Source organism: Streptomyces sp. NPDC039430 (assembly GCF_055639435.1).
Genome location: NZ_JBVKAK010000011.1, coordinates 1 through 56016 on the forward strand (window position 1 = coordinate 1; position 56016 = coordinate 56016).

General features: G+C 70.2%; 51 protein-coding genes, 1 tRNA gene, 2 pseudogenes and 1 riboswitch. Of the genes and pseudogenes, 22 read left to right on the plus strand and 32 right to left on the minus strand.

Going from position 1 to position 56016, the window contains the following annotated elements:
• Positions 1-409: 409 nt before the first annotated feature.
• Positions 410-1585, plus strand: coding sequence for an aldo/keto reductase (locus tag ACZ7LS_RS25675; RefSeq protein ID WP_469449565.1), 1176 nt, complete (start codon positions 410-412; stop codon positions 1583-1585).
• Between the two features lie 597 nt (positions 1586-2182).
• Positions 2183-2566, plus strand: a complete 384-nt coding sequence (locus ACZ7LS_RS25680) for a hypothetical protein (RefSeq protein ID WP_385134699.1) — start codon at positions 2183-2185, stop codon at positions 2564-2566.
• A 47-nt stretch (positions 2567-2613) separates the two neighbouring features.
• Here the strand turns inward: ACZ7LS_RS25680 and ACZ7LS_RS25685 are convergent, their stop codons facing one another.
• A complete protein-coding gene (locus ACZ7LS_RS25685) occupies positions 2614-3492 on the minus strand; it encodes a GNAT family N-acetyltransferase (protein WP_385134697.1) in 879 nt (292 codons plus the stop codon).
• 564 nt (positions 3493-4056) lie between these two features.
• Here ACZ7LS_RS25685 and ACZ7LS_RS25690 point away from each other — a divergent pair.
• Genes ACZ7LS_RS25690 through ACZ7LS_RS25700 form a run of 3 tightly spaced genes read left to right on the plus strand, consistent with a single transcriptional unit; the run spans position 4057 to position 5964 of the window.
• Positions 4057-4557 carry a TetR/AcrR family transcriptional regulator gene (locus ACZ7LS_RS25690; RefSeq protein ID WP_385134694.1) on the plus strand — a complete coding sequence of 167 codons (501 nt, stop codon included), beginning with the start codon at positions 4057-4059 and terminating at the stop codon, positions 4555-4557.
• Positions 4558-4570: 13 nt separating this feature from the next.
• The gene (locus tag ACZ7LS_RS25695; RefSeq protein ID WP_382530343.1) at positions 4571-4921 is read left to right on the plus strand and encodes a hypothetical protein; all 351 of its coding nucleotides are present in this window, start codon (positions 4571-4573) and stop codon (positions 4919-4921) included.
• Between the two features lie 14 nt (positions 4922-4935).
• Positions 4936-5964, plus strand: coding sequence for an alpha/beta hydrolase family protein (locus ACZ7LS_RS25700; RefSeq protein WP_385134692.1), 1029 nt, complete (start codon positions 4936-4938; stop codon positions 5962-5964).
• On the opposite strand, the pseudogene ACZ7LS_RS25705 reads toward ACZ7LS_RS25700, so the two are convergent.
• Both ACZ7LS_RS25705 and ACZ7LS_RS25710 read right to left on the minus strand, forming a co-directional pair.
• Positions 5965-6137, minus strand: a pseudogene (locus tag ACZ7LS_RS25705) (IS630 family transposase); the annotation flags it as partial.
• An 83-nt stretch (positions 6138-6220) separates the two neighbouring features.
• Positions 6221-6811 (minus strand): TetR/AcrR family transcriptional regulator, encoded by a 591-nt coding sequence (locus ACZ7LS_RS25710; protein ID WP_385134690.1) that lies wholly within the window; start codon positions 6809-6811, stop codon positions 6221-6223.
• A gap of 89 nt (positions 6812-6900) precedes the next feature.
• Between ACZ7LS_RS25710 and ACZ7LS_RS25715 the strand changes: the two genes are divergently transcribed.
• The gene (locus ACZ7LS_RS25715; protein WP_385134688.1) at positions 6901-7845 is read left to right on the plus strand and encodes an alpha/beta fold hydrolase; all 945 of its coding nucleotides are present in this window, start codon (positions 6901-6903) and stop codon (positions 7843-7845) included.
• Between the two features lie 83 nt (positions 7846-7928).
• Here the strand turns inward: ACZ7LS_RS25715 and ACZ7LS_RS25720 are convergent.
• Positions 7929-8005, minus strand: a tRNA-Pro gene (locus ACZ7LS_RS25720).
• A 138-nt stretch (positions 8006-8143) separates the two neighbouring features.
• Here ACZ7LS_RS25720 and ACZ7LS_RS25725 point away from each other — a divergent pair.
• From ACZ7LS_RS25725 to ACZ7LS_RS25735, 3 genes are all read left to right on the plus strand, one after another.
• A complete protein-coding gene (locus tag ACZ7LS_RS25725; RefSeq protein ID WP_382530350.1) occupies positions 8144-8845 on the plus strand; it encodes a transketolase in 702 nt (233 codons plus the stop codon).
• Between the two features lie 121 nt (positions 8846-8966).
• A complete protein-coding gene (locus ACZ7LS_RS25730; RefSeq protein WP_382530352.1) occupies positions 8967-9869 on the plus strand; it encodes a transketolase family protein in 903 nt (300 codons plus the stop codon).
• Between the two features lie 188 nt (positions 9870-10057).
• The gene (locus ACZ7LS_RS25735) at positions 10058-10570 is read left to right on the plus strand and encodes a mycothiol transferase (protein ID WP_382530354.1); all 513 of its coding nucleotides are present in this window, start codon (positions 10058-10060) and stop codon (positions 10568-10570) included.
• Here the strand turns inward: ACZ7LS_RS25735 and ACZ7LS_RS25740 are convergent.
• Complete coding sequence (locus tag ACZ7LS_RS25740) at positions 10542-11531, minus strand: LysR family transcriptional regulator (RefSeq protein ID WP_385134687.1); 990 nt, start codon at positions 11529-11531, stop codon at positions 10542-10544. The genes ACZ7LS_RS25735 and ACZ7LS_RS25740 overlap by 29 nt on opposite strands.
• A gap of 261 nt (positions 11532-11792) precedes the next feature.
• On the opposite strand from ACZ7LS_RS25740, the gene ACZ7LS_RS25745 reads away from it, so the two are divergent.
• The 3 genes from ACZ7LS_RS25745 to ACZ7LS_RS25755 all read left to right on the plus strand — a co-directional run bounded on the left by ACZ7LS_RS25745 (position 11793) and on the right by ACZ7LS_RS25755 (position 17406).
• Positions 11793-12650, plus strand: a complete 858-nt coding sequence (locus ACZ7LS_RS25745) for an aldo/keto reductase (protein WP_382530357.1) — start codon at positions 11793-11795, stop codon at positions 12648-12650.
• Positions 12651-12987: 337 nt separating this feature from the next.
• Entirely contained in the window at positions 12988-16512 is a 3525-nt protein-coding gene (locus tag ACZ7LS_RS25750; RefSeq protein WP_385134685.1) for a ThuA domain-containing protein, read from the plus strand.
• A gap of 15 nt (positions 16513-16527) precedes the next feature.
• Entirely contained in the window at positions 16528-17406 is an 879-nt protein-coding gene (locus ACZ7LS_RS25755) for a sugar phosphate isomerase/epimerase family protein (protein ID WP_385134683.1), read from the plus strand.
• A gap of 101 nt (positions 17407-17507) precedes the next feature.
• Here the strand turns inward: ACZ7LS_RS25755 and ACZ7LS_RS25760 are convergent, their stop codons facing one another.
• The 5 genes and pseudogenes from ACZ7LS_RS25760 to ACZ7LS_RS25780 form a co-directional block, all read right to left on the minus strand.
• Positions 17508-18032, minus strand: a complete 525-nt coding sequence (locus ACZ7LS_RS25760) for a GNAT family N-acetyltransferase (protein WP_385134704.1) — start codon at positions 18030-18032, stop codon at positions 17508-17510.
• 30 nt (positions 18033-18062) lie between these two features.
• Positions 18063-18554 (minus strand): annotated as a pseudogene (locus ACZ7LS_RS25765) (helix-turn-helix domain-containing protein); the annotation flags it as partial.
• A gap of 173 nt (positions 18555-18727) precedes the next feature.
• On the minus strand, positions 18728-19615 hold the full coding sequence (locus ACZ7LS_RS25770) for an ABC transporter ATP-binding protein (protein ID WP_382527604.1): 888 nt from the start codon (positions 19613-19615) through the stop codon (positions 18728-18730).
• Positions 19612-20631 (minus strand): ABC transporter substrate-binding protein, encoded by a 1020-nt coding sequence (locus ACZ7LS_RS25775; RefSeq protein WP_382970451.1) that lies wholly within the window; start codon positions 20629-20631, stop codon positions 19612-19614. The genes ACZ7LS_RS25770 and ACZ7LS_RS25775 overlap by 4 nt, the downstream gene beginning before the upstream one ends.
• A gap of 37 nt (positions 20632-20668) precedes the next feature.
• A complete protein-coding gene (locus ACZ7LS_RS25780) occupies positions 20669-21517 on the minus strand; it encodes an ABC transporter permease (protein ID WP_382527781.1) in 849 nt (282 codons plus the stop codon).
• Between the two features lie 261 nt (positions 21518-21778).
• On the opposite strand from ACZ7LS_RS25780, the gene ACZ7LS_RS25785 reads away from it, so the two are divergent.
• The gene (locus ACZ7LS_RS25785) at positions 21779-22828 is read left to right on the plus strand and encodes a LacI family DNA-binding transcriptional regulator (protein ID WP_382527784.1); all 1050 of its coding nucleotides are present in this window, start codon (positions 21779-21781) and stop codon (positions 22826-22828) included.
• 34 nt (positions 22829-22862) lie between these two features.
• Here the strand turns inward: ACZ7LS_RS25785 and ACZ7LS_RS25790 are convergent, their stop codons facing one another.
• The 6 genes from ACZ7LS_RS25790 to ACZ7LS_RS25815 all read right to left on the minus strand — a co-directional run bounded on the left by ACZ7LS_RS25790 (position 22863) and on the right by ACZ7LS_RS25815 (position 28189).
• On the minus strand, positions 22863-23393 hold the full coding sequence (locus ACZ7LS_RS25790; RefSeq protein ID WP_382527610.1) for a GAF domain-containing protein: 531 nt from the start codon (positions 23391-23393) through the stop codon (positions 22863-22865).
• A 13-nt stretch (positions 23394-23406) separates the two neighbouring features.
• A complete protein-coding gene (locus tag ACZ7LS_RS25795; RefSeq protein WP_382527613.1) occupies positions 23407-24024 on the minus strand; it encodes a GTP-binding protein in 618 nt (205 codons plus the stop codon).
• Positions 24025-24067: 43 nt separating this feature from the next.
• Positions 24068-24439, minus strand: coding sequence for a DUF742 domain-containing protein (locus tag ACZ7LS_RS25800; protein ID WP_385134680.1), 372 nt, complete (start codon positions 24437-24439; stop codon positions 24068-24070).
• Positions 24440-24441: 2 nt separating this feature from the next.
• Positions 24442-24879, minus strand: a complete 438-nt coding sequence (locus ACZ7LS_RS25805; RefSeq protein ID WP_382527619.1) for a roadblock/LC7 domain-containing protein — start codon at positions 24877-24879, stop codon at positions 24442-24444.
• A 7-nt stretch (positions 24880-24886) separates the two neighbouring features.
• Complete coding sequence (locus ACZ7LS_RS25810; protein ID WP_385134678.1) at positions 24887-26908, minus strand: sensor histidine kinase; 2022 nt, start codon at positions 26906-26908, stop codon at positions 24887-24889.
• 393 nt (positions 26909-27301) lie between these two features.
• Complete coding sequence (locus ACZ7LS_RS25815) at positions 27302-28189, minus strand: SIS domain-containing protein (RefSeq protein ID WP_382527624.1); 888 nt, start codon at positions 28187-28189, stop codon at positions 27302-27304.
• 146 nt (positions 28190-28335) lie between these two features.
• On the opposite strand from ACZ7LS_RS25815, the gene ACZ7LS_RS25820 reads away from it, so the two are divergent.
• The gene (locus tag ACZ7LS_RS25820; RefSeq protein ID WP_382527627.1) at positions 28336-29133 is read left to right on the plus strand and encodes a DeoR/GlpR family DNA-binding transcription regulator; all 798 of its coding nucleotides are present in this window, start codon (positions 28336-28338) and stop codon (positions 29131-29133) included.
• 143 nt (positions 29134-29276) lie between these two features.
• On the opposite strand, the gene ACZ7LS_RS25825 is transcribed toward ACZ7LS_RS25820, so the two are convergent.
• Positions 29277-30545, minus strand: a complete 1269-nt coding sequence (locus ACZ7LS_RS25825; protein WP_385134676.1) for an MBL fold metallo-hydrolase — start codon at positions 30543-30545, stop codon at positions 29277-29279.
• Between the two features lie 281 nt (positions 30546-30826).
• On the opposite strand from ACZ7LS_RS25825, the gene ACZ7LS_RS25830 reads away from it, so the two are divergent.
• Both ACZ7LS_RS25830 and ACZ7LS_RS25835 read left to right on the plus strand, forming a co-directional pair.
• Positions 30827-31483: a TetR/AcrR family transcriptional regulator gene (locus tag ACZ7LS_RS25830; protein ID WP_382527632.1), complete on the plus strand. Its 657-nt coding sequence runs from the start codon at positions 30827-30829 to the stop codon at positions 31481-31483.
• Between the two features lie 56 nt (positions 31484-31539).
• Positions 31540-32451, plus strand: coding sequence for a carbohydrate kinase family protein (locus tag ACZ7LS_RS25835; RefSeq protein WP_382527635.1), 912 nt, complete (start codon positions 31540-31542; stop codon positions 32449-32451).
• Positions 32452-32583: 132 nt separating this feature from the next.
• On the opposite strand, the gene ACZ7LS_RS25840 is transcribed toward ACZ7LS_RS25835, so the two are convergent.
• Positions 32584-33585, minus strand: coding sequence for a DUF6745 domain-containing protein (locus tag ACZ7LS_RS25840; protein WP_385134674.1), 1002 nt, complete (start codon positions 33583-33585; stop codon positions 32584-32586).
• A gap of 151 nt (positions 33586-33736) precedes the next feature.
• Positions 33737-34075: a hypothetical protein gene (locus ACZ7LS_RS25845; protein ID WP_382527641.1), complete on the minus strand. Its 339-nt coding sequence runs from the start codon at positions 34073-34075 to the stop codon at positions 33737-33739.
• A 158-nt stretch (positions 34076-34233) separates the two neighbouring features.
• Here ACZ7LS_RS25845 and ACZ7LS_RS25850 point away from each other — a divergent pair, with 158 nt between their 5' ends.
• Genes ACZ7LS_RS25850 through ACZ7LS_RS25870 form a run of 5 tightly spaced genes read left to right on the plus strand, consistent with a single transcriptional unit; the run spans position 34234 to position 39480 of the window.
• Entirely contained in the window at positions 34234-35187 is a 954-nt protein-coding gene (locus tag ACZ7LS_RS25850) for an STM4015 family protein (RefSeq protein WP_382527644.1), read from the plus strand.
• A gap of 3 nt (positions 35188-35190) precedes the next feature.
• Positions 35191-36411: an STM4014 family protein gene (locus ACZ7LS_RS25855; protein WP_385134671.1), complete on the plus strand. Its 1221-nt coding sequence runs from the start codon at positions 35191-35193 to the stop codon at positions 36409-36411.
• Positions 36408-37220: an STM4013/SEN3800 family hydrolase gene (locus ACZ7LS_RS25860; RefSeq protein ID WP_382670892.1), complete on the plus strand. Its 813-nt coding sequence runs from the start codon at positions 36408-36410 to the stop codon at positions 37218-37220. Before ACZ7LS_RS25855 ends, ACZ7LS_RS25860 begins: the two co-directional genes overlap by 4 nt.
• Positions 37217-38581, plus strand: coding sequence for an STM4012 family radical SAM protein (locus ACZ7LS_RS25865; RefSeq protein ID WP_385134669.1), 1365 nt, complete (start codon positions 37217-37219; stop codon positions 38579-38581). The genes ACZ7LS_RS25860 and ACZ7LS_RS25865 overlap by 4 nt, the downstream gene beginning before the upstream one ends.
• Before the next feature lie 5 nt (positions 38582-38586).
• Positions 38587-39480 (plus strand): STM4011 family radical SAM protein, encoded by an 894-nt coding sequence (locus ACZ7LS_RS25870; protein ID WP_385134667.1) that lies wholly within the window; start codon positions 38587-38589, stop codon positions 39478-39480.
• Here ACZ7LS_RS25870 and ACZ7LS_RS25875 read toward each other — a convergent pair.
• Positions 39470-40294: an SGNH/GDSL hydrolase family protein gene (locus tag ACZ7LS_RS25875; protein ID WP_382527655.1), complete on the minus strand. Its 825-nt coding sequence runs from the start codon at positions 40292-40294 to the stop codon at positions 39470-39472. The two genes, ACZ7LS_RS25870 and ACZ7LS_RS25875, sit on opposite strands and share 11 nt — an antisense overlap.
• 170 nt (positions 40295-40464) lie before the next feature.
• Positions 40465-41517: a M23 family metallopeptidase gene (locus ACZ7LS_RS25880; protein WP_382527658.1), complete on the minus strand. Its 1053-nt coding sequence runs from the start codon at positions 41515-41517 to the stop codon at positions 40465-40467.
• 4 nt (positions 41518-41521) lie between these two features.
• Positions 41522-41686: riboswitch (cyclic di-AMP (ydaO/yuaA leader) on the minus strand.
• Positions 41687-42130: 444 nt separating this feature from the next.
• Here ACZ7LS_RS25880 and ACZ7LS_RS25885 point away from each other — a divergent pair.
• Positions 42131-42943, plus strand: coding sequence for a tyrosine-protein phosphatase (locus ACZ7LS_RS25885; protein WP_385134665.1), 813 nt, complete (start codon positions 42131-42133; stop codon positions 42941-42943).
• A gap of 65 nt (positions 42944-43008) precedes the next feature.
• On the opposite strand, the gene ACZ7LS_RS25890 is transcribed toward ACZ7LS_RS25885, so the two are convergent.
• The 11 genes from ACZ7LS_RS25890 to hpnC form a co-directional block, all read right to left on the minus strand.
• Positions 43009-43239, minus strand: a complete 231-nt coding sequence (locus ACZ7LS_RS25890; RefSeq protein ID WP_385134663.1) for a DUF6126 family protein — start codon at positions 43237-43239, stop codon at positions 43009-43011.
• 23 nt (positions 43240-43262) lie between these two features.
• Positions 43263-43886: a helix-turn-helix domain-containing protein gene (locus ACZ7LS_RS25895; RefSeq protein ID WP_382527664.1), complete on the minus strand. Its 624-nt coding sequence runs from the start codon at positions 43884-43886 to the stop codon at positions 43263-43265.
• Positions 43887-43961: 75 nt separating this feature from the next.
• The gene (locus tag ACZ7LS_RS25900) at positions 43962-45353 is read right to left on the minus strand and encodes an aspartate aminotransferase family protein (RefSeq protein WP_382670763.1); all 1392 of its coding nucleotides are present in this window, start codon (positions 45351-45353) and stop codon (positions 43962-43964) included.
• On the minus strand, positions 45350-47320 hold the full coding sequence (dxs, locus tag ACZ7LS_RS25905; RefSeq protein ID WP_385134661.1) for a 1-deoxy-D-xylulose-5-phosphate synthase: 1971 nt from the start codon (positions 47318-47320) through the stop codon (positions 45350-45352). Before dxs ends, ACZ7LS_RS25900 begins: the two co-directional genes overlap by 4 nt.
• Positions 47321-47407: 87 nt before the next feature.
• Positions 47408-48427 (minus strand): adenosyl-hopene transferase HpnH, encoded by a 1020-nt coding sequence (hpnH, locus tag ACZ7LS_RS25910; RefSeq protein WP_382527671.1) that lies wholly within the window; start codon positions 48425-48427, stop codon positions 47408-47410.
• Positions 48428-48432: 5 nt separating this feature from the next.
• Complete coding sequence (locus ACZ7LS_RS25915) at positions 48433-49122, minus strand: phosphorylase family protein (RefSeq protein WP_382670771.1); 690 nt, start codon at positions 49120-49122, stop codon at positions 48433-48435.
• Positions 49122-51134, minus strand: a complete 2013-nt coding sequence (gene shc / locus ACZ7LS_RS25920) for a squalene--hopene cyclase (RefSeq protein WP_382527677.1) — start codon at positions 51132-51134, stop codon at positions 49122-49124. The genes ACZ7LS_RS25915 and shc overlap by 1 nt, the downstream gene beginning before the upstream one ends.
• Before the next feature lie 134 nt (positions 51135-51268).
• On the minus strand, positions 51269-52327 hold the full coding sequence (locus ACZ7LS_RS25925; protein ID WP_382527793.1) for a polyprenyl synthetase family protein: 1059 nt from the start codon (positions 52325-52327) through the stop codon (positions 51269-51271).
• A 53-nt stretch (positions 52328-52380) separates the two neighbouring features.
• Positions 52381-53766: a hydroxysqualene dehydroxylase HpnE gene (gene hpnE, locus ACZ7LS_RS25930; protein WP_382527679.1), complete on the minus strand. Its 1386-nt coding sequence runs from the start codon at positions 53764-53766 to the stop codon at positions 52381-52383.
• 166 nt (positions 53767-53932) lie between these two features.
• A complete protein-coding gene (hpnD, locus tag ACZ7LS_RS25935; protein ID WP_382670777.1) occupies positions 53933-54871 on the minus strand; it encodes a presqualene diphosphate synthase HpnD in 939 nt (312 codons plus the stop codon).
• Positions 54872-54879: 8 nt separating this feature from the next.
• Positions 54880-55800 carry a squalene synthase HpnC gene (hpnC, locus tag ACZ7LS_RS25940; protein WP_382527685.1) on the minus strand — a complete coding sequence of 307 codons (921 nt, stop codon included), beginning with the start codon at positions 55798-55800 and terminating at the stop codon, positions 54880-54882.
• Positions 55801-56016: the final 216 nt, after the last annotated feature.

Here is a 56016-nt window from a genome sequence, read left to right on the forward strand (position 1 = left end):
TCGCCAGCTCCCACAGCCCGTCCGGAAGGATCCATCCCCACTGTCCACTCCCCATGCCCAACGCAACTGCCAACTGACCATGTAGGACACGGTCTTAATCCAACGCTGACGAGTTGACGACGAAGGAAACGAGAAAAAGAGCTCGGTCTTTCCCTTGAGGCGCGGGAGGGAGGTACACGCCCCAGCCTGGCCACCATGACGGCGACATAGACGCGAAGAAGACCACCAGGCCTCTGACCGCGGGTACCCGGCTTCGATCCGACCGGCGTGTCTCCCGTTCGGGATTGTTCGCCATTCCACACGGCTCGCGCTTACGAAGACGACCGGGGACCGCGGATCGCACAGCTGGTTGAACACTTCGAGAAACACTCCTGACGATAACCGCACCAACCAACCACAAGGACTGTTCATGAACAATCGAAAGCACGCGACGGAATCGAACGATCGAGACGGCGCCTTCAGCCGTCGCAACTTCATGGCCAGGACCGGTTTCCTCGGAGCCGGATTGGTTGTCGGGGCGTCGCTCTTGTCCGCCTGTTCGGACCAGCCCCAGAGCAGCATCCGGAGCAGTGGAAGTGCCGCCGCAACGGGCAGCGGAATGAAGACACGAAGGCTCGGAGAACTGGAAGTTTCGGAAATGGGGGCCGGCGCTATGAGCATCAGCGCGAACTACGGCCCTCCCGCCGATATAAACCAGGGCATCAGGGTCCTTCGCGAGGCCCATGAGAGGGGCGTCACATTCTTTGACACGGCCGAAGTGTACGGCCCGCACACAAGCGAAGAGCTTGTAGGGAAGGCGCTCGCTCCCTTCCGCGACGAAGTCAGGATCGCGACCAAGTTCGGCTTCGACAGCGCAGCGGAAAGCGGACTCAACAGCAGGCCGGACCACATCAGGAGGGTGGTCGAGGGCTCACTCAAGCGCCTTCGAACGGACCGCATCGATCTCTATTACCAGCACCGGGTGGATCCGGATGTCCCGATTGAGGATGTGGCAGGTACGATCAAGGAACTCATCACGGAAGGAAAGGTTCTGCACTTCGGCCTCTCCGAGCCGAGCGCCAGAACAATCCGCCGGGCGCATGCCGTTCAACCCGTTACGGCAATCCAGACGGAATATTCACTGATGGAGCGGGATCCGGAAAAGAACGGCGTTCTCGCAATCTGCGGGGAGCTGGGAATCGGCTTCGTCCCGTGGGGCCCCATGGGGATGGGATACCTCACGGGTAAAATAAACGCCCGCTCGAAGTTCGACCCGAAAACAGATATTCGCTCAACCTTCGACCGCTTCTCCCCGGAGAATCTGGCAGCCAACATGCCGGTCGTCAGTCTGCTCCGGAGGATTGCGGAGAGCGAGAATTCGACACCCTCACAGGTCGCCCTGGCATGGCTTCTGGCGCAGAAACCATGGATTGTACCGATCCCGGGAACCCGCAGCCCGGAGCACCTGAACGAGAATTTGGGAGCACTCAACGTTCGGCTGTCCTCCGGGGATCTCAGCGAAATTGAAACCGCTTTCGCCGCGATTGAGGTGCACGGCGAACGTATGAATGAAATGCAGATGCAGATGGTCGATCAGACAGTGTGACCAGTGGCCATGGAGTTCGACGTCTGCCGTGGGGCATGTGAGCAAACCCGGATGACGCCGCGGATTTCCGGGAGACTGCCGGACACTGAGATCGGCCGACGGGCAGGCGTGACCTGAGACGGTGATCGTGCGGCGGACCCGGTACGAGGCGAGCGGGATCGACGCACTGGCGGGCCTGCCTCGACAGCCGTGTGATGACAGCGGTACTCGCGTACAGAGCCACACGTCTCGTTCAGCAGCCCCGACACCGATGAGAGTCGTCCACAGCAGCGGAAAAGCCCGGCAGGCCGAAAGGGGCCTGCCGGGCTGCGCGCCATGCGCTCGTTGGCTTTCCTGTCTGCCCCCGGCGAACTGTGGCCGTTGTCATCGAAGCCAGTCGTTGACAACGAAGGCAGTCGATTCACGGTGCGTGACAGCTGAGCCGTGACACGTGAGTTGGAAGCTTGCCAGGATTGTTGGAACCACGGCGTGCGGGGGCTGGTCGATGCGACTTGTCGCGGTAGCTGACATCGGGTTGATCGAACTGACACCGGCTACACCTGCCGAAAGCGTCTGTGCCCCTTACCCGGTTGCCGACCCGACGGGCAGACTGCGCACATGCAGCTCCCCGCCGAAGCCGTTGCCGCCACCGTGCTGATCGAGGTCGTACGGATCTCCGCCGTCGCGAGCAGGCGAAACGTGCCATACCCCGGCAGGACGGTCGCCCACTGGGCCGGGAGCGAAGTCACCGCCGCCCTGGCCTTGATCGAGAGCCTGCCCGGCAGCGAACAGCACCGCTGCGGCTTCTCACCAGGCTGGAGTGTCCGGGCGTACGAGGACTCTCTCGACCTGGCGCTGTTCGAGGCGGCGTTCTGCTTCACCTGCCATGAGGTCCGCATGCACGGAACGGCCGTGCCACCCGCTCTGGCCACGCAGTTCTTCGACCCGGGCGCCCCACCGGCCCAGAGCCTGCTGGCACTCTTCGGTGGCGAAGTCCCCTAGGGGCAGGGGCGTTCGCCGCGCTGACGTCACGGGCCCCGCAGAGTCCTTCAACGCGTTTCCGGCCCGGCACATGAGAAGTCGTACACCGCGAAGTCGGTAACCGGGCGGTAGCCGATCCGCTGGTAGAGACCGTTGCTGATGGGGTTGGCCAGATCCGCGAACAGTAGGACCTCCGCCGCGCCCGCGGCCAGCGCGGCCCCGCTCACCTCGACCGTCGCGCCGCCCGCGTAACCGCGGCCGCGTAGGTGGGCCGGGGTGTAGACGGGAGCCACCCGGATCTGGCCGGCGACCATCGGGGTCACGCCTGCCATGGAGGCGGGGGTGCCGTCCGGGGCTTCCCAGAGCGTCACGCGTCCCTGGGCGATGCGTGTATCCGCCCATGAGCTGCTGTCCGCAGCGGGGGTTCCTCCGATGGCGGTGATGAACTCGCGGTGCCAGAGCATGAGTTGCTCACGGTCCTGCTCGCCCGCGACTCGGCTTCGGCCCTCCGGGAGTGGCTCCGGTGGTTTGAGCGTGCCGAGGCGGTACAGGCGCTCCCGCTCGTGCAGTGTCGGCGTCGCGCCCGTGTGCCGCGCCCAGGCACCAGCGAAGGCGGTGGCGGTGTTGTGGTCCGCGATGACGCCGGAGAGGCGGTGGCCGAGGCGGGCCAGGTGGACGGCGAGGGTGTCGGCCTCCTCAAGGGTGAGCGGAGTGAGGTACGGACGGCGCGGCGGGGTGCGGAAGAAGGCCGCGCGGACCTCGCCCGCCCGCTCAAGGCTGCCGAAGACGGGGGCTTCGGCGCCGTACGCGTCCGCCCCCCGCGTACGCAGTGCCTCGGTCACCGTCAGCGGGACCGTGTGCAGGGCAGGGCGCGAGCGCAGGAAGTCTCCGGCTCGGGCAAGGAAGCCGTTGAGGTCTTCGGTGAGGTGCCAGCCATCCGGACGCATGCCTCATGGTCCCTCGTGCTGTCGGCGTGCGCCCGCAGTTTTTCGCTGACCGGATGGCCGCCCAGGCCAGCCATGCCGGTCGGCTCGGCGACCTCGGCGCCATTACGCAGCGTCCCGTCCTGGTCCAGGGTGGGATGCCAGAGGTGTTCAGGCATGGCCCGGACGGCGCGTGGGACCGGCTCGGTGACGGCGTATCCGACCGAGAGGTCGGTACGGATTCCTCGTTCCGCACGTCGCGGACGTGGGTGAGGAAGGCTTTCGCGGATCCGGCACTGTCGGTGCGGACGGGGAGGTCGGTGCCGTGCCGGTGCGCGTCGGGGATCTGTGCGAGTGCCTGGTCGAGCACCGTGATGTGGTCGCCGTCGGTGTCGGCACCGGCGTTGCCGGGACGCAGCCTGCCAGACACTGCCTCGCCGGTGTTGGCCAGGAAGCACAGCCCGGGTGGGGGTGGGCGTGACGGATGGAGGGGCGGTGGCGTCCGTTCCGGCCGCTGGATGTGCGGATGGGAGATTAAGGAACGATCGTTCTTGACTGATCGTTCCTTAACTGTCTACTCTCATGGCCATGGGCAGGCCAAGAGCATTCGACGAGGACGAGGCGGTGCGTGCCGCCGTGGATCTGTTCGGCGGACGCGCCTATGACGGCGTGTCCGTTGACGACCTCGTCAGCCACCTCGGCGTGCACCGCAACAGCCTGTACAAAACGTTCGGCAGCAAGCGCGGCCTCTACCTGGTCGCTCTGCGCCGCCACCTCACCGACGACGTCCGCCCTTTGCTCGACGCCCTCGCCGGCGCATCGGATGCCGCGGCCGCGCTGCGACTCGTCACCACGGCCAACCTCCGCCTGCTCCTACTCGCGACGGTCGAACGCGCACCGGTCGACGAGGAGGTCGCCTCCGAGGTGAAGGCCGCATTGGCCGCCGTCGACCAGGCGATCGCCGACGCCCTCGGCGTTCCCGCCGACCTGGCCGCCGCGCTCACCGCCGCCGCGCTGGGCATCCTCCTGCGTGGCAACCCCGACAACGCCACCACCGCGCTGACCCAACACCTCGACCCATTCCCCTGAATCGGAAAACGAAATGGCACTGATACGTATCGACGGTGACGACCTCGTCGTCGTGATCGAGGGTCTCGACAAGCTCTGGTCCTTCAAAGGCAGCCTGACCATCCCGCTGGCCAACGTCCGTGGCGCGACCGCCGACCCCGGTATCGCCACCGACCCCAAGGGAATCCGCGCGCCGGGCTCCCACGTACCCGGCGTGATCACCGCCGGCACATTCCATCGGGATGGCGAGAAGGTCTTCTGGGATGTCAGGGATCCGTCAAAGACGGTCGTGGTCGAACTCGCCGACGAGCGGTACGCACGCCTGGTGCTCCAGGTCGACGACCCCCGCGCGGCTGTCGCCCTGGTCGAAAACGCCCTTGCATAAGGAGAGGTAAGCCGATGTTTCGCCACTTGGCAGCAGCTGTGATGGCACTGGCCGCCGTCACCGCCGCCCCGGCCGAGGCAACACCCGGGCTCGTGCCTGCCGCCGACCGCGAGGTCGTCTTCACGGCCGACGGTACGACCGCGTACGGCACCCTGCATGTTCCCGAACATCGTGCCGGGCAACGGCTGCGGGCGGCACTGCTGCTGCCGGGCAGCGGACCCACCGACCGCGACGGCAACCAACCGCCCGCGTCCTCGCCGGACACCCTGGCACAGTTGGCCGACGTGCTCGACGGGGAGGGAATCGCCACGCTGCGGTTCGACAAGTACGGCACCGGCCGCACCGGACTCGGCGCCTACCGGGACCACCCGGAAGAACTCGACTACCCAGCATTCGTCCGCCAGGCACGGGCCGCCTACGAGTCGTTGCGCGATCAACCGGAGACCGACCCGCACGAACTGCTGCTCGTCGGACACAGCGAGGGCGCGATGACGGGCCTGGTGCTCGGCGGCACCGTCCGCCCGCGCCCTGTCGGCCTGGCGCTGCTGCAACCCCAGGCGATCCGCATGCTGGACCTGGTCGCGGTCCAACTCGAAGCTCAGATCGCCGAAGCAACCCGACAGGGCCAGTTCACCCCGGAGCAGCAACGCACCGTCAACGCGGCCATCGATGCCGCCGTCACCTCGCTGCGCGGACACCGACCGGTCGACACCACCGACCTGCCCACCGCGATCGCCCGGCTCTTCGAGGCATTCCAAGGCCCCAACGCCCGGTTCGTGGAAAGCGATGACGCCGTCTACCCACCGGACACCGCCGCCGCACTCCGGCCGGGAACCAACGTGCTGCTGACGTGCGGCACGAGCGACGCCCAGGTCCCTTGTGCCACAACGAACGCCCTGACGACCGCCCTGCGTCACGCGCATGCCGGTGGACCGGGCCGAGTGACACTGCCGGCAGCGGACCATCTCATGCACGACCCCGACCACCCGAACACGCTCGCGCCGCCCGTACTCGACGCCTTGCACCGGTTGGCCCGACACTGAGTCGGCCTGAACCAGCCGGGCGATCACCGGCACTCGGTTCCCGACGGCCGAGGCCAGCAGCATCAACGTGCGCCGGCATCGCACCGTGCCGGTGCGGCTCCGGCGCACGATCTGCTGCCCAGTTTCCGCCCCTCCTGGTCGGTCGGTCTGCGCACACGGACAGGCTCGGCCACCGCGCCTCCAGCGGTCGGATCGGACGTCACCGCCCATCCAACCGCCACAACTACCAACCCGGCGAACCTATGAGGTCACAGCACTAGCTCCGGGCATGCAAGGCGTGCGAGAGCCCGCTCATGCTGACGTCGATGACCGTGCGGAGCTGCTTCTGGCTCGCCCTGGTCCTGCTCATCACGGCCAGCGACTGGTTGACCGCCGTGAGGTGAACCGCGAATTCGTCGGCATCGCCTTCGGCCAACTGCGCGGCGTGCAAGGCGGTCCGCAGCCGCGCATGCTGAAAGCCCAGCGCTTCGATCGCGCGTGCGGCGATGGTGGGGCTGAGCACCGGTACCGCCATCGCGGTCTGGGCGATCAGGCATCCATCAGGTACGTCAGGGTCGGCGATGCGCTGCAGGGTGACGTCGAAGAACGCCCGTACCGCCTGGAGCGGTTCCTCGGACGCACGTGAAAGCGCCTGGTCGTACCTGTTTCCGTACCGCGTGGCGTAGCGGTCCAGGCAGCGCAGGTAGAGCGAGTCTTTGTCGCCGAACGAGGAGTAGATGGAACTGCGGTTCAATCCGGTCGTCCTGGAGAGGTCGTCGAGAGACGTGTCGGCGTATCCGGCCCGCCAGAACTGGACCATCGCCGCGTCGAGCGCGATGCCCACGTCGAACTGCTTCTTCCCGGCCATCACCCATGCACCTCGTTCTTGGACCAGCCGTTGTGGCCCTGCCCATCCTATCTTGAACTAACCAGTCCAAGATGCGGTAGGCTCAAGCCATGACCGACGACGCCATAGCCCCGAACCGCTCCTGCGGCCGGCACCCGGTCCCCGGGTTGCCGCTGTACGACCTTGCGGGTTTCACTCACCGCTGGGTCGACGCGGAAGGAATCCGGCTTCACGCCGTGGAAGGCGGCCGGGCGGCCGGTCCCACCGTCGTCCTGCTCGCCGGATTCCCGCAGACCTGGTGGGCTTGGCGAAAGGTGATGCCAGGCCTTGCCGAGCGATTCCACGTGATCGCGATCGACCTGCCGGGGCAGGGCCACTCCGACCGCCCTCAAGGGGGCTACGACACGCACACCGTCGCTTCGCGTGTCCAGGCCGCGCTGACCGCGCTCAACGTGCCGAAGTACTGGCTCGTCGCCCACGACATCGGGGCCTGGGTTGCCTTCTCGCTGGCCCTGAAGTACGAAAAGCTCCTGCATGGTGTCGCTCTGCTTGACGCCGGCATTCCCGGCATCACCCTCCCGGACTCCATCCCAACGGACCCCGACCGGGCCTGGAAGACCTGGCACTTCGCCTTCCACCTGGTGCCCGAACTGCCCGAGACTCTGCTCACCGGCCGCGAGCGTGACTACGTCGGCTGGTTCCTGAAGGCCAAAGCTCTGTCCCCGAACACCTTCGACGGCGCCGAGATCGACCATTACGCCGCCGCCATCGCGGCCGAGGGAGGGCTTTCAGCGTCTCTCGCCTACTACCGCGACGCCGCCGAATCAGCGCGTAAAAATCATGACGCTCTCGAACGAGGGCGCTTGGCCGTCCCTGTCCTGGGAATCTCCAGCTCCCATGGCTCGATCCCCGACATGGCCGCCTCCATCAGCCCGTGGGCAGAGAACGCCACCGGCGCCGTCATCCCACAGGCCGGACACTTCATTCCCGACGAGCAGCCCGGCGCCACGGTGGATGTGTTGACCGCGTTCATCGATCACGAACGTGTCGGATAGTTCGCGACCCTCAACTGGTCCCCAAGAGATACGGAAAGGCGGTACCGGATTCCTCCGATACCGCCTGCGACCTGCGAAAACGCTGGTCGGGACGACAGGATTTGAACCTGCGACCCCTTGACCCCCAGTCAAGTGCGCTACCAAGCTGCGCCACGTCCCGTTGCCCGTCTGACCTGGGGTTTCCCCGACCCGAACGCGCATGAGAACAATACCGCACTCGGACCGGTGGTCACTAATCCCTTTCCGGGCGGACCGGGCGCTTGACCTCAAGTGTGGTTGAAGTTGCAGCCTGGGTCCTATGACGACGACAGAGATGACCTCCGTAACGGGATACCAGGATCTGAACCGGCTGCTGGCCCTCATGACGGGTGACGAGAAGCACGGACCGGCGGCGACCTCCACCCTGGACGCTCTGTGGGTGCTGTACGACCGGGTCCTGCGCGTCTCGCCCGGGACCGTCGACGCGCCGGGGCGGGACCGGTTCCTCCTCTCGAAGGGGCACGGGCCGATGGCGTACTACGCGGTCCTCGCCGCGAAGGGGTTCCTCGCCGAGGAGACGCTGCCCGGCTTCGGCTCGTACGACTCGCCGCTCGGGCATCACCCCGACCGGACCCTGATTCCGGGCGTGGAGATCGGCAGCGGCTCGCTCGGGCACGGACTGCCGCTCGCCGTGGGCAGTGTGCTCGGGCTGCGTGCGCAGGGGCTCACCGATCCGCGGGTGTGGGTGCTGATCGGCGATGCCGAGCTGGACGAGGGCAGCAACCACGAGGCGCTCGCCTACGCGGGGCCGGCGGGGCTCGATCAGCTCCACACGCTGGTGATCGACAACGCGTCCGCGACCTACGGCTGGCCCGGCGGCATCGCGTCGCGGTTCGAGGCAGCCGGCTGGTCGGCCGAGACCGTCGACGGCAGGGACCACGACGCGCTGTACGCGGCGTACACCGCGCCGCACGCCGGCCGGCCCCGGGCGGTCGTGGCCCGTGTCGAGCCCAAGTCCTGACCGCCGCGCCACACCTTCCACCACCCGAGGCACCGCCCGAGGCACCGCCCGAAGCAAGGGCCCGAAGCACCGCCCAACGCACCACCCAGAGCACCCGCCCGAAGCACCGAGGGGTATTTCCATGGACACCATGCGCGACCGCTTCATCTCCACCACCTCCCAACTGCTGGACGACGACCCACGGCTCGCCGTCGTCCTCGCCGAGATCAGCCGGGACGGCTTCGACTCCGCGGAGCGACGCCATCCGGATCGCGTGATCAATGTCGGGATCCGTGAACAGCTGCTGGTCGGAGTGGGCGGCGGGCTCGCCCTCACCGGGCTGCGGCCGATCGTGCACACCTTCGCCAGCTTCCTGGTGGAGCGGCCCTTCGAACAGGTCAAGCTGGATTTCGGGCATCAGGGCGTGGGCGGCGTGCTCGTCAGCGCGGGGGCCTCGTACGACTGGCCCGCCGGCGGTTTCACCCATATGGCGCCGGGCGATGTGGCGCTGATGGACACACTCGACGGCTGGGCGGTGCATGTGCCGGGCCACCCCGACGAGGCCGAGGCGCTGCTGCGGCGCGCCGCCGCCGGGGACGGGCGGGACTACGTACGGCTGTCCATGCAGAGCAACGAGCGGGCACGGCCGGTGACCGGCGCCGGGTTCAGCACCGTACGCGAGGGGCGCGCCGGGGTCGTCGTCGCCGTCGGGCCGATGCTGGACAACGTGCTGGCGGCGACGGAGGGCCTGGATACGACGGTGCTGTACGCGACGACCGTGCGGCCCTTCGACGGCGCGGCGCTGCGCCGGGCCGTCGCGGGCGCTGACGCGGCGGACGTCGTGCTCGTCGAGCCGTATCTCGCCGGTACCTCCACCGCCGCGGCCAACGACGCGCTGACCGAGACCCCGCACCGGGTGCTGGGGCTCGGTGTGGCCCGCCGCGAGCTGCGCCGTTACGGACAGCTGGAAGAGCATCTGGCCGGCCAGGGCCTCGACGCGCGGTCGTTGCGGGAGCGGATCTCGGGGTTCCTGGCGCGTCCCTGACATAGCCCGGTCGCGCGACGCCGCGCGAGGCGATCGTGAGGCGTCCCCGCCCGGATCGGGTCCTCGGAGCGCATCCCCGGTCCGCGCGAGGCAACCTTGGAGAGGGCCGTGACCCTCGATCCGGGAACGGCCGGTGTCGAAGGCACCGCGGAAGACGGACAGGAATACGGACAGAAGTGGAGCCTGCCATGACCGCGAGCGGTGATCTGCTCATCGACGCCTTCGGCCGTATCCGCGAGACCGTCCACGAGGCGGTGGACGGTCTCTCCCCCGACGAGCTGGCCGTGCGGCTGGACGACGGGGCGAACTCGATCGCCTGGCTGATCTGGCATCTCACCCGGATCCAGGATGATCACATCGCCGATGTGGCCGGTACGGAAGAGGTGTGGATCGCGCAGGAGTGGTCGGAGAGGTTCGAGCTGCCGTTCTCGCGCCGCTCCACCGGATACGGCCACTCCCCCAAGGACGTGGCCTCGCTCGACGGCATCTCCGGGGAACTGCTCGTCGAGTACCACGACGCCGTTCACGAGCGGACGGTGAAGTACCTCGGCACGCTCAAGGACGCGGACCTCGGCCGGGTCGTCGACGACGCGTGGACCCCGGCCGTCACTCTCGGCGTCCGGCTGGTGAGCGTCATCTCCGATGATCTCCAGCACGCCGGACAGGCCGCGTTCATCCGGGGGTGGCTGGAGCGGCCCTGAATCCGGGGCGGTCCTGAGCCCTGTCGGCGACGGCCCGGGGTGACGGCGTCCGGGGAACGTCCGGTGCGGAGGTCCGTGCCCCGGCGCGCGTCAGGTACGACAGCAGCTCCCGGGCCGCCGGGCCCGTGCGCTGGTCCTCGGGAACGGCCGCCGAGACCTCCCAGAGATGGTCCTCCGCACCGGCCAGCGATACGGTCCTGAGCGCCGCGGCCTGCTCCTTGCGGGCGATCGGGCGGGGTACCACCGCGACGCCGAGGCCGTGTCCGACCAGGTCGATCAGACTGTGCACGTCATTGACCTCCAGGGCGACCCGCCGCTCGATACGGGCGGCGGCGAAAGCGCGGTCGGTGAGGCCGCGGGCACCCCAGTCCTCGTGGAAGTCGACGAAGACCTCGCCGCCCAGCTCGGCCCACTCGGCCTCGTCCGCCCCGGCCAGCGGATGATCCGGATGGCAGAGCAGCACCATCGGCTCGCTGGCGAGCGGCACCAGTCGTACCCCCTCGGGCACGGCCCCGGACACGGCGACGAAGGCCAGGTCGAGCCGCCCGTTCGCCACATCCTCCACGAGCGAGGCGGAACCGGCCTGCCGCAGCCGTACCTCGACCTCGGGGTGCTCCGACCGGAACCGCGCGAGCAGACCGGGTACGTGCACGCCCGCGACGCACTGCTCGGTGCCGACGGACAGGGTGCCGCGCAGCAGTCCCTGGACCGCCGCGACCGCCTCCCGGCCCGCCCGTACGCTCGCCAGCGCGCGCGAGGCCTCCACGAGCAGGGCGTGGCCGGCGCCGGTCAGCTCGACGCTCCGGGTGGAGCGGACGAAGAGCCGGGCGCCCAGCTCGCGTTCCAGGGCGCGGACGGATGCCGAGAGTCCCGACTGCGAGACCATCAGGCGCTGGGCGGCCCTGGTGAAGTGGCGTTCTTCCGCGACGGCGACGAAGTATTCGAGGTGTCGGAGTTCCACGACGTACGAGCCTAGACGTACGGGCGGAGAGGTACGAGCAGAGAGGTCGGGCGCAGACCTACGAGCAGAGCGGTACGGGCGGAGAGGTACGGGCGGAGAGGTACGGGCTCGACCGGAACGATCCGCCGGACGACCCGATTGAGAAACCCGGTCACTCAATGCGTTCGTTTTCTTCTATTGGACGCCTCACGGGCCGGGGACGAAGCTGGAAGGTGTCCGCCGGATCCGGCGGACACCGCAGCAGGAAGGGTGCGCCACACCATGAAGACTCGCCGCATCGGAACCGTCGAGGTCAGCGCGATCGGTCTGGGCGGTATGCCGATGTCGATCGAGGGACGGCCCGACGAGGCCCGGTCCATCGCCACCATCCACGCGGCGCTGGACGCCGGGGTGACACTGATCGACACGGCGGATGCCTACCACCAGAGCGCCAACGACGTCGGCCACAACGAGTCCCTGATCGCCAAGGCGCTGGATTCCCACAGCCGGGGCTCCGAGGTGCTGGTGGCCACCAAGGGCGGCCATCTGCGCCCCGGCGACGGTTCATGGACGCTGGACGGCTCGCCCGAGCACCTCAGGCGTGCCTGTGAGGCGTCGCTCGGGCGGCTCGGCGTGGAGGCGATCGGGCTCTACCAGTTCCACCGTCCCGACCCGAAGGTTCCCTACGAGGAGTCCGTCGGCGCACTGCGTGAGCTGCTCGACGAGGGCAAGATCCTGCAGGCCGGTATCTCCAACGCCGATCCTGACCAGATCCGGTCGGCCCACGAGATCCTCGGCGGCCGGCTGGCCTCCGTGCAGAACCAGTTCTCGCCGGCCTTCAGGTCCAGCGAGCCGGAGCTCGAACTCTGCACGGAGCTGGGCATCGCGTTCCTGCCGTGGAGTCCGTTCGGCGGTATCAAGCGCGCGGGCGAACTCGGTTCCTCGTACGCGCCGTTCGCCCGGATCGCGGAGGCTCACGGGGTGAGCCCGCAGCGGGTGTGCCTGGCGTGGATGCTGGCCAAGTCGCCCATCGTGCTGCCGATCCCGGGCTCCAGCCGTCCGGAGACCATCCTCGACTCGGTCGCGGCGGCCGGTCTCGTACTGACCTCCGCCGAGGTGGCGGAGCTGGACGCGGCCTGACGACACCCGCGCTCACGGAACCACCCCGCACCACACGGACCGCACGACCGACCCGCACGACTACTGACCCGCCGGGCTACCGACCCGCCCGGCCACCGACCCGCCCCGGCACCTCGGCCCGGGGCGGGTCAGTCGTATGTCCGGGCGGAACGTACCGGAGAGCGGGGAGCCGAGAGCGGGGAGCCGAGAGCGGGGAGCGGAAGCGGCGCCAACTCTCATATCACAGAGGGCCCTTCCGACCCATTGACCCCCTGTAACAGGTGAACCTACGCTGTGCGACGTACTTCGGAAAGCGCTTTCTAACCCGCAGCTCGGCTCACCAGCACCGGGAGCGCCCATGAGAACACCCCTGAGAACGCCCGCAAGGACGTCGTCCGTCAGAGCGCCGTCCCCGTCCCCGTTCCCGTCCTCCTCCCCCTTCCTCGTCATCCTCGCGTTACTGGCGCTCGTCCTCGGTCTCGGGCTGGCCACGCCGCCCCGCGCCGACGCGGCTCCGTTCCGCGTCCTGGTCTTTTCCAAGGTCACCAACTTCACGCACGACTCGATCCCCGCCGGGATCAAAGCCGTTGAGCAGCTCGGCAGCGAGAACGGGTTCGAGGTGGAGGCCACCGACGACGCCACGGCCTTCACCGCGGACAATCTCGCCCGTTTTCAGGCGATCGTCTTCAACAACACCAACTCCACCCCGGAGAGCGGTGATCTGCTCGACGCCGACCAGCGCTCCGCTCTCCAGGGCTTCGTACGGGCGGGCGGCGGCTGGGTCGGTCTGCACGCCGCGTCCGCCAGCGAGCGTGACTGGGGCTGGTACGAGGGGCTGGTCGGCGCGATCTTCGACAAACACCCCGCCGTCCAGACCGGCCGCGTGAAGGTACTCGACCAGACCCACCCCTCCACCCAGGGCCTTCCCCAGCTCTGGGAGCGTACGGAGGAGTGGTACAACTGGCGCACCAACCCCACCGGCAAGGTGCACACGCTCGCCCAGATCAAGGTGAACGACGGCGTCGACGGGCTGGACGAGGGCGTCGACCACCCGTGGTCGTGGTGCCAGAACTACGACGGCGGACGCTCCTGGTTCACCGCGGGCGGGCATGATTCGTCCGCCTTCCAGGAGGACGCCTTCCGCAAGCACCTGCTGGGCGGAATCCAGTGGGCCGCGGGCAACAAGCCCGGCGACTGCACCGCCACCAAGACGGGTGCCTTCCAGCGCACCGCGCTGGCCACCAGCGATCTCGCCGACCCCTTCGAGCTGGCCGTCGCCCCGGACCGCAGGGTCTTCTTCATCCAGCGCACCGGCAAGCTCAAGGTGATCGACCAGACCACGCTCAAGGTCTCGACCGCGCTGGACTTCGCGTACACCCCGGAGATGACGAGCCAGTCCGACGGGCTGCTGGGGCTGGCGCTCGACCCGGATTTCGCGGCGAACAACTGGCTCTATCTGCTGCACTCCGACAAGGTCGAGAAACGGCTCAATCTGTCGCGCTTCACGGTCACCGGAAACACCGTCGACCCGGCTTCCGAGAAACGGCTGCTGACGGTTCCGACGCTGCGCGGCGAGGGCCGGGCCAACTCCCATATGGCCGGTTCGATCGCCTTCGACAAGAACGGCGATCTGTATGTCGCGACCGGCGACAACACCGATCCGTTCGCCTCCGACGGCTTCTCGCCGATCGACGAGCGTGAGGGCCGCCGTGCCTGGGACGCCCAGACGACCGCCGGGAACACGAACGATCTGCGCGGCAAGGTTCTGCGGATCACCCCGGAGGACGACGGCACCTATTCCATCCCGGACGGGAACCTCTTCGCGCCGGGTACGGAGAAGACCCGTCCCGAGGTCTACGCGATGGGCATGCGCAATCCGTTCCGTATCACCACCGACCCCCTGAGCGGCGCCCTGCTGGTGGGGGACTACGGGCCGGACGCGCGGGAGCCCGTGGCCGACCGGGGGCCCGAGGGCACCGTCGAGTACAACAGGATCACCGAGGCGGGCAATTACGGCTGGCCGTACTGCACCGGCGACAACACCCCGTTCAACGACTACGACTTCACGACCGGGACCTCGGGCGCGACATTCGACTGCGCCAAGCTGGTCAACGACTCGCCGAACAACACCGGTCTGCGGGAGCTGCCCGCGGCCAAGCCCGCGACGGTCTGGTACGCGTATTCCGCCTCGGCCGACTTCCCCGAACTCGGCGCGGGCGGCGGCGGGCCGATGAGCGGTCCCGTCTACGACTACGACCCCGCGAACACCTATCCGTCGAAGTTCCCGGAGTACTTCGAGGGCAAATGGCTCAACTATGAGCTGACCAGGACCTGGTTCAAGGCCTTCTCGTTCCAGCGAGAGGACCAGACGTTCACCGACCCGCGCTTCGATCCGGTGAAGGCGGGCGATCTCCACTCCATCAACGGTGTCTTCGGCGATCTGAAGTGGAACCAGCCCTTCGATGCCGACTTCGGACCCGACGGAGCGCTGTACGTCATCGACTTCGGGCTCGGCAGCGGTACGGGCCGGGGCGGCAGCAACGAGGGCTCCGGCATCTACCGCATCGACTATGTCGCGGACGGCCGGCTGCCCGACGCCAAGGCCACGACGACCCCGGACAGCGGACCGGCGCCGCTGAAGGTGACGTTCTCCAGCGAGGGGTCGGGGCTGCCCGGCGGCAAGCCGGTGACCTACGCGTGGGACTTCGACGGCGACGGGACCACCGACTCCACCGAGCCGAATCCGGCCCATGTCTACCGCGACAAGGGCCGGTTCACGGCCCGGCTGACCGTCACCGGGCCCGACGGGCTCACCGCGCTCTCCGTACAGGAGATCACCGTCGGCAACACCAGACCGGTGGTCACCATCCAACAGCCCCCTAACGGCGGGATGTTCAGCTTCGGCGACACCATCCCGTTCACCGTGAAGGTGAAGGACCGCGAGGACGGCAGGACCGGACCGGACGGCCGCATCGACTGCTCGCGAGTGGTCGTACAGTCCCAGCTCGGCCATGACAGCCATCTGCATCCGCTGGACAACTACACCGGCTGTGCGGGGGAGATCGTCACCGATGCCGGGGACAGCCACGGCCCGGGGCAGAACCTCTACTACGGCATCACCGCGCAGTACGAGGACAAGGGCGCCGAGGGCGTGCCCGCGCTGACGGGCTCGACATCGCTGACGCTGCGTACGACCTTCCGGGAGGCGGAGCACCGCACCGCGACCGGGGGCGCGCACGAGGGCACGGTGATCGCCGACCGCGCCGACTCCTCGGGCGGCAAGCGGGTGACGGAGATCGAGGACGGTGACTGGATCTCCTTCGACCCGGTGAATCTGAAGGGCGTCAACTCCGTGACGGTCGGCGCCTCGTCGGGCGGACTCGGCGGTGACATCGAGTTCCGTAACGGCTCACCGACCGGACCGCTGCTGGGGAAGGTGACCATCCCCAACACGGGAGGCTTCGGCAATGTGGTCTCCCCCACGGTCTCGCTGAAGAGCCCCGGCGGCACGGTGAAGCTGTACGCGGTGTTCACCAACCCGGCCTGGTCGCCTGAGAAGCCGGATCTGTTCGCGGTCGACTGGCTGCACTTCAACGGCCCCGGGGTGGAGAAGAAGCCGGCCACGAAGGTGTCGCTCAAGGCGACGCCCGCCGAGGGAAGCGCGCCGCTGGCCGTACAGCTCACCAGCACCGTGAAACCGGCGGCCGGCCGCACCATCGCCTCGTACCACTGGGACTTCGGTGACAACGCCAAGGGCACGGGTACGGAGGGGCCGAGCGCGGCCCACACCTACGCACGGCCGGGCGCGTACACGGCGCATCTGACCGTCACCGACGACAAGGGCGACACGACGACCGGCGCGGTCCCTGTCCACGTACGCTGAGAGGAGAGAGTCACGATGAACAGCACCCGAAGAGCGTTCCTGGGCACGGCGGGCGCGGCGGCCGGTCTGGCGGCCCTGGGCGTGAGCACCCCCGCGGCGGCTGCCACCACCCGGCCCACCACCGACGCCGGCCGTCGGCGGCGGCGCATCCCGCCGTCCGGGATCGGCATGCACCTGTTCACGATGCGCACCCCGCTCGCGACGGATTTCCGGGGGACGCTGGAGCGTCTGGCGGAGATCGGTTACGCGACGGTCGGCGTCAGCGGCAGACACGGCCACAGCGCCGCCGGGATCCGGCGGATGCTGGACGAGACCCGGCTCAAGGCCGTCCTGGAACACGTCGCCTACACCACGGTCACCGGCAGCGGTCTGCCGCGGGCGATCGAGGACGTCCGCACGCTGGGCGGCTCCTGGGTGGTCGTACCGAGCCTGCCTCCGGAGATGCACTCACCGGCCGGATACCGGGAGGCGGCCCGGCAGTTCAACATAGCCGGGCGGCTCGCCAGGGAGTCCGGGCTCAAGGTGCTCTTCCACAACCACGACGGCGATCACGATGTGGTCGACGGCGAGAGTCTGTACGGCATCCTGCTCAAGGAGACCGATCCGGAGCTGGTGGGCTTCGAGCTGGACGTCTACTGGGCGGCGAAGGGCGGGGACGACCCGCGCCGGCTGTTCGTGACGGACCGCTGCCGGTTCCCCGTGCTGCATGTGAAGGACATGGCGGCGAACGGCGGCTTCGAGGACGTCGGTTCGGGTGTGCTGGACTTCCCGGCGATGTTCGACACGGCGCGCAGCGGGGGCGTACGGCAGTGGCTGGTGGAGCACGACGCGCCGGCCGATCCGTTCGCGAGCGCGCTGAACAGCTACCGCTATCTGTCGACGCTGCGGTACTGAGCGCGTACTGAGAATCACGCCGAACGCGCCGGACGACGGCGTTCGTCGTCCGTAGTGGCTCCCGGCCGCCGTCAGCGGCGGCCGGGAGCCATACGACTGCTTCAGTCCGTCAGCCGCTTGTAGAAGAAGGTGGTCGGACGGAGCGTCCCCGCCGGGTCCGCCGCGTGCCCGGGGACCACCCCGATCTCGGTCCACCCCGCGGAGCGGTACAGCGTGTCGGCGGGGCTGCCGGTCTCGGTGTCGAGCAGCAGCAGTGTCACTCCGCGTTCGGCCGCCGCCCGCTCCCCCGCACCGAGCAGCGTCCGGCCGAGACCCTTGCCGCGGGCGTCGCGATGGACCATCAGTTTCACGATCTCGGCGCGGTGGCGGGCGTTGGGCTTGTCCGCGAACACGACGCCGACCGTCCCCGTGATGCGCCCGCCGTCCCTGGAGACCTGTACGGAGAGCCGCCCCGCGCGGACGGCGGGGATCTGCGCCCGCCACCAGGCCGTCGCGGCCGCCGGGTCGAGAGGACCGAGAAAGCCGATCGAGGCGCCCCCGGCCACCGTGTCGATCAGCAGGTCCGTGAGGTCGTCCAGCGCGCCGAGCAGTGCATCGGCGGAGAGCGGCGCCACCTCGGGGCTCATGAGTGGACCACCACGACCGCGTACCGTACGGCAGTGGAACCGCGTGGGCCCCCACAGGCGCGTCCGCAGGCAGTCGCCCGCGTCCAGGGTGTGCCGCTCGCGCCCCGTCGTGAACTCGACCGAGCCTTCGAGCACCCAGATGTGCTGCTCCAGACCCGGCACCGGAGGCCGCTCGTACGCGATGTCCGCGCCCGGCGACAAGGTGCCCTCGACCACTTCCGCGCGCAGGCCGGGCTGCGGCGGGGAGACCGAACGGCGGACGAAGCCGGAGGCGGTGTCCCGCCATTCGGTCTGGTCGGCCGCGCGGACCAGCTGGGCCGGTTCCGCCTCCACCTCGCTGAGCAGCTGCGACATCGTGCGTCCGTACACCGCGCACAGCCGGCCGAGCAGCGAGGCCGTGGGGCTGATCTCGCCCCGCTCGGCGCGCGACAGCGTCGAGCGGCTCACCCCGCTGCGTCCCGCCAGTTCCTCCAGGGACCAGCCGCGCTCGCCCCGCAGTTCGGCGAGGCGAGCGGCGAGCAGGACATCGACGGGGTCTGGTCCGTCGACGGGTACGGGTCCGGGTCCGAGCCCTGATGCGGTGCCGGAGGTGGCGCCGGATGTGCTGCCGGGGATGGGTCCGGAGGCTGCTCCGGGATCAGTCTCTCTCACATATGGAACGGTATCCCATATATGAGAGATCGATCATCTCTCTTTCATTCCTGCGCCGAGGCCGCCCCCAGCAGTCCCCGGATATGCCCGGCCGCCTCCCGGAACTCGGCCCGTCCGAGGGTCTCCGTATAGTCCCGCTCGGCCTCCAGACCCACCTCGATGATCTCGGTGATCGTGCCGGGGCGCGGGCTCATCACCACCACCCGGTCGGCGAGATAGACCGCCTCGGAGATCGAGTGGGTGACCAGCAGCACGGTGGTGCCGGTCTCCCGCCATATGCGGTTCAGCTCCATGTTCATCTGTTCGCGGGTGAGGGCGTCGAGCGCGCCGAACGGCTCGTCCATCAGCAGCACGGGCGGTTCGTGCAGCAACGCCCGGCACAGCGCGACCCGTTGCTGCATCCCCCCGGACAACTCGTGCGGATAGGCGTCCTCGAACCCACTGAGACCGGTCATCTCGATCAGCTCGGCCACGCGCCGACGCGCCGGTTCCGCGGGCATCCGGCGCATCTCCGCCTGGAGGAGGATATTGCGCCGGGCGGTACGCCACTCCAGCAGCGCCGCCCGCTGGAAGACGTAACCGATGTCGTGCCGCGGTCCGTCGACCCGCTCGCCCTTGAGCCGTACGGCGCCCGAGGACGCCTTCAGCAGGCCCGCGACCAGCTTGAGGAGGGTCGACTTGCCGCACCCCGAGGGCCCGACGATGGCGACGAACTCCCCCATCGCTACATCGAGTGAGACTCCGTGGAGGGCCGTGACATCGCGCTTCTTCGTACGGAAACGGACGGCCACGTCCTCCAGACCGACCGCCGCCGTCCGCCTTTCCGTCGCACCGTCTCCCACGGTCTTTCCTCCCGCGGTCTCCCCCGCCGCGAGGGCACCGCCCTTCGTGACGGCCGGTTTCCGGAGTGCCGTATCCCTGGGCATCGTCATCCCTTCAGCGCCGTGCCGCTGTCCCAGTACTCCGCGACGGCCTTGGGGCTCTTCACCAGACCGGCTTCGGCGAAGACATCGATGGTCTGCTGCCAGTCGCCCTCGGTGTTGACGCCCGGCGCCTTGCCTCGCGTCGCGTCGGTGTGGAGCAGTGTGACGGTCGTCTTGAACTGCTCCAACAGGACGTTCTCGGGCGGCAGTTGCTCCGAGGCACCGTCCATCTCCGCGACGGCCGCCTGCGGTGCCTTCTCCGCCGCCGCCCATGCCTCGCTGACGGCCCGCACCATGCGCCCGGCCAGCTCGCCCCTGCCGGCGAGAATCTTCTGACCCGCGATCAGTCCGTTGGAGTAGAAGTTGAGTCCGTGCTCCGAGAAGCGCAGATACGACACATCCTTCTTGGCCTTGTCCTGCATGGTCGGACCCTGGTCACTGGCGTAGCCGAGCAGCGCGTCCGTCTTGCCGGAGATCACCGCGGCGATCTTGCCCGCCGGATCGGTGTTCTGGATCCGGACGTCCGACTCCTTGAGACCGTTCTTCTCCAGGAAGATCGGGAACGTCTTGGTGAGCGCGTCACCGGCCGTGCCCGCGATGGTCTTTCCCTTGAGATCGGCGGGGTGGGAGACGTTCTGGCTCGCGAAGAACTGCACCGAGGAGGGCGTGGTCTGGAGGAAGACACCGAGGCTCTTGACCTTGACGCCCTGGTCCACCCCGCTGAGGACGGCGGGTGTGTCGGCCCAGCCGAAGTCGGTCTGGCCCGCGGCCGTCGCCTGCACGGTCTTCTGCGACCCCTGTCCCGCCCGGATCGTCAGATCGATGCCGTGCTTCTCGAAGATCTTCTGCTGCTTGCCGTAGTAGAACGGCGCGTGTTCGCCGTACGGATACCAGTTGAGGGTCAGCGTCACCTTGTCGAGCTTCTTGCCGGAGTCGCTGGTGGTGGTCCCCGAGCCGCCCTCACCACAGGCAGTGGCGACCAGGAGCAGCGGTACGAGGCCGATCAGGAGTCTGCGCGCATGCATGGCTGGCCCTTCCCTGAAAGGGATCGAGTCGAGTCGGTCAGTACGAGGTGGTGACGTTGGTGTCCCGGCGGCTGGCGTGCCAGGGCAGCAGCAGCTTCTCGGCGATCTCGACCAGGACGAACAGGACGACGCCGATCAGTGACATGACGAGCAGGCCCGCGAAGAGCATCGGGGTGTCGAGGTTGCCGTTCGCCTGGAGGATCACATAGCCGAGCCCTTCGTTGGCGCCGACGAACTCGCCGACGACCGCTCCGGTCACCGCCAGGGTCACGGCGACCTTGAGACCGGAGAAGAGATGCGGCAATGAGGCCGGGAAGCGGATCTTGGCGAAGGTCTGCCAGGGCTTCGCGCCCATGGTGGCGGAGAGCTGGAGCATCTCCGGATCGACCGCCTTCAAGCCGGTGACCATGGAGATCACCACCGGGAAGAAGGCGATGAGGACGGCGATCAGGATCTTCGGTGTGATGCCGAAGCCGAGCCAGACCACGAACAGCGGCGCGATGGCGATCTTTGGCACGACCTGGGCGAAGAGAAGAATGGGGTAGAGCGTCTTCTCGACGGTCGAGGAGTAGACCATGACGACCGCCGCGAGCACCCCGACCACCACCGCGATCACGAAGCCGAGCAGCGTCTCATAGGTCGTCACCCATGTGTGCTGCCAGAGGTAGTCGGCCTTGCCCGTGAGCACATCGAGGGTCGCGCCGGGCGACGGGACGAGGTACGGCTCCACCAGTTCGGCCGCCGCGATGATCCACCAGAGGGCGAAACACCCCGCCAGCAGGGCGAGGGGCCGCCAGCCGGCCTCGACGGCACGGGTCAGCCGCTCCCCCGCCCCCGGACCGTTCCGTTCGGCGACCCCGGACACTCCCTTGTCCGGTCCTGGCACGGGTGCGGGTTCCGGCTGCGGTGCCGATGCCGGCGCGACGCTCTGGCTCACTGTGAACTCCTCGGGAAAACCGGGCAGTTATAAGTGCGCTGTTCGCCTACAAGCGCTTTCAGAAAGCGCTTTCTGATAGGGTGATCGCCACGCTAATGACTGCCCGTCCGTACGGTCAATAGGTCGTCCCGAAATTTCGGGGTCCGCCACGGACCCCGCCGCCACCGCGACCCGGGGGTCGAGTTGAGTGAACGGGAAGCACAGACCCATGTGACGCTGGAGGCCGTCGCCCGCCGCGCGGGTGTCTCCCTGGCGACGGCCTCCAGAGCACTGAACGGCACGACGAGAGTCCGCGAGGAACTGCGCCAGCGAGTGCACGCCGCGGCCGATCTGCTCGGTTACATCCCCAACGCCCATGCCCAGGCCCTCGCCAGCGCCTCCAGCAATACGGTGGGGCTCATCTGCCACGATGTGGGCGACCCGTACTTCGCCGCGATCGCCGGCGGGGTGATGCGGGCGGCGGCCGAACAGGACGTCCTGGTCATGCTCGCCAGTACGTTCCGGGAGCCGGCCAGGGAGATCGCCTATGTCTCGATGCTCCGCGCCCAGCGGGCCCGCGCCATCCTGCTGATCGGCTCGGGCTTCCAGGACCCGTCCTGGGAACGGAAGCTGGCCGCCGAGGTGGCCCCGTACACCCGCGCGGGCGGGCGCGTCGCCGTGGTCAGCCGGCACCGGAGTCTGCGCGCCGACGCCGTACTGCCCGAGAATCGCGCCGGCGCCGCGGCGCTCGCCCGTGCTCTGCTGGCCCTGGGGCACCGGGAGTTCGGGGTCCTCAGCGGGCCGCGCGAACTCACCACGGTCTCCGACCGGCTGGCCGGGTTCCGGGAAGGGCTCGGCGAGGCCGGGGTCGTCCTCGGGCCCGGGTCGGTCGTCCACGGCGCGTTCACCCGCGACGGCGGCTACACGGCGGCCCGTGAACTGCTCGATCGCCCGGCACACCCCCGCCCCACGTGCGTCTTCGCGGTCACGGACGTGATGGCGGTGGGCGCGCTCGCCGCCTTCAGGGAGGCGGGCCTACGGGTCCCGGAGGACCTGTCCCTCGCCGGCTTCGACGACATCCCGCTCGTACGGGAGCTGACTCCCCCGCTCACGACCGTCGCCCTGCCGCTCACCGCCATGGGCGAGAGCGTGATCTCGCTCGCGCTGCGGGAGCCGCGTGGAGCGCGCTCGCGGGTGCTGCGGGTCGGCGGCGAAGTCGTCCTGCGCGCGAGCACCGCGCCTCCGTCACCCGCCACCACCCCGCTCTGGGACTCCTGTTGACGGACCGTCACAGACCGCCGTCAGGAAGGGAGGCTCAGATCAGCCCGTCCTCCCTGCGGTGGATCTGCGCCATCAGCTCGGCGGCGAAGGACTTGATGGTGTCCAGGCCGGTCCGCCCCCAGCGCCTCGGCTCGGTGTCGGCCACACAGACGGTGCCGAGCGCCATCCCCGTACGGTCGATGAGCGGGGCCCCGAGATAGGAGCGGATGCCGGTCTCGTCGACGAGCGCGTTCCCGGCGAACCGGGGGAAGTCCCGTACGTCCTCCAGGACCAGCGCCTTGTGCCGTACCACCACATAGGGGCAGTAGCCGTGGTCACGGGCCATGAACCGCTCCCTCCCGGCTCCCGGCGGAGTGTGCAGCCCGGCGAAGAACTGCCGTTCCTCGTCGATGAAGTTGACCATCGCGTACGGAGCGCCCGTCAGCTGGGCCAGTTGCCGGGCGACGGCGTCGAAGGCCGGTTCGGCCCGCTCCCCCAGCCCGAGCCCGCGCAGCCGGACCACACGGTCGGGCGCCTCGCGGTCGACGGGGGTGAGCAGCAGACGGCCGATCGGGTCGTACGTCATACGCGTAGCTCCGTCACTCTGAGGGGGCCGTGGGCGGGGCCGCGGACGCGGTGATCAGATGCTGTACGAGGGTGACGAGCGTCTGGATGCCGGAACTGGCGATGCGCGCGTCGCAGAGCACGATCGGCACCTCCGGTTTGAGATCGATCGCGGCCCGCACCTCCTCCGGCTCATAGCGGTACGAGCCGTCGAACTCGTTGACCGCGACGACGAAGCCGATCCCGCGCCGCTCGAAGAAGTCCACCGCGGAGAAGGAGTAGTCCAGCCGCCGGGTGTCGGCCAGCACGATCGCGCCGAGCGCGCCGCGCGACAGCTCGTCCCACATGAACCAGAAGCGCTCCTGTCCCGGCGTCCCGAACAAATACAGCACATGGCGCTCGTCGAGCGTCAGTCTGCCGAAGTCCATGGCGACCGTCGTCGATGTCTTGGCCTCGACGCCCGTCAGATCATCGGTCGCGGCGCTGACCTGGGTCAGCAGCTCCTCCGTACTCAGCGGCGCGATCTCGCTGACGGCTCCCACGAACGTCGTCTTGCCGACCCCGAAACCGCCGGCGACCAGGACCTTCAGCGCGGTGGGAAAGGGCTCGGGGACGACGGAAGCGACAGGAGCGGCGGAAGCGACAGGAGCCATGGGGGTGACGGAAGCGGCAGGGGCGACAGGGGCGGCGAGTGCGTCAGAGCTGTCGTCGTAGACCATCGAGGACTGCCTCCAGCAGGAATCGATCGGTGGGGTGGTCGAAGCGGAGGGGCGGCCGCGCGGTGATCGCCCCGCAGTCCACGAGATCGGAGAGCAGCACCTTGGTGACCGTCACGGGGAGCCGCAGATGCGCCGCGACTTCGGCGACCGAGGTCGGCCCCTGGCAGAGGCCGACGGCGTGGGCGTGCTCGGGCCCGAGATGCGCCTGGGGTCCCGATCCCGTGGACATCACCAGCGTCAGCAGGTCGAGGGCCGTGGTCGGCAGGGTCCGGCCCCCGCTCACGGCGTACGGGCGGATGAGGCGGCCCGCCGCGTCGTCGAGCCACGGCCCGTCCGTGGGAAGCGGCACCGTCAGTGCCCCGCGACGCTCGGCGAGAAGCCCGCCCCGTGCCTGAGCGGGGTGACCAGATACGGCCGTACGCTCTTGACCAGCATCGCCATCTCGTAGCCGAGGACGGCGGCGTCCGCCTCACGGCCCGCCAGCACGGCGAGACAGGTGCCCGAGCCCGCGGTGGAGACGAAGAGCAGGGTCGAGTCGAGTTCCACGACGACCTGGCGGACCTCCCCGCCGTCACCGAACCGCGCCCCGGCGCTGCGGCCCAGGGAGTAGAGGCCGGAGGCGAGCGCCGCCATGTGATCGGCGCTGTCCGGGTCCAGGCCGTGCACGGACCTCACCAGACCGTCGGAGGAGAGCAGCACCGCGCTTCGGGTGTACGGGACTCGCTGGACCAGACCGCTCAACAGCCAGTCGAGGTCGGAGGCATGGCCGGTCGGCACATCGCTCGCCATGGTGCATCTACTCCTTGGGGGTGGTGTCGTGGCGCTGCGGTTCCGGCGGCCCCGCCAGGGACTCGGACAGCGGGTCGGGCAGGCGGTCCGGCAGAGGACCGGTCAACGGATCCGGCAGAGGACCGGTCAAGGGATCGGTCAAGGGATCCGTCAAAGGGTCCGTCAAAGGATCGGCCAACGGGGCGGTCGACGGGGCGGGCACGGCGGCCGACGGGCGGACCGGCTGGGATTCGGCGAGGCCGATGCCCCGCTGGAAGGCGGCCATCAGTCCGGGGTCGTGGAGCACGGCCTCCTGGGCGGCCGGCGGCGCGGACGGGGCCTCGCGCAACTGCGGGACCAAGTGCTCCTGGCCTCGGCGTCTGGGCAGTTGGGGCCGGCTCGCCGTGGCGTGGATGGAGCCGTCACCGAGAGGCTCGACCCGCGGGCGTGCCGGGTCCGGTGCGGCGGGCGGGCGCCGCCGGTCGGGGTGGACGGCGCCGGGGCGCGCGGCGGCGGGGGTGGGGCGTTCGGCGCCGGTGTCCCGTACGGGGAGCGGGGCGGGGGCGCCCTGGGGTGGTGTCGGCCCCGGCTGGGCCGGAGCCTGGGCCGGGGGCTGAGCCGACGGCGGCTGCTGGGCCGGGGGCCGGGGCTGCTGTGCCGGGGGCTGGGCCGACGGCGGCTGCGCGGAAGGCTGCTGCTGGGCCGGGGGCTGGGGCTGGGGCCGCGCCTCGTACATCTGCGGCTGCGGCTGCGGCTGCGGCTGCGACCCCGGCTGAGTCCCGTACGTCTGCTCCACGCCGTTCCGCTCGTCCGCCCGGTCGGAGCCGAGCAGCGCCTGCGGCAGCACCAGTACGGCCTGGATCCCGCCGTAGATATTGGACTGGAGACGTACGGCGATGCCGTGCCTGCGCGCCAGTGCCGACACCACGAAGAGCCCGATCCGCCCGTCCTGGAGCAGATGAGCGACATTGACCTGGTCGGGGTCGGTGAGCAGTCCGTTCATCTTCTTCTGCTCGTTGAACGGCATCCCCAGGCCCCGGTCCTCCACCTCGATGGCCAGACCCGCCGTCACATGCTGTGCCCGCAGCAGCACTTGGGTGTGCGGGGAGGAGAAGACCGTGGCGTTCTCGACCAGTTCGGCCAGCAGATGGATGACATCGGCCACGGCATGGCCGCGCAGAGTGCCGTCGATCGGCGGTACGAGCTTGATCCGCGGGTACTGCTCGACCTCGGCGATGGCCGAGCGCAGGACCTCCGTCATGGTGACCGGCCTGCTCCACTGGCGCCGGGAGATCGCCCCGCCGAGGACGGCGAGGTTCTCGGCGTGCCTGCGGATACGGGTCGCCAGATGGTCGACGTGGAAGAGCCCCTTCAGCAGCTCCGGGTCCTCGACCTCGTTCTCCAGCTCGTCGAGGAGCTGGATCTCCCGGTGGACGAGGGACTGGAGCCGACGGGCCAGATTGACGAAGACTTCCACCTTCTGTTCGTCCCCGACACTGCTGGAGAGCCGGGACGCCTGCACCACGGCGGCGATGGCGGCATCCCGGGAGCGGCCCAGTTCCTGTGCCAGCAGATCGAATTCGTCACCGCCGGGAACCGTCGGCGGGGCCGGTGCGGGGCGTACGGGCACCCGGTCGCCCCGCCGGAGCTGCTCGACGACCGCACGCAGCTCGGCCTGCCCGCGGGCGCTGGAGCGGCGCATCGCGTTGCAGCGGTCCAGGACGGACTTCGCGGTACGTTCCGCGCCGAGGGCGGCCGCCGCGATGGCGGCGAAGGCGAGCAGTGCCATGCCGAACAGCGCCGTCCAGAGCGCGGCGGTCGGTTCCGCCGCGGTGGAGCGCAGGATGAGCACGACAGCGGCGGCGCCGCTGAGCGCCGCGACTATCGCCGGAAGCACCGCGGTGCGCAGGAGTTGAGGCCGTATGCGGGCGTCGGGCGGCGTCGGCGTATCCGCCCTGGCCGGGGACGGGAACGAGCGGGAGCCCGGCCTGCCGTGCCGCCCGCCCTCGCGGCGCTCCGGCCGCGCGGCGGGTGCGCGAAGTTGAGACATCAGTGTCCTCGGTACGTCGGGCCCCAGGAAGCGGCGTCGTGCGGGTGGTGCGATTCCGGCGGCAGCGGCAGGACCTGCGCATACCGCGTACGCCCTCCGTTGATCACCGAGCACTTACGGTAGTCGCCAAGCGTTGCCTCGCGGTGGGCAGTTGACGAAGTTCCCCCCGGAGCATCCCGCTCTGGTATGAGGCATCGCACATCAGCGCGAAATACGACGTTCGGCCCGGTGCGGGGCACCGGGCCGAACTCCCCCATGAGGACGAGAGGGACAGAAGGGACGGAGAAACCGAGGAACCGAGGAATGGAAGGGGCTGAGGGACTGATGAACGGGAGGGTCCGAGGAAGGGGAGGGTCCGAGGAAGGGGAGGGGCTCAGGAACGGAAGGGGCTCATCAGGCGGACGGCGACAGAATCACGGAGCGGCTGAGGTGGCGCGGATTGTCCGGGTCGAGACCGCGCCGGTCCGCCAGCGCGAGGGCGAGCCGCTGGATCCGTACCAGCTCGGCCAGCGGGTCCAGCGTCCCCGGCACCCACAGCCCGCCGGTCGCCCTCACCTGCTCCTCAAGCCCCTCGGGAGCCGGCCCGAGCGCCCACGTGGCCGTCCCCTGCGTCGTGATGCTGATGGGGCCGTGGCGGTACTCCATCGCCGGGTACGCCTCGGTCCAGGCCAGCGCCGCCTCCCGCATCTTGAGCGCGCCCTCCTCCGCGAGCCCCACTGTCCAGCCCCGGCCGAGGAAGGTGAACTGCGTGCACTCGGTCACCCCCGCGGGCAGCGGCTCCGCGAGGGCCGTCTCCGCGTCCGCCACCGCCGCGTCCGGGTGCAGCCCGAGGTGCGCGCGGAGCAGCGTGAGCGCGGTGGTGGCGAAGCGCGTCTGGACGACGGACCGCTCGTCGGCGAAGTCCAGTACGACCAGATCGTCGGCGGCCGTACGCACCGGCGTCCCGGGGTCGGCGGTGATCGCGGTCGTTCGGGCGGTGCCACGGACGTCCGCGAGCAGTGACAGCACCTCGGTGGTCGTCCCCGACCTGGTGAGCGCCACGATCCGGTCGTAGCGGCGGCCCGCGGGGAACTCGGAGGCGGCGAACGCGTCCGTCTCGCCCAGCCCCGCCCCCTCCCGCAGCCCGGCGTAGGCGCGGGCCATGAACAGCGAGGTCCCGCAGCCGACGACGGCCGTGCGCTCACCCGGCTCGGGCAGCTTGCCGCGTACCCCTTCGGCCAGGGCCGCCGCCCGGCGCCAGCACTCGGGCTGACTGGCCAGTTCCGTCTCCACATGCGTCATGTGCGTCCCCACTCCCCTGAGCCGTATGACTCTCGAACCGTATGATTGTTTCTGCATGCTAGACGATACTTTCAATCACAAACAAGCAATTCGGATGAGGTCACGAGCACATAGGATCAGGACTCCACGGGATCGAGGGGGTTACGGTGAATCGCCATGAGCGGCATACGACCTTGCTTGAGCTGCTGACCGAGCGGCATCAGCTGGAGGTCGAGGCCGTCGCCGCGGAGCTGGGGGTGTCCGTGGCGACCATCCGCCGCGACCTCGATCACCTCGCCGAGCAGCAGCTGGTGACACGCACCCGGGGCGGGGCGGTGGCGCACTCCGTCGCGTACGAACTGCCGCTGCGCTACAAGGCGGTACGGCACGCCTCGGCGAAGGAGCGCATCGCGCGCGCCGCCGCGGCGATGACCGAGCGCGGCATGGTGGTCGGGCTGAACGGCGGCACGACCACCTCGGAGGTGGCCAGGGCCCTCGCCACCCGCGGTGAGCTGCGGGGAACGGCGGAGGAGCGGATGGCGGAGGAGCCCGCGCTCACGATCGTCACCAACGCGCTGAACATCGCCCATGAGCTGGCGGTGCGGCCGCACATCAAGGTGGTGACGACGGGCGGGGTCGCGATGCCCCAGTCGTACGAACTCGTCGGGCCGCTGGCCCGGCACATCATCGGCGAGGTCAGTCTCGACATCGCGTTCATCGGCGCGGACTCCGTCGATACGGAGTCGGGCGCCGGTGCACACAGCGAGCACGAGGCGAGCATCAACGCGCTGCTCGCCGAGCGGGCGCGGACGCTGGTCGTGGTGGCGGACAGCTCCAAGCTGGGCGCCCGCGCGTTCGCGCGGATCTGCCCGGTGGAGGACATCGGGACGCTCATCACGGACTCCGGCGCGCCGGAGTGGGCGCGCCGGTTCGAGGAGCGCGGGGTACGCGTCATCCAGGTCTGAGCCAGGTCCGAGCCACGTCCAGGTCCGAACGCCGGAGCGCCGGAGCCCTTCCGGGGCTCGGGGGCTCGGGGGCGCGGAGGCTCCGGGGCTCTCACCCGCTCACGCCCCCGCCCCTACGTGCCCCTCGCGCGGCGTCCGCGCGCCTACGCGGAGGACGTGGTCTCGGCCGTCTCCTCCGTCTTTCCGCCGTCCCCCTTGCCGGTGGCGTCGCCCGCCGTGGCCACCGTCGCGGCCGTCGCGGCCTGAGCCCCGGCGGCGGAGACCGCGGTGACGGAGGGCCAGCCCCCGGCCGGCACGGCGGCCACGGAGCGCCACCACGGGGCGTCGGGGACCTCGTCCCCGGTGGGCTCGAAGGGCTGGCCCGGACGCGGCAGCGCGATCCCGGCGCCCGCTTCGGCGGCGGCGGTGACCGTGCCCTCGCCGGGCTCGGCCCACGGGTGCGGGGCGAGGTTGAACGTACCCCAGTGGATGGGCAGCATCACGCCGGACGGACGGCCGCCCTGGAGATCGAGATGGGCGCGCATGCCCTCGGCCGGGGTCATATGGATGTCGGGCCAGTACTCGCTGTACGCGCCGATCTGGATCATGGTGGCGTCGAACGGGCCGTGCTCGGCGCCGATGTCGCGGAACCCGGGGAAGTAGCCGGTGTCCCCGCTGTGGTAGATCCGGTGCTCGGGACCTGCCACGGCCCAGGAAGCCCAGAGTGTGTGCTGCTGGTTGCGCAGACCGCGGCCGCAGAAGTGCCGCGCGGGGGTGGCGGTCAGCCGGATACCGGCGACCTCGGTGGACTCGTTCCAGTCGAGTTCACGCAGCCGGGACGCGGGCACGCCCCACCTCTCCAGATGGGCGCCGACACCGAGCGGTACGGCGAAGACCGTCTCCGTCGAGGCGAGGGCCCGGATGGTGGGCAGATCCAGGTGGTCGTAGTGGTCGTGGGAGATCACGACGACATCGACGGGACCGAGAGAGGCGAGCGGCACGGGCGCCGGGTGCAGCCGCTTCGGCCCCGCGAAGGCGAACGGCGAACACCGCTCCCCCCAGACGGGGTCGAAGAGCACGCGCCGGCCGTCGATCTCGGCGAGCACACTCGAATGCCCCATCCAGGTGAGGCGGAGGCCGGAAACCGGGGGCGCGGCAAGGTCCGCGAGGGTGGTGGAGTACACGGGAATGGTGCCGATCGGCGACCGCCGGGCCCGCGCTTCCTTCTGGAAGTAGATCTTCGCGAACTCCAGTCCCGAGGCGCCGGACGGTCTGGTCCTGGCCCCCACCGGGTTCTGGAACACCCCGTCGACGAAGTTCGGCGAGCGGTGGATCCGCTCCAGCCGCTCGCCCGCCGAATCGGCCCCGAAGGCCGCGGGTCGCAGCGAGCGCAGCCGGGAGCGCAACGAAAGGGGGGAACCAGCGCCTGTCACAGCACCTCCTGGAGGTTCGGTGTCGTCCCATTATGTCCGGGTGCGTACATCGGTGCGGGTCGAGCCGATCGGATTCGATCGGGTGCCCCACCCTGGCCGGCGTACGCACGTCCAACGTCGTCACTGCCCCTGGGATTCCCGGCTACGCCCCCGATTCGGGGGATCTCCCCGGCAGTGACACGGGCGCTCGTCGCGGCGGCCGGCGGCCGTCCCCCGGTCACCGCACAACGGTACGGCTGGTACGGGTGAGACACGGGGGCCGGTCTCGATAGGGTGGCGTCGTGGCGAGAGTGCGGCTGAGTGTGGCGGAACGGCGCGAGGACCTGCTGCGCGCCGCCGTCGAACAGATCGAGGCGCGGGGCGTGGCCGCCGTGCGGATCTCCGATGTCGCCGCCGTGCTCGGCGTCAGCAACGCGCTGGTGCTCTACCACTTCTCCACGAAGGAGAAGCTGGTCGCCGCTGCCTTCGCCCATGCCGCACGGGGCGATCTCGACCAGCTGCGCGCGCTGCTCGGCCGGCGCGACAGCGCGTTGGCGCGGCTGCACGACGCGGTCCGCTGGTACGCGCCGGCCGGGGAGGCCAAGGGGTGGCGGCTGTGGATCGAGAGCTGGGCGGCGGCACTGCGCGACCCGGCGCTGCGTGAGGTGGCGGGCGCTCTCGACCAGCGGTGGAAGGCGGCGCTCGCCGAGGTCATCGCGGAGGGCTCGGCGGCGGGCGAATTCCACTGCGCGGACCCGGTGTCGGCGGCCTGGCGGCTGACCGCCATGCTGGACGGCCTCGCGGTTCAGATGACGTCGTACGAGGGTTCACTGCCGCGCGCCACCATGCTGGAGTGGGCCGACGAGGCCCTCGCCCGCGAACTGGGGCTGGACAGCGCGGCCTTCGGAACGACGTCCGGAAGACCCGGCCCCGGGACGCGGGACCGCCCCGGGATGTAGCACCTTACGGACACGCGTACAGACCTCAGGCACCTCAGGCAGCGGAAAGGGAGATCGTGGCGCAGCAGCGGACCGACCAGCTCCATCATGATGTGCTGGTCGTCGGGGGCAGCGGGGTGGATACCGTCGTCCGGGTCGACTCGCTGCCGGTGCCACTCGCCGACTCGGTCCCGGTGGGGCCGATCCTCGAATGGCCGGGGCACACCGGCGGCAATGTGGCGCTCGGCTGCCGGAATCTCGGCCTGAACGTCAAGTTCCTGGACTATCTGGGAGACGACTGGACCGGCGAGCAGGTCCGGGAGCGGCTCACGCGAGGTGGTGTGGACTTCGAGGCCCTGCTCTCCCCCTCGGGCACCCGGCGCGCGGTCAATCTCGTGGAGAAGACGGGCCGCCGGATGTCCTTCCACGACGCCAGGGACCCGGACGATCTGCGGATGCCGCGCGACTTCTATCTGCCGCATCTCGAACGGACGCGCCATGTCCATCTGTCGATCACCAACTTCGCCCGGTTCCTCTATGACGACATCGAGGCGCTGGGTGTCCCGGTCTCGACCGATCTGCACGACTGGGACGGTCTGGCCGACTATCACCGGGACTTCGCCCTCCGCTCCGACCTGGTGTTCCTCAGCGCCGCCGGGGCGAGCGAGCGGATCGCCTCGGTGATGCGGGAGATCCTGCGCGAGGGCCGGGCCGAGGCGGTGGTCGCGACGGCGGGCGCGGGCGGCTCGTATGTGATGAGCCGTGAGGGGAGCCGTACGCCGCGCCCGGTCAGGGCGACCGTCCCGCCCGCGCCGGTGGTGGACTCCAACGGCGCGGGAGACGCGTACGTCTGCGGCTTCCTGTACGGGCGGCTGGCCGGACGCGATCTGGAGGAGTGCGCCCGGCTCGGTGCCGTGGCGGGCGCCCACGCCTGTACGGGCGAGGGCAACGAGGCGCTGATCGGACCTGACGAACTGCTCGCGGCCTGAATACACGGCCCGGCGGCCCGGACCACCGGTCCGGCCATCACGCGCCTCCGGCCACCACACATCCCCGGCCGGCACGGCCCTCGGCCGGCACGCACCGCCGACGACGACCGCCCCCGCGGGCGGACGCGCCGTTCAGGTCTGGCGCACCGGCGCGTAGGCCTCCTCCTCCACCCCGAAGGTCCACGCGACGCCCGCCTTCGCCGTGGACACCGTGGGCGGCACGCGCAGCCAGTAGGTGCGGAACGTACCGTCGGGCTCCGGTGTCGAGTTGACGACCTCGACCATCGCGACGTCCTCGTCGCCGTCCAGCGCGATCCGCCACAGCACACCGGTCTCGTCGCTGTGGACGGGCCGTGCTCCCGACTCGTTCAGATAGCGGTCGTAGCCGTAGTACTCCAGCATCACGCGGCGCAGTTCCGCATTGGCCTCGGTACGGATGCGCTCGGGGGTGAGGGACGGCAGCCCGGCGAGGAACTCGGCGGGTACGGGCATCCCGCGCCACGCGTGCAGGGCGAAGCCGTCCGGATAGGCGAGCGCGGGGCCGTCACCGCGGTCCAGCCGGCCCGCCTCGTCGCGGTACAGCGCGACGGGACGCTCGCAGATCACCACGGCGCGTTCGTACGGCCACCACCAGCCGGCGTGCCGCGCCACCTCGGCGAGCCCTTCGAGGCGTTCGCTGCGGCCGTCGAACGCGGCGAGCCACGCCGCGTCCTGCTGGCCGAGAACCGCGTCGAGCAGCACCGCGCGGAGCTCGGCCGCCTCGGCGGGCCGGTCGGCGAGGCTCTCCACGATTCCGGTGCGTATCCGCTCGGCGAGCGCCCGGGTGGTGTCCCACAGCCGGGCGCCGGTCGCGTTCCAGTGCGCGGCCCAGCCCGCCGGTCCCAACTCGTCGTGCACCCTGCGCCGTTCCTCGGCCCACGGGTAGGTGCGCACCTCGTCACGCACGGACCTTCCCGCGTCGCCGAGTGACCGGGCGGTCCGCGCGCCGGCCAGCGGCGAGCCGGCCCAGATGATCCGCTCGGGCTCCGCGAGGCCCGCCCTGCGGTAGGCGAGCCGCACGCCTCCCTCGGCGGCGGCCCTGTCCGTCTCCCCCGTCGCCGCCGCGACCGCGCGCCACGTACTCACGTCACTCATCCCCGAAGCCCCATCCGATGTCATTCCCGTCCCCTGTCATGCCCGTCCCCCCGTCTGTCCGCCGTCCGCGTACGGCCGTTGTCCGCCGCCCCGCCGCCCCGCCGCCCCGCCGCCCCGCCGCGCGGGCGTGCCGGGCGCCTGTCCGCCGCGCTCAGTCCGCGACCATGCGCACCGCGCCCGGCAGATACTCGCGCTGGCGCACCACCCGGAACCACCCCTTGGGCAGCGGTATCGCCGCGTGCTCCTCGTGCACCACCCGTCCGCCTTCCGGGAGATGGAGGAACATCGGTCCGAGCCCGTCGCCCGGTTCACGGACCAGCCGGCCCGGTCCGGCCACCGCGTGGGCGTGGCCGGTGACCTCGCCGAGGGCCAGGACCAGCCGCCCCCGCGCGTCCCTCGGCTCTCCCGGGGCGCGCTCGGCGTCCACGACGCGCGGCGGCACCGTCTCCTCCGCGACGGGCACGATAAGGACGTCTCCCTGCCGGAACATGGCTCTCCCCTCGACCGGCGGCGCCGGTGCGCCGACCTGTGAACGACGCTAGGGGGAGGGTCTGACAATCGGCCCCTGCGAGGGGTGTTGTCAGTGGCCGCTGGTAGAACTGCTCCACATCAGCCGATCACATGTCACAGGCGTCTGGAGCGTTCGTCATGGCCATCTCGAACCATCTGCGGGAGCTCTACGGCCTGCCCGCGTTCGACTTCCCCGCGGCGGAGACGACGGCGAAGCTCCCCGACCCGGCCACCGTGGCCTGGCGTATCTCGGTCGACTCGTACGACGCCGAGGAGGAGTGGGAGGCGGCGTTCGCGCGCTTCGCCGCGTCCGTGGACACCACCGAGGTCCGGGCGTTGATCGTCGGATCGTGGAGCGAGGCCTACGAATCCGGCCCCGACGAGGTGATCTCGGCCCTCGTCGCCGCCCGCGACCGGCTGCCCGCACTGCGCGCCCTGTTCCTCGGTGACATCACCTACATGGAGTGCGAGATCTCCTGGATCAACCAGGGGCTGGTGACCCCGCTGCTCGACGCCTTTCCCGAGCTGCTGGAATTCGGTGTCCGCGGCGGCCAGGGCCTGCGCTTCCCCGCCGTCCGGCACGCGCGGCTGCGCTCGCTCACCATCGAGACGGGCGGCCTCGACGCCGAAGTGGTGCGGTCCGTCGCGGCGAGCGACTTCCCGGAGCTGGAGCACCTCGACCTCTGGCTCGGCACGTCGTGGTACGGCGCGAACGCCAACACGGCCGATCTGGCGCCGATCCTGGCCGGGGCGCGGCTGCCCCGGCTGAGGTCGCTGGCGCTGCGCAACAGCGAGATACAGGACGAGATCGCCGTGGCGCTGGCCGGTGCCCCGGTCGTGGCCGGGCTGGAGACACTCGATCTCTCGATGGGCACGCTCGGCGACGACGGCGCGGAGGCTCTCCTCGGCGGCCAGCCGCTCAGCCATCTCAAGAAGCTCGATCTGCACCACAACTACCTCGGCGAGGCGATGCGGAAGCGTCTCCTCGACACACTGGGCGCCGCCGGTGTCGAGATCGACCTCTCCGAGAGCACGGAGCCGGACCGTGAGTCGGACGGCCTTGAGCACCGCTACACCGCGGTGGCGGAGTAACGGATGGCCCCGGACCCGAGCTCCACGCCCCTGAGCGACACGTCCCCGAGCCCCGCGTCCCGAAGCGACACGGCCCCGGCCGGCGCCGATCCGAAGCTGGTCGTGGTCGGGGTCCCCGGCAACCGTCGCGTATCGCTGTTCCAGGACGCCGTACGGGCCGCCGGGCTGGCCCCCGCCCGCGAGGTGGCCTGGCGCGATGTGCTGGACGGCCGGGCGCGGTTCACGGCCGGGGAGACGGTACGGACCGACTCCCCGGGTGAGGACCCGGAGGTGGACCGGCTGCTGCGCGGCGTGGACGATCCGACCCGCGTCGAGGGCACGGCCCGCTGGTACGAGGGTTTCATGGCGGCGGCCCGGGATCTCGGCCGGGCCGTCTCCGCCGCCGGCGCCGATCCGCTGGACGATCCCGGCGAGTTGGCGGTCCTCTTCGACAAGCGGCTGTGCCATGGCGTGCTGGACGCGGCGAGGGTGCGCGTCCCGGTGTCCCCCACCTCGGGCCCCGACGGCCCGGCCGTGTCCGGCTGGGACGATGTCCGCGCCCTGATGGCCGGAGCCGGGCTCCGCCGCGCGTTCGTCAAGATCGCCCACGGCTCGTCGGCCTCGGGTGTCCTCGCCGTCGAGAGGGCGGGCCCCGGCCGGGTGCGTGCCCTCACCTCCGTCGAGCGGGGCGGCGCGGGCCGGCTCTTCAACTCCCTGCGGGTCCGGGACTACACCAGCGAGCGCGACGTGGCCGCGATCATCGACACCCTCGCGCCCGACGGACTGCACATCGAGCAGTGGGTGCCGAAGGGCGTCCTGGACGGCAGGTCGGCCGATCTGCGGGTGGTGGTCGTCGCGGGCCGTGCCACGCACGTGGTCGTACGGACCAGCCGCTCCCCCATGACAAATCTCCACCTGGGCGGGAAGCGCGGCGATCTCGACGCGGCCCGCGCCGTGATCAAGGCGTCCGGCGGCAGCCTCTCCACGGCTCTCGCCCTCGGTGAAGCGGCGGCCGACTGCTTCCCCCTGACCCACTGCGTGGGCGTCGATCTGCTGCCCGCCCCGAGCTGGCGACGGTACGCCGTGGGCGAGGTCAACGCCTTCGGTGATCTGCTGCCCGGTCTCACGGGACTGCCGGGCCGCGGCGCCGAGGGCCTGGACACGTACGCGGCGCAGCTCGCCGCCCTGCCGAGGCGTGCGACCCGCCGGACGACCGAGGAGCCGGTGTGCGGAACCCCGACATGAACGAGGTCGTCGGGCGGGACGACCTTCTGCTCGTCACCCTCGACACGCTGCGCTTCGATGTCGCGGAGGAACTGGCCGCCGCGGGCCGCATTCCGCATCTCGCCCGGCATCTCCCGGACGGCCGCTGGGAGAAGCGGCATGCCCCGGGAAGCTTCACCTACGCCTCGCATCAGGCGATCTTCGCCGGATTTCTGCCCACCCCCGCCGCTCCGGGTCCGCATCCACGGCTGTTCGCCGCGCGCTTCGGCGGCAGCGAGACCACGGCAGACCGGACCTTTGTCTATGACACACCCGATCTGGTCTCGGGCCTCGCCGCGGCCGGGTACCGCACGGTGTGCCTGGGCGGGGTCGGCTTCTTCAACAAACAGGGCGCGCTCGGCTCCGTACTGCCCGGGATGTTCCAGGAGAGCCACTGGGAGCCGGAGTTCGGCGTGGCCTCGCCCACTTCCTTCGCGTCGCAGGTCGACCGCGCGGAGAAGGTCGTCGCCGGGCTGGGGCCCGGCCGGCGGCTGTTCCTGTTCGTCAATGTGGCGGCGCTGCATCAGCCCAACTGGTTCCATCTGCCCGGTGCCACCCGGGAGGCGGGCGACTCGCGGGCCACGCACGCCGCCGCGCTGGAGTATGTCGACCGCCATGTCGGCCGGCTCTTCGCCGCCGCGAGCAGCCGTCGGCGCTGCTTCACGATCGTCTGTTCCGACCATGGCACCGCCTACGGCGACGACGGCTGGACCGGCCACCGTCTGGGCCATGAGGTGGTCTGGACCGTGCCGTACGCCCATTTCCTCCTGGAGAGCGGGACAGCCCGATGAGCACCACCCTCGCATCTCGTCCCTACGAGAATTACGTCTACGCCTATCCGCACAAGACCGCCTACCGCCCGCTGGAGGACCGTCCGGCGCTGCGCGGGCTGTGGGCCGGTGAACGCAAGGACGCGCTCTCCCTCTATCTGCACATACCGTTCTGCGAGGTCCGCTGCGGCTTCTGTAACCTCTTCACCCGGATCGGCGCCCCCGACGGGCTGACGACGCGCTATCTCGACGCGCTCGACCGGCAGGCGACAGCCGTGCGCGACGCCCTGGCGGAGGCGGAAGCCGCCCCGGAAACCGGCGCCGGCACCGTACGGTTCGCCACGGCGGCCTTCGGCGGCGGTACGCCCACCTATCTGGACGCCGACGAGCTGGACCGGCTCTGCGACATCGCGGAGAAGCGGATGGGGGCCGATCTGCGGGCCGTCCCGCTCTCGGTGGAGACCTCCCCCGCCACGGCCACCGCCGACCGGCTGGCGGTGCTCGCCGAGCGGGGTGCCACGCGACTGAGCATCGGCGTCCAGAGTTTCGTCGACACGGAGGCGAAGGCCGCCGTACGCCCGCAGCGCCGCGCCGAGGTCGAGGCCGCGCTCGGCCGCATCAGGGACGCCCGGATCCCCGTCCTGAACATCGACCTGATCTACGGCATCGACGGCCAGACGGAGACGAGCTGGCGCCACTCCCTGGACGCCGCGCTCGCCTGGCGGCCCGAGGAGCTGTATCTCTACCCTCTGTACGTACGGCCGCTCACCGGCCTCGACCGGCTCGGCGCCGGCGGTGACGCCGCCTGGGACGAGCAGCGGCTGCGCCTCTACCGGCAGGGCCGCGACCAGCTGCTCGCCCACGGCTACGAGCAGACGTCGATGCGGATGTTCCGCCGCCCGGACGTTCCGTTCGAGGCCACCGGCGCGGACGACTACGCGTGCCAGACCGACGGGATGATCGGTCTGGGCTGCGGGGCCCGCTCCTACACCTCCGCGCTCCACTACTCGTTCGACTACGCGGTCGACATGCGTGAGATACGCGGCATCATCGACAGCTATACGGCGACGGAGGACTTCTCCCGCGCGGAGGTCGGCCGGCGGATCGACGAGGACGAGGCGCGCCGCCGTCATCTCCTCCAGTCCCTCCTCCAGGCCGGCGGGATGGCGGAGGCGGGCTACCGCGAGCGGTTCGGCTCCGGCCCAGCCGAGGACTTCCCGGTCGAGCTGGCCCGGTTCGCGTCCGCCGGCTGGCTCGACCAGAGCGCGCCGGCCGGTCTGCTGCGCCTCTCCCCCGAGGGGCTCGCGTACTCGGACGCGCTGGGCCCGGCGCTCTTCTCCCCCGCCGTACGCGCCGCGATGGCCGCGTACGAGAGGAAGTGAGGTCCATGGACCTGACGATCCTCTACCGCGGCCCGCTCGCCTCCTGCGACTACGACTGCCCGTACTGCCCGTTCGCCAAGCGCCGCGACAGCCGGGACCAACTGCGCGCGGACCGGGCCGCCCTGGAGCGCTTCACCGCCTGGGCGTCGGAGCAGCGGGAGGACAGGCTGTCGGTGCTGTTCACCCCGTGGGGCGAGGGGCTGGTGCGGTCCTGGTACCGGCGCGCCCTCACCGAGCTGTCCGGGCTGCCGCACATCGGCCGCGTGGCGATCCAGACGAATCTCAGCTGCCGCACGGACTGGCTGGCGGACGCCGATCCCGCGAAGCTCGCCCTGTGGTGTACGTACCACCCGGGCCAGACGCCCTACGACCGCTTTCTCGCGAAGACCCATGAGCTGGCGGACCGGTCGATCCGGTTCAGTGTGGGGGTCGTCGGCCTTCCGGACCATCTGGAGCATGCCCGCCGGCTGCGCGCGGACCTGCCCCAGGAGGTGTATCTCTGGATCAACGCGGCCGAGGGGCACGGCTATACGGACGAGGAGGCCGACCGCTGGACGGCTCTCGATCCGCTCTTCCCCTACAGCCGCAGCCCGCACCGCTCGGCCGGTCTGCCCTGCCGTACGGGCGAGTCGGTGATCTCGGTGGACGGCGAGGGGACGGTGCGGCGCTGCCACTTCGTCCGCGCCGAGCTCGGCAATCTCTACGACGGGTCCTACCGGCGGGCGCTGGCTCCGCGGGCGTGCCCGCTGGCGGTGTGCGACTGCCATATCGGCTATGTACATCTGGAGACGCTGCCGTTGTACGACGTCTTCGCCGGAGGGGTGCTGGAGCGGATCCCGGCGGGGATACGACCGGCCGGACCCACCACGGCTGGGGAGTCTCCGCGGATCAGTGTTTGAGGGGCAGAAGGTCGGGGCGTTTCGCCTCGACATGATCGCCGGACGACTCGCCGCGCAGCCGTCGCCCGATCCACGGCACCAGATACTCGCGCGCCCAGTGGATGTTGTCGCGCCGCACCTCCAGCGTTCCGCGCGGGGGCTGTGGCGGCCATGGCTGATCCGGGTCCGCGGGCACATCGAGGCCGAGCACCTGCGCGGCGCGCAACGCGACGCGGGTGTGCCCCTCGGGTGACAGATGCAGCCGGTCGCCGTCCCAGGCGCGCCTGTCCTGGACGGACTTGAGCGACCAGAGATCGAGCACCGGGCAGTCGTAGCGGTCCGCGATGGCCCGCACATGGGCGGTGTACGTGGCGATCTTGCCGCGCAGATGGCGCAGCACGGGCACGCCCCGGGTGTCGAAGCCGGTGGTCACCATGACCGTGCCGACTGCGCCGGAGAGATCGGCGACGGCCCGCTCGAAACGTTCGGCGACATCGTCGGGGTCGGTGCCGGGCCGGATGATGTCATTGCCGCCGGCGCAGAACGTCACCAGATCCGGGGCGAGTTCCTTCGCGCGCGGTATCTGTTCGTCGACGATCTGGTCGAGGAGCCGGCCGCGTACGGCGAGATTGGCGTACCGGAAATGGCCGTGGGCGGTGTTCTCCGTCGCACCCGAGACCGCCAGTTGGTCGGCGAGCAGGACCGCGAACCGGTCCGCCCAGCCGACATATGTCCCGTCGGGGCCCGGATCACCCACCCCCTCGGTGAAGCTGTCGCCGATCGCCGCGTAGGACCCGAGTACGCCATTTCTTCTTGATCTCGAATCGTCTGCCACAGCACCACATCATTCACCGGCATATGTGACCTACGCGACCGTAAGGAGGGGTTGACGCCGGGTGAGATATGCCATCGGTCAAGATTCGGCCAAGCGGGAATAGCCGCAAACCTCCGCTGCCCGGCACGGAAAGTGCCGGGCAGCGGAATGGGCCGAGGTGATCTGACGGGTCAGAGGTTGACGCCGTGCTCCCGGAGGTAGGCGACCGGGTCGACGTCCGAGCCGTACTCGGGGCCGGTGCGGATCTCGAAGTGCAGGTGCGGTCCGGTGGAATTGCCCGTGGAACCGGAGAGTCCGATCTGCTGGCCCGCGCTGACGGTGTCGCCCGCGGAGACCTCCAGGGACGACAGGTGGCCGTACTGCGAGTACATGCCGTCGCTGTGCTGGATGACGATCTGGTTGCCGTACGAGCCGCCCCAGCCGGCCGTCACGACCGTGCCGTCGCCGACCGCCTTGACGGGGGTGCCCGAGGACGCCGAGAAGTCGACACCGGTGTGGTAGCCGCTGGACCAGCTGGAGCCGGAGGCGCGGTACGGCGTGGAGGTGGGTCCGTCGACCGGCGCGGTGAAGCCGGAACCGGTGCTCGGCTCCGCGGTGTCGGCGGCGGGGGCCTGTTCGGCGGCCGAGGCGGCGGACTCGTCCGTCGAGCCGCTCGACGACGAGTCGCCGGACGCGGTGTCGCCGGACGACGCGGTGGCGGAGTCGGCCGAGGAGGAATCGGCGGTGTCGGCGGGCGAGGAGGCGGTGTCGGCCGAGGAGCTGGAGGGCTCCGCCGGAGCCTCGGACGGGGAACTCGCCGCGGCCCTCGCGCCGAGGGTCAGCTTGAGGCCCGGGTGGATCAGCGACGGGTTGTCGCCGACGGCCTCGCGGTTGTCCTGGTACAGCTTGTGCCAGCCGCCGCGGACATGGTGCTCGACGGCGATCTTCGAGAGATAGTCCCCGGCGACCACGGTGTAGGTCCTCGCGACCTTGGTGGCGGCGGCCCGGACGGCGGCCTGCTTCGTCTCGGCCCGCTGCTGGGCGCCGGACAGATTCTGGGCCGTGTGCGCCGAGGCGGGAACAGCGGCCTGCGGGGCGGTCGCGGGAGCGGCCTTCTCCGCGGCGTGCGCGCCGGTGGCGCCGATGAGCGGAAGCGCGATGGCCGCGCCACCCGTGCCGGCGGCGATGAATCCGCGCGAGATGGGATTGGTCTTGGGACGGCGGTGCTTACCCTTCGCGGGCATGGCGAATTCCTCTCCGGCGCCTGCGAGGTGAGCTGTCGGGTTCGGGCTGGAGCTGCCCGGCCGCGCGTGGTGCGCGACTTCACCCCAAGCCGTCCGGAGTTCCGGACCGGCGTACTACCTGGGTCCCCCGCTCCTGCCACGCGTTGATGGATGGATGCGAATTCCAAGCGGCGGCAGGATTCGGCGATCCGCTCGGATTGAGGCTGAAGGTAAGCGAGCCGGACGGCCGGAACAAGATGCCGTATTCCCGCGGTCGCACCCGTTCCGGATATCGCCCGGGTTATCCGGTCACCCTGTGTGGATTCCGGTCTCCAATTTCCTTACGGGGGAGCAATTCCCCTTCCCGATACCACCACGCAACGTCACGGATATGATCCTGCTCACGGCCCCGAGCCCATCTCCCCCGCGACCGGGGCAGGTTATACGGAATCACCCATTCCGGACAGATGGGCATGTGGGCGATATTCACCGGCACAGCGTGTCCGAATAATGCGCTTCTGCCCCCTCGGGCGCTGGGCTGATTGCTACAGGTTGCCTGAGGAACAAATGTCGTAGGGTCGGGAATCGACATCGTCGGCGAGCCGCGCCGACGGCAGACACGGAGGAGCACGCCGTGACGCAGCAGCTGCCGCAGGTCCCGTCGACAGAGCCCGAGTTGTCCGGCGTGCGCAACTTCCGCGACGTGGGCGGGCTGCCGACCACGGACGGCCGGCGGGTGGCCCACGGCAGGCTCTTCCGCAGCGGGCATCTCGCCAACGCCACCCCGGCCGACGCCGCCTTCCTCACCTCCCTCGGCCTGCACACCATCTTCGACTTCCGCAACGGCGCCGATCTGAAGCTCGACGGCGCGGACGTGGAGCTGCCCGGCGTACGCAATGTGAACCTGCCGCTCACCGATCCGGCGGACGGCGCCGAGTTCTGGCTGATGGTGCGGGACGGCGATCTCGACCAGCTGCGCTCGCTCCTCTCGGACGGCAAGGCGGCGAACCGGATGATCGACTCGTACCGGACGATCATCACGGAACGCACCGCCGAGCACAGCCGCGTCCTGCACTCGCTCGCCGAGGACAGCGTCCCCGCGCTCATGCACTGCGCGGCGGGCAAGGACCGGGCGGGGCTCTCCATCGCGGTGTCCCTGCTCGCCGTCGGGGTGGAGCCCGAGGCGATCGAGGCCGACTACCTCAAGTCGAACGACCCGAGCCGCCGCTACCCGATCCGCCGCAGCGACAGCTCGTCCGCCGGGATGTCCTCGGAGGTGATGGAGCTCCTCAGTCCGCTCTTCGACGCTCGCGCCGAGTACCTCGCGGCGGCCTTCGAGACCATCGAGAAGACCTGGGGCACCACGGACCGCTATCTGACCGAGGGGCTCGGGCTCGCCCCCGAGACCCGCGAGCGGCTCCGCGCCCGCCTTCTCGACGAGGGCTGACCGAGCGACGGCGAAACCCCTGGCCGCCCCGCCCGAGCCGCCCCCCGCTCCGCCGCCCCGGGCCGCTACCCCCGCGAGCCCATCTCGAAGAGCAGATAGAGGAAGGCCGCGAAGAGATGGCCGGCGATCAGATAGGCGAAGAGCCGGATGACCAGCCCGCGGGGGAACTTCCCCTCCTCCTTCATGACATGACCGGGCACGGCGTTCTCCTGCACGGCGTTCTCGGGCGCAACGTTCTCCGGCACGGCGTTCTCCTGCACGGGGTTCTCCGACACGGGGTTCTCCGGCTCGGGCATGGTGGCAGACCTCTCTCAGCAGGTCAGCGGCGATGGGCCCCGGCGCCGAGGCACAACTCGGCGGCGGGGCTCTGCAGCAGGGTATGGACGAAGAGCAGCTCGGTCCCCTCGGGTCCGGCCGCCGCGATCCGGTGCGGGGTGAGCGAGTCGAAGTGCGCGCTGTCCCCGGGGCCGAGTACGTGCACGGCGTCCCCGAGAGTCAGCCGCAGGCGTCCTTCGAGAACATGGAGCCACTCCTCACCCGCGTGTACGCGGACGAGGTCACCCTGCGCCCCGTACGGGACCTGGAGCCGCAGCGGCTGCATGGCCCGGCCCGAGCCGCCCGCCTGGTAGTAGGTCCAGCCGTCGGCCTCGACCGGTTCCATCCGGTCGGCCCGGACGATGGGATCGCGTTCCGGCACGATCTCCCCGAGCAGCTCGGATACGGTCGTACCGTAGATACGGGCGAGGCTCAGCAGCATCGGCAGCGACGGTTGTCTGCGGCCGGTTTCCAGCCGGGAGAGATGGGCCGGGGAGAGCCCGGCCCGCCGGGCGGCGGTCTCCAGGGTGAGGCGCCGGCCCCGGCGCAGGTCGCGCAGGCGGGGAGCGACATCGGGCAGCCGGCCGGACAGGTCTTCGCCGGCCTCTCCGGCGGGAGGTGTGCTCATGTGTCCATTGCGCCAGGAACTTTCCTCCGAGGCAAATTTCTTACCTCGGAGGCAAAGCGCAGCCCTCCGGACGCGCTATCGGTTGGCCACGGCCTGCTTCACCAGGGTCCTGCCGAAGTCCCACATCAGTCCGCCACCACCGTGGGCGTCGTCCATGACCGCCGTGAAGGCCTCCACGAAGCGCTCGACCTCCCGCTCCCCGATGGTCAGCGGCGGAATCAGCTTGATCACTTCCAGCTGGTCGCCGGAGACCTGGGTGAGGATCCGGTGCTTCTGGAGCAGCGGTACGACCACCATCTGCGCGAAGAGTCCCTTGCGGGCCGCCTGGAGCATGGTCCACCGGCCGCGGAGCTTGATCGAGTTCGGCCGGCCGAACTCGATGCCGATCATCAGGCCCCGGCCGCGTACCTCGTGCAGCAGTTCATAGCGGTCGACGAGCGCGGCCAGCCGTGACCTGAGCAGATCCCCGGTGGTCCGGGCATTGGCCACAATGTTCTCGTCCTCCATCACGGACAGCACGGCCAGGCCCGCGGCCATGGCCTGGGCATTGGATCCGAAGCTCGCCGAGTGGACCAGCACCCGGTCCATCGAGGAGTAGACCTTCTTGAAGATCCAGTCCTTGCCGAGGGTCGCGCCGACGGGTACGTAACCGCCGGAGAGCGCCTTGGCCACGCAGACGAGATCCGGCTCCACCCCTTCCTCGTGCTGGTACGCGTAGAAGTCCCCGGTCCTGCCGAGGCCGGTCTGTACCTCGTCGACGATGAGCAGCGCCTTGTGCTCGCGCAGCAGTTCCTGGGCGGCGCGCAGAAATCCGGGCGGTGTCCCGTGGACGCCCTTGCCCTGGATCGGTTCGACGACGAAGGCGGCCACATCGCCGCGTGCGAGTTCCCTCTCCAGCCCGTCGAGATCGCCGAGCGCCAGAGCGGTGTCGGGCAGCAGCGGTGCGAAGCCGTCCCGGAAGCCGTCCTCGCCGTTGACCGACAGCGAGCCCGTGGTGAGCCCGTGGAAGGCGTGCGAGCAGTACAGGATCCTGGGTTTCCCGGTCGCGTACCGCGCGAACTTCAGCGCCGTCTCCACCGCTTCCGTACCGCTGTTGCCGAAGAACACCCGGTCCAGATGCGGGGAGTGGGCGAGCAGTTTCTCGGCGAGGAGTCCGGGCAGCGGCTGGCAGTCGAAGCGGGTGAGGTCGGCGAGCGAGGCGTCGAGGACGTCGTGGAGCGCCTTGCGTACGACGGGGTGGTGCCGGCCGAGACCCATGACGCCGAAGCCGGCGAGCATGTCCAGATAGTCGTTGCCTTCCTCGTCCCAGAAGTAGGCGCCCTCGGCCCGCTCGTAGAACCGGTCGAAACCGATGGTGTGCAGCATGCGCGGGAGCTGGTGGTTGAGGTGCTTGGTGTGCAGCTCGTAGCGCTCGGCGCCGCGCTCGGCGAGCAGCCGCGACAGGTCGAAACCCGTGGGCTCGGTCATTCCGTGCTCTCCTTGCCTGCCGGGCTCTTTCTGCCTGCCGGGTTCTCCCCGCCTGCCGGGTTCCGCTCGCTCGCCGGCCTCCCCACGCGTACCCGGCTCTCGTGACGTGCCAGGGCCGCGCCGATCCGGCCCGCGATCTCCGCCGGGGTGAGACCGACGTCGGCCAGCACCTCACTCCGTTTGGCGTGGGCGAGGAACTCCTCGGGGAGACCGAAGGTCCGCACCGGTACGTCGACCCCGGCGTCACGCAGCGACTGTCCGACGGCCGAACCCACTCCGCCACTGCGGCTGTTGTCCTCGACGACCGCGACCAGCCGGTGCCGTTCCGCCAGCGGGGCGAGCTGTTCGTCAACGGGCTTGACCCACCGGGGATCCACCACGGTGCAGCCGATACCGCGCTCCGCGAGCAGCTCCGCCGCCTGGAGGCACACGGGCGCGAGCGCCCCCACCGATACGAGCAGCACGTCCGCGTCCGCCGCGCGGCGCAGGACGTCCATCCCTCCCACGCGTCCGAGCGCCGGGATCCCGGCGCCCGCCGACTCCTTGGCGAACCGGACGACCGTCGGCGCGTCGTCCACGGCCACCGCCTCGCGCAGCTGCGCCCGCAGCTGTCCCGCGTCGCGCGGCGCCGCGATCCGCAGCCCGGGTACGCACTGAAGGATCGACATGTCCCACATGCCGTTGTGCGAGGCCCCGTCGACCCCGGTGACCCCGGCCCGGTCCAGTACGAACGTGACGCCGCACCGGTGCAGGGCGACATCCATCAGCAACTGGTCGAAGGCGCGGTTGAGGAACGTGGCGTAGACGGCGACGACCGGATGCAGCCCGCCCGTGGCGAGACCCGCGGCGGAGACCGCCGCGTGCTGCTCGGCGATCCCCACATCCCAGACCCGGTCGGGGAAGCGCTCGGCGAACTTCGTCAGCCCGACGGGGTGCAGCATGGCCGCCGTGATCGCCACGACGTCGGGGCGCTCCTCGCCGATCGCGACGATCTCGTCGCGGAACACCGAGGTCCAGGACGGTTCGCTCGGCGGTGCCAGCGGCTCGCAGGTCAGCGGATCCATCACGCCGACCGTATGGAAGCGGTCCGCCTCGTGCTCCAGCGCCGGCGCGTAGCCGCGCCCCTTCTCCGTCAGACAGTGCACCAGCACGGGCCCGTGGAAGCGTTTCGCGCGCCGCAGCGCCGATTCGAGGGCGGCGGTGTCATGTCCGTCGACCGGTCCGACGTATTTGAGGCCGAGGTCCTCGAACATGCCCTGCGGGGCGAAGGCGTCCTTGAAACCCTTCTTCGCGCCGTGCAGCGACCCGTACAGCGGCCGGCCCACCACGGGGGTGCGCTGGAGTACCTCCTTGCCCCAGGCCAGGACGGTCTCGTAGCCGTCGGTGGTACGGAGGGTGGCGAGGTGGTCGGCGAGTCCGCCTATCGTCGGACCGTAGGACCGTTCATTGTCGTTGACCACGATGATCAGGGGCCGGTCCTTGGCCGCGGCGATGTTGTTCAATGCCTCCCAGGCCATCCCGCCGGTGAGCGCCCCGTCGCCGATGACCGCGACAACATGGTCCTCGCCGCCCAGCACCTCACGGGCCTTGGCGAGTCCGTCGGCCCAGCCGAGCACCGTCGAGGCGTGCGAATTCTCGATGACATCGTGTGCGGACTCGGCGCGCGAGGGATAGCCGGACAGGCCGCCTTTGCCGCGCAGTTTGGAGAAGTCCTGCCGGCCCGTGAGGAGTTTATGGACATAGCTCTGATGGCCGGTGTCCCACAGAATTCGGTCGACGGGCGAATTGAAGACCCGATGCAGGGCGATGGTCAGTTCCACCACCCCGAGATTGGGCCCGAGATGGCCGCCGGTTCTGGCGACCGCCTGAATCAGGAACTGTCTGATGTCCCCGGCCAGTTCACCGATGTCACTTTCACTCAGCGCCTTGAGATCGCGCGGCCCCCGGATATTCTCCAAGACTGACACGCTCGGGCCCCCTCTCGGAATGCTTCCTCAGCTCACGGTGACGGCGGGAGTCCCCGGGGAACCCGTCGTCGAACTGTCCGGGTGTCGTCACCGCGTCCCGGCGACCGTCTCACGGACCGCCCGCAGCGACTCCTTGAGCGAGCCCATGGTGGCGAGGACGGCGGTCGGCTCGTAGCCGCAGTGCGCCATGCAGTTGGCGCAGCGCGCGTCCTTGCCGCGGCCGTACTTGTCCCAGTCCGTCTCCTCGATGAGCTGCCGGTACGTCGGCACGTACCCGTCGCTCATCAGATAGCAGGGGCGCTGCCAGCCGAAGAGCGAGTAGTTGGGGATGGCCCATGCCGTGCAGGGGAAGTCGGCCTTGCCTTCGAGGAAGTCCAGGAACAGCGGTGAGTGGTTGAGGCGCCAGCGCGCGCGGTTACCGCCGGCGAACGACTTCCTGAACAGCTCCCTGGTCTGCTCGACGCCAAGGAAGTGCTCCTGGTCGGGGGCCTTCTCGTAGGCGTAGGCGGGCGAGATCATCATCTCGTCGACCTTCAGATCGTCATTGAGGTAGTTGAGCACCTCGATGATGGTCTGCGGGGTGTCGGTGTTGAAGAAGGTGGAGTTGGTGGTCACCCGGAAACCGCGCCGCTTGGCCTCCTTGATGGCCGCCACGGCCTCGTCGAACACCCCCTCCTTCGCCACGGACTCGTCGTGCCGCTCACGCAGCCCGTCGATGTGCACCGCGAAGGCGAAATAGGGCGAAGGGGTGAACTTCTCGATCTTCTTGCGCAGCAGCATCGCGTTGGTGCACAGGAAGACGTATTTCCGCTTCGCCACCAGCTGCCGGACGATCTCGTCGATCTGCGGGTGCATCAGCGGCTCGCCACCGGCGATGGAGACCATGGGCGCCCCGGACTCCAGCACCGCCCCGACGGCCTGGGCAACGGGCATACGCTGCTTCAGGACGCCGGCCGGGTGCTGGATCTTGCCGCAGCCCTCACATTTCAGATTGCAGGCGAAGAGGGGTTCCAGCTCGACGATGAGCGGAAACTTCTCACGCTTGCGGAGCTTCTGTTCGACGAGGTACGTCCCGACCCTGATGGTCTGACGGAGCGGCATGGCCATCTAGCTCACCTCCTGGGGAGCAGCAAAGAACGGTGCCATTCGTGGAAAGCCGGAAGGACGGCACGGAGAACGCGGAAGGCTGATATTCCACCGCGCACTGTGCCAATACGGACGAGCTCATGCTCTGGAGCGTCCACGACCACCCGGACGGCCGCAACCGGGCGGGACCCGGCGCTCAGAGCACTTCGGAGCGTTGCCGCGGACTCCATGTCCACCGCGACCGCCCCCGTGGCGCGCAGTCGGGCCCGCTCCTGACCGCGTACCACATGGTCGGAGCCGGTCAGCGGCCCGGTGTGGACCGTATGGCCGGGCACGGCCCTGGCCAGTGCGTCCACCAGCGGTCCTGTGCTCGTGCAGGGGGTGGAACCGTCCGGGTCGCGGGTCTCGTCGGCAACGATCAGATCCCCCGGGTTCATCCCCGGGACGAGTCCGGCGCAGAATCCGGACGCGATCACGGCCGCGTTCCGGTGCCGGGGCTCTCCGAGCGCCCGGGTCACGGCGCGCTCGGCGTTCCTGGGTCCCATGCCCGTACGCAGGACGGTCACCGGGCCCGCCGCGCCGGACCGGCCCGCGCGCAGGGCGAACCGCTCGATGCCGAGCGCGCAGGCGATCAGCAGCGGCGCGGCGGAGCCGGGTTCCGGACGCGGCGGCGGACCGGAGGACGGAGCCGAGGACGGACCGGAGGACCGCTCCATCAGCTTCCCTTGCGGACGCCCGCGCGGACCGCGAGCGGCTTGGGCTCGCCGTGGAGGTACCGGCCGAGCGCGGTGAGCGGGAAGACCTGCCGGTAGAGGTGGTAGTTGATGGAGAAGTCCCAGGGGAAGCCGGTACCGGTGAAGTACGGCTCGTCCCAGGAGCCGTCCTCCCGCTGGGTCCCGGCGAGCCAGGCGATGCCCCGTTCGACGGACTCGCTCTCCCGCTCGCCGGCCGCGAGGAGCGCGAGCAGCGCCCACGCGGTCTGGGAGGCGGTCGTGGCTCCGCGTCCGATCCACGCCTCGTCGTTGTACGAACGCAGATCCTCACCCCAGCCGCCGTCCTCGTTCTGCACGGACCGGAGCCAGGAGACGGCGCGGCGGATCGCGGGGTGGGAGGCGGGCAGTCCGGCCGCGGTCAGCGCGGGCACCACGGAGCCGGTCCCGTATACGTAGTTGACGCCCCAGCGGCCGAACCAGGCGCCGTTGGTCTCCTGTTCGGCGAGGAGCCACTCGATGCCGCGCCGGGTGCCGGGGTGGTGGGACTTGCCCTCGAAGGCGAGCATCTCGACGACATGCGCGGTGACATCCGCGGACGGGGGGTCGATGACCTCGCCGAAGTCACAGAAGGGCAGCCGGTTGGGGAAGGGGCTGGTGTTGTCGGCGTCGAAGGCGCCCCAGGCTCCGTTCCTCGACTGCATGCCCAGATTCCACCGGGCGCCGCGCTCGATGGCCGCGTCGAGCCGCTCGGCGTCCGGGTGTCTGACCCGGCGCAGCGCGAGGATGACCTCGGCGGTGTCGTCGATGTCGGGGTAGTTGTCGTTGTGGAACTCGAACGCCCAGCCGCCCGGGGCGAGTCCCGGCCGGCGTACGGACCAGTCGCCGGGGCGCACGATCTGTTCGCCGATCATCCAGTCGGCTGCTTTGACCAGGGCCGGATGGTCCGGGGCGAGCCCGGCGTCGGCGAGTGCGATGGTGGCGAGGCAGGTGTCCCAGACCGGGGACTGACAGGCCTCGATCATCCGGGCACCGTCCGCGCGCCGGACGGCGAACCGGTCGAGGGACTCCAGGCCGGCGCGCATGATCGGGTGGTCGAGGTCGTAGCCGAGCAGATGCAGCGCGATCAGGGAGTAGACGGCGGGGGGCTGGATGCCGCCCCAGCAGCCGTCGTTCTCCTGCCGTTCGATGATCCAGCGCGCGGCGGCGTTCATCGCGGTTCGGCGCAGTCTGCGCGGCGCGACCTTGTGATAGGCGTGCAGCGCCTTGTCGAGGCGCTGGAACACGCCGTCCCAACTGGTCACGGGCGCGAGGGACATGCCGGGGCCGGAACGCGCGGGGTCGGAGTGCAGCTCGTCCAGGGCGAACGGAGCGGGCCGTACCGGCCGCTTCGCGGAGACGATCGTGAGCGGCACGATCGTCTGGCGTGCCCAGCAGCCGAAGTCATAGATGTTGAGCGGGAACCACTTGGGGAAGAAGATCAGCTCGGGCGGCAGTTCGGGCAGGTCGTCCCACTTCCACCAGCCGAAGAGGGCGAGCCAGACCCGGGTGAAGACCCGGGAGCGCGCGATGCCGCCCCGTTCGCGCACCCAGTGGGAGGCGCGTGCCATGTGCGGGTCTTCGGGACTGTCCCCGGCCAGTCGCAGGGCGACATACGCCTCGATGGTGGCGGAGAGATCGGCGGGGCCTCCGTGGAAGGTGGCCCACGTTCCGTCAGCGCCCTGCTCACCGCGGATGAAGAGGGCCGACGCCTCCGTGGTGCCCGCGTCCTGGACTCCGAGGAACTGGCGGAGCAGCAGATCCTCGGCGTCCATCGTCACATTGGTCGCCAGGTCGCCCTTCCACCAGCCCTGGGCGTCCTGCCTGCCGAGCAGATACTCGACGGATCGTGCGGTGGCCCGCTCGGCGGCGACCCGAAGGTCACCACCCGCCGCGGGGGTGATGGTTTCGGTCGGTTCGCTGGCCGAGGCTGCGCGGGGTCCCACGGCCCCGGTGCTCCCGTCGGTCGTCGCTGTCATGGCTTCCCCTTCGTGCAGTGGTGTGCTTCTGCTGTGCTGGGGTCTCCGTCGTCCGGCGCCCTACGGGCTGTGGACGGCGACTGCTTGGGGGTATGAGGGTCAAGCCCCAGAAGGAAGGCATATGGGAATAGTGATCATCTCTTTCGTACGACGACGAAGTCCGCGAGCGCGATGAGCCGCGCCCGGACCTGTTCCGGCATATCGACTCCATCCAGGGCCTCGATGGCCACGGCATGCTGCCTGCGGGCCTCCTGAGAGGTCCACTCCCGGCCGCCCGCCTCCTCGATCAACGCCGCCCTGGTGGCGAACTCTTCCTCCGAGAAAGTCTCGAAATCATTGCTTTTGGCGTCGGCGGCGAGGAGTTCGCCGAGCCGTCGGGAAGCCGGTCCGCCCGCGGCGAGCGCGGCGACGACCGGCAGGGACTTCTTGCGCTGACGCAGGTCGCTCCAGGTCTGCTTGCCGGTCGCCTCCGGGTCGCCCCAGATGCCGAGCAGATCGTCGACGGCCTGGAAGGCGAGGCCGAGATGGTGCCCGTACGCCTCCAGCGTGTCGGCCGTACGGTCGTCGGCGCCGCCGAGGACCGCGCCGATGGAGACGGCGCAGGCGAGCAGGGCGCCGGTCTTGTTGCCCTCCATCTCCAGGCACTCCTCGACGGTGACCCGCTCGCGGTGCTCGTAGGAGATGTCCTGCGCCTGACCGTCGATCAGTTTGCGGGTCGCCGCGGTGAGGCGGCGTGTCGCGCGGCCCGCCTCGACCGTGCCGATCTCCAGCAGCAGCTCATTGGCGAGCGCGAAGAGGGCGTCGCCGACGAGGATCGCCTGGGCGGGACCGTGCACCTTCCAGACGGTGTCGCGGTGGCGGCGCTGTTCGTCGCCGTCCATCAGATCGTCATGCAGCAGCGAGAAGTTGTGGACGAGTTCCACGGCGACCGCGCCGGGCACGCCCGTCTCGGCGGGGGCGCCGGCGGCCTCCGCGGAGAGCAGCGCGAGCGCCGGGCGCACCGCCTTGCCGCCGTCTCCGTCGGCGGGCCGCCCCTCGGCGTCGATCCAGCCGAAGTGGTAGGCCGCGACAGTGTCCATGGGCGCGGCGAGCCGCTCAACGGCGGCGCGCAGCACAGGCGTTGACAGGCTCCGACCACGCTCCAGCAGCGCGTGGACATCCGCGGTGTCGACAGCCGGATTCGCCGGGGGCACAGTCGGCACGGTCTCTCCTCTTGTTCCAGTACTCGTTGGTGCGGTACTCGGGCTCATACCGCCTCCCGCAAGGGGTGTTCATGGCGGTGCCCCAGTTCGGAGAGGGCGGCGCCCGCGGCGCTGAAGCCGCTGCGCACCGCCCCCTCCATGGTCGCGGGCCAACCGGTGGCGGTCCATGCGCCGGCCAGGAAGAGACGGGGAGCCCGGGTGTGGGCCGTCGGCCGGAGCCTTCCCACACCCGGTGCGGGCGCGAAGGTCGCGGTGCGCTCGCGTGTCACGAAGAAGTCCCGCACCTCCGCGCCCCGGGTGGCCGGAAGGAGTCGTTCCAGTTCAGGCAGATAGCGCCCGCGCAGCTCCGACACGGGTGTGTCGATCTCGTCCTGGGCGGCCGACTGCGACACGGCCAGATACTGGCCGTCCTTCAGCCCGGAGGCGTCGGTACGGTCGAAGACCCACTGGACCGGGCTGCCGAGCGCGGCGAAGAACGGCCGGCGCAGCACCTTGCGGTCGTACACGACATGGAGGTTGAGAATCGGCGCGGTGCCGATGTCCAGCAGCCGGTCGGGATCCGCGAGCGCACCCCCGGGCAGCAGCGCGTGAGCCTCGCGCTGGGGTACGGCGAGGACGACGGCGTCCGCGTCGAGCCGCTCTCCGTCCATGTCGACATGCCAACCGCCGTTCTCCGCGCGGGAGACGGAGCTGACACGGGTACGGGTCTCGGTCCTCACCCCCGCGGAGTCGAGCGCCTTGCGGGCGAGCGTGTCGTGCAGTTCACCGAGCGGGACCCGCGCCCAGCCGATGTCGGCGGCGCCGGGCTCGGAGAGCAGCCCGGTCTTGAAGACCATCGCGGCGAGCCCCATGGACGCGTGCGGCGCGGTCGCGTTGAGGGTCGCCACGCCCACCAGGTCCCAGAGGGCCTCGATGGTGCGCTCCGACTGGCCGTGCCGGCCGAGCCAGGTGGCGAAGTCGATTCCGTCCAGCGCCGGATCCGCGGGATCCAGCCGCTTCAGCGCGAGCGCGGCCCGCCCGACGGAGGCGCGCTCGGCCAGCGAGAGATGCGGATACGTCGCGAGCCCGGCGGCCAGGTGCAGCGGTACGGGCAGCCCGTTGCGGCGGATCCGTCCCAGCCGGGGCCCGCCCGCCGGGGCGACATCGAGCACGGGTACGTCCAGCCGGTCCTGGAGCGGCGCGAGCGCGGCGCCGTCCACCCGGTCCAGGAACCAGCGGTACGCCGTGCAGCAGCGCAGATACACATGCTGACCGTTGTCGACGGTGAGGTCACCGCGCCGGAAGGAGAACGCGAGCCCACCGAGCCGGGGCCGCCCCTCGACGAGCGTGACCCGCACTCCGGCGTCGGCGAGCTGAAGGGCGGCCGTGATGCCGGCGAGTCCCGCGCCGACCACGACCGCGTGGCGGGACGTGCCCTCGGCCGTCGTCATGCGTGCCCTCCTGGGGTCTGTCCGTGACGTTTCGCCAGAACCGCCGGTTCTGTCACGGTCAGGGACGTGTCACATCGAGTCAAGGTTGCGAACCACGGGTGCGCGTACGCGCTCCGGTGGATTCCGTGCGACATGGAGTTCGGGCCGAATCGGGCGGAAAGCCGCATCAGCCACGCCTCCTGATGGTCTGCCGGGAGATCTGGCGCGCGTCGAGCCCCGAGAGCCCGCGCACGGCGACATACGCCTTCTCATGTCCCGGCAGCGAGACCCGGCCGCGCAGCACGGCCTCGGGGTCGCGTTCGATGCGGTCGAGCAGTCTGCGGTAGATACCGGCCATGGCGGCGACACAGGCACCGCTGCGCCGGTCGAGCATGGGCAGCAGGCGCAGCCCCTCGGCGAAGAGCGCGCGGGCGCGGCGCACCTCGAAGTGCACCAGTCCGGCGAAGTCGGCCCCCGCGGCCGGCGCCGCGCTGTGGAAACCCGCGGAGCAGCCGAACTTGGCGAGGTCGTCGGAGGGCAGGTACGTACGGCCGTTGCCCGCGTCCTCCCGCACGTCGCGCAGGATGTTGGTCAACTGGAGGGCGAGTCCCAGCGTGTCGGCGTACTCCGCGGCGCGCTCGGCGCCGGGCGCGCCGGGGGTGGTGCCGAACACGCCGAGCGACACCCGGCCGATGGCGCCCGCGACACACCGGCAGTAGGCCTTCAGGTCGTCCCAGGTCTCGTACGTGTCGCCGCGTACGTCCATCAGCACGCCGTCGATCAGTTCGTCGAGGCCGCCGAGCGGGATCGGGAAGCGGCGCGCCGCGTCGGTGAGCGCGACGGCGACGGGGTCGGTGTCGTCCTCGTCCACCGCGTTCTTCCTGACCCGTTCCAGGAGCGCACGCGTGTCGTCGAGGCGTGCCTGCTTGGCCTCCGGGGCGAGTGCGCCGTCGCCGATGTCGTCCACGCGCCGGGAGAGGGCGTACAGCGCGGACATGGCCTGCCGCTTCTCGGCCGGCAGCAGCCTGATGCCATAGGCGAAATTACGGGCCTGCTGCCCGGTGACGGCCTCGCAGTAGCTGTAGGCCGCCAGTACCGGCGCGGACATGGGCGTGTGTCCCTCCATGTTCCGGCTCACCCCTTTCTGTGCGCACTTCGCAGGACAGCTCCCACTTCGCGCAGCAGACGCGGCTTGGTGGGTTTGGGCGGTCCGGGGAGCACATCGTGCCCGGCGGCCGCGATCGAAGCGAGGGCGGCGCGCCCTCCGGCGACGAATCCGGCGAGCAGCAGCCGGAGCCGGCCGTGGACGCTGCCCACCAAGGGGGCACCCTCGTCCAGCAGCTGCCCGGCACGTTCGGCCTCGAAGGCCACCAGCGCGCGCACCGACGCGTTCGCGGTGCCCGCCGCCAGGTCCGCCTCCGTGACATGAAACCTCTTCATGTCCTGGGCGGGCAGATAGATACGGTCGTTGCCGAGGTCCTCGGTGACGTCCTGGAGATGTTCGACGATCTGCAGCGCCGTGCAGACGGCGTCGGAGCGGCGGACCCGCTCGGGGCTCGCGGTGCCGGTGATCCGGAGGACGAGGCGGCCGACCGGGTTGGCGGACAGCTCGCAGTAGGCGAGCAGGTCGTCATAGGTTTCGTAGCGGCGTACCAACTGGTCCTGGCGGTTGGCCGCGATGAGCCCGAGGAACGGCTCGGGGGTGAGCGTACGGCGCCGTACGGTCGGGGTGAGGGCGCGCAGCAGCGGATGCGCCGGGGCCGGGCCCTGCGGGTCGAAGACGCGCCGCAGATCGGCCTCGAAGGCGTCGAGCACGACCAGCCGGTCATCGGCCTGGGCGTCGGGGACGCCCAGGTGGCGGGTGTCGCCGCCGCCGGGGGCGAGATCGCCGTCACCGATGTCGTCGACGAGCCGGGCGAAGCCGTACACGGCCATCAGATCGTCTCGCCATGCGCGCGGCAGAAAGAACGGGGCCACGGGAAAGTTCTCGTCCGCGGCCTTGTCCAGGGTGGTGCGCGAGGAGGCGTCGGAGCGTACCTCTGGGGGGCCCGTCATCGCGTGCTGCCCAGTACGGGGACGGCGGAATCCTCGCGGAGCTGGAGATTTTCCGTCATTGCCGTCACATCTTCCGTTCTACACTGCTGACCTAATACATCCCATTTCGGACACGCCGCCCGCTGCACCGAGTACAGAAGGCTGCCGGGCGGGCCGGGCGCTCCGCGGGAATGACCCTCACTTGCCTGCGTATCAGCCCAGCACAGCTTACGTTCT

What these genes read in the sequence shown, in the direction of transcription:
- ACZ7LS_RS25700 (WP_385134692.1), top strand. Translation starts at nt 4,936, where the DNA reads ATGTTTCGCCACTTGGCAGCAGCTGTGATGGCACTGGCCGCCGTCACC.
- ACZ7LS_RS25845 (WP_382527641.1), bottom strand. Translation starts at nt 34,075, where the DNA reads ATGTTCCGGCAGGGAGACGTCCTTATCGTGCCCGTCGCGGAGGAGACG.
- hpnC (WP_382527685.1), bottom strand. Translation starts at nt 55,800, where the DNA reads ATGACGGGCCCCCCAGAGGTACGCTCCGACGCCTCCTCGCGCACCACC.
- ACZ7LS_RS25730 (WP_382530352.1), top strand. Translation starts at nt 8,967, where the DNA reads ATGGACACCATGCGCGACCGCTTCATCTCCACCACCTCCCAACTGCTG.
- ACZ7LS_RS25725 (WP_382530350.1), top strand. Translation starts at nt 8,144, where the DNA reads ATGACGACGACAGAGATGACCTCCGTAACGGGATACCAGGATCTGAAC.
- ACZ7LS_RS25680 (WP_385134699.1), top strand. Translation starts at nt 2,183, where the DNA reads ATGCAGCTCCCCGCCGAAGCCGTTGCCGCCACCGTGCTGATCGAGGTC.
- ACZ7LS_RS25715 (WP_385134688.1), top strand. Translation starts at nt 6,901, where the DNA reads ATGACCGACGACGCCATAGCCCCGAACCGCTCCTGCGGCCGGCACCCG.
- hpnH (WP_382527671.1), bottom strand. Translation starts at nt 48,427, where the DNA reads ATGGCCATGCCGCTCCGTCAGACCATCAGGGTCGGGACGTACCTCGTC.
- ACZ7LS_RS25795 (WP_382527613.1), bottom strand. Translation starts at nt 24,024, where the DNA reads ATGGCTCCTGTCGCTTCCGCCGCTCCTGTCGCTTCCGTCGTCCCCGAG.
- ACZ7LS_RS25850 (WP_382527644.1), top strand. Translation starts at nt 34,234, where the DNA reads ATGGCCATCTCGAACCATCTGCGGGAGCTCTACGGCCTGCCCGCGTTC.
- ACZ7LS_RS25840 (WP_385134674.1), bottom strand. Translation starts at nt 33,585, where the DNA reads ATGAGTGACGTGAGTACGTGGCGCGCGGTCGCGGCGGCGACGGGGGAG.
- ACZ7LS_RS25755 (WP_385134683.1), top strand. Translation starts at nt 16,528, where the DNA reads ATGAACAGCACCCGAAGAGCGTTCCTGGGCACGGCGGGCGCGGCGGCC.
- ACZ7LS_RS25900 (WP_382670763.1), bottom strand. Translation starts at nt 45,353, where the DNA reads ATGACCGAGCCCACGGGTTTCGACCTGTCGCGGCTGCTCGCCGAGCGC.
- ACZ7LS_RS25775 (WP_382970451.1), bottom strand. Translation starts at nt 20,631, where the DNA reads ATGCATGCGCGCAGACTCCTGATCGGCCTCGTACCGCTGCTCCTGGTC.
- ACZ7LS_RS25745 (WP_382530357.1), top strand. Translation starts at nt 11,793, where the DNA reads ATGAAGACTCGCCGCATCGGAACCGTCGAGGTCAGCGCGATCGGTCTG.
- ACZ7LS_RS25860 (WP_382670892.1), top strand. Translation starts at nt 36,408, where the DNA reads ATGAACGAGGTCGTCGGGCGGGACGACCTTCTGCTCGTCACCCTCGAC.
- ACZ7LS_RS25865 (WP_385134669.1), top strand. Translation starts at nt 37,217, where the DNA reads ATGAGCACCACCCTCGCATCTCGTCCCTACGAGAATTACGTCTACGCC.
- ACZ7LS_RS25915 (WP_382670771.1), bottom strand. Translation starts at nt 49,122, where the DNA reads ATGGAGCGGTCCTCCGGTCCGTCCTCGGCTCCGTCCTCCGGTCCGCCG.
- ACZ7LS_RS25760 (WP_385134704.1), bottom strand. Translation starts at nt 18,032, where the DNA reads ATGAGCCCCGAGGTGGCGCCGCTCTCCGCCGATGCACTGCTCGGCGCG.
- ACZ7LS_RS25695 (WP_382530343.1), top strand. Translation starts at nt 4,571, where the DNA reads ATGGCACTGATACGTATCGACGGTGACGACCTCGTCGTCGTGATCGAG.
- ACZ7LS_RS25870 (WP_385134667.1), top strand. Translation starts at nt 38,587, where the DNA reads ATGGACCTGACGATCCTCTACCGCGGCCCGCTCGCCTCCTGCGACTAC.
- ACZ7LS_RS25735 (WP_382530354.1), top strand. Translation starts at nt 10,058, where the DNA reads ATGACCGCGAGCGGTGATCTGCTCATCGACGCCTTCGGCCGTATCCGC.
- ACZ7LS_RS25710 (WP_385134690.1), bottom strand. Translation starts at nt 6,811, where the DNA reads ATGGCCGGGAAGAAGCAGTTCGACGTGGGCATCGCGCTCGACGCGGCG.
- ACZ7LS_RS25750 (WP_385134685.1), top strand. Translation starts at nt 12,988, where the DNA reads ATGAGAACACCCCTGAGAACGCCCGCAAGGACGTCGTCCGTCAGAGCG.
- ACZ7LS_RS25685 (WP_385134697.1), bottom strand. Translation starts at nt 3,492, where the DNA reads ATGCGTCCGGATGGCTGGCACCTCACCGAAGACCTCAACGGCTTCCTT.
- ACZ7LS_RS25810 (WP_385134678.1), bottom strand. Translation starts at nt 26,908, where the DNA reads ATGTCTCAACTTCGCGCACCCGCCGCGCGGCCGGAGCGCCGCGAGGGC.
- ACZ7LS_RS25790 (WP_382527610.1), bottom strand. Translation starts at nt 23,393, where the DNA reads ATGACGTACGACCCGATCGGCCGTCTGCTGCTCACCCCCGTCGACCGC.
- hpnE (WP_382527679.1), bottom strand. Translation starts at nt 53,766, where the DNA reads ATGACGACGGCCGAGGGCACGTCCCGCCACGCGGTCGTGGTCGGCGCG.
- ACZ7LS_RS25805 (WP_382527619.1), bottom strand. Translation starts at nt 24,879, where the DNA reads ATGGCGAGCGATGTGCCGACCGGCCATGCCTCCGACCTCGACTGGCTG.
- ACZ7LS_RS25815 (WP_382527624.1), bottom strand. Translation starts at nt 28,189, where the DNA reads ATGACGCATGTGGAGACGGAACTGGCCAGTCAGCCCGAGTGCTGGCGC.
- shc (WP_382527677.1), bottom strand. Translation starts at nt 51,134, where the DNA reads ATGACAGCGACGACCGACGGGAGCACCGGGGCCGTGGGACCCCGCGCA.
- ACZ7LS_RS25770 (WP_382527604.1), bottom strand. Translation starts at nt 19,615, where the DNA reads ATGACGATGCCCAGGGATACGGCACTCCGGAAACCGGCCGTCACGAAG.
- ACZ7LS_RS25690 (WP_385134694.1), top strand. Translation starts at nt 4,057, where the DNA reads ATGGGCAGGCCAAGAGCATTCGACGAGGACGAGGCGGTGCGTGCCGCC.
- ACZ7LS_RS25890 (WP_385134663.1), bottom strand. Translation starts at nt 43,239, where the DNA reads ATGCCCGAGCCGGAGAACCCCGTGTCGGAGAACCCCGTGCAGGAGAAC.
- ACZ7LS_RS25855 (WP_385134671.1), top strand. Translation starts at nt 35,191, where the DNA reads ATGGCCCCGGACCCGAGCTCCACGCCCCTGAGCGACACGTCCCCGAGC.
- ACZ7LS_RS25880 (WP_382527658.1), bottom strand. Translation starts at nt 41,517, where the DNA reads ATGCCCGCGAAGGGTAAGCACCGCCGTCCCAAGACCAATCCCATCTCG.
- hpnD (WP_382670777.1), bottom strand. Translation starts at nt 54,871, where the DNA reads ATGGAGGGACACACGCCCATGTCCGCGCCGGTACTGGCGGCCTACAGC.
- ACZ7LS_RS25675 (WP_469449565.1), top strand. Translation starts at nt 410, where the DNA reads ATGAACAATCGAAAGCACGCGACGGAATCGAACGATCGAGACGGCGCC.
- ACZ7LS_RS25895 (WP_382527664.1), bottom strand. Translation starts at nt 43,886, where the DNA reads ATGAGCACACCTCCCGCCGGAGAGGCCGGCGAAGACCTGTCCGGCCGG.